We start from the raw sequence: 57,671 nt of genomic DNA, 5'->3' as shown, positions 1-57,671 counted from the left end.
GCAACTCCATCTGTAAACCCCAAAACACAGTCCGGTTCATAAGGTATGGAAGGTTTGTATACCAACCGATAGGTTTCATCCACACCGGCAGATTAGGAAGCATTAATAAAACCTTCTTTCTTTCTCCCATCCACAGTCTTGAAAAACCTTCCGGATGTCAATCGTCTTGAGGAAAATATTTTGCGCCCGTCTACATCAGCCAAAGCGACCGCTTTGCCATGCTTGCCGTCTGTCTGAAAAACCACCGCGACGGACATCGAATCCATCTGCGTACTGATTGACCCGTCACGCTGCAAATAATCTCCAACCTTTATCGAGTCTGCCTTATGGGACATAGGTTCCAGCAGAGGACGGTTTTCCTCCAGCCAGCTGCTGACAATCCTTAGCTTTTCATCTGCCAACTGTAAATTAAGCTGCGTCATGCTACCTCTCTTCAAATGAGGTAAAACGGTCCTTGTCATATAATCAGCTCCGTTAATCTTCAAGCTGACCGAAAGATCACTTGCCCCGTCAAAAGGCGGCAAATATACATTCACAAACTGATAGTTATTCATCAAACGGTCAAAGTCAAAACGGATAGGCTTATTATTCCCTGCGAGTGAGAACCATTCCCCCGTATAAGGCTGATACTTTCCCTGCGTAAATATACGGTCTCCCGAAACACTTAACAGTGATAACCGGTCAGTCATATCGGAACTTTCTATGCGGAACCTTAACAAAGAAGTGGCACTTATCATCTTCATCCGCACAAAAAAACTACTGGATAAACTTCTCGACAATTCAGTCCATACAGAAAATCGGTGAAAGGAGCCTTTTTAACAAGGGTGTCTTTCAATGTCAGCCCTGGAATAAAAGGATAACAGACATAAAATATAGCCGTCGTATCTCCTGTAATAACCGAACCCGACTCCGGTCGGAAAAGATGATCGGAGAAAAGGAAAGGCATCCCGTTTAACATCAATTTTTCATCCATAGTAGCATCACTCGACATCGAATAAACCCCCACCTTGTTTAAAAGCGGCGTATGCTCGTGGGGATAAACGTCTAATTGGAATTCCAAGGGTTTGCGCACCTTCAACCACTGGTTACGCACATGCTCAGCGGTACTAATCGCCTGTGTAGTCGTAACATTACTCTCCTTTGAACCACAAGAGACCAAAAAGAGATGTACAATCAAGAAGAGAAAAAGAAATCTCATGATAATGCTTTTAAAAAGATAGGCCCAAACCTACTACTCAGGAATGAGCCTATCGGCGTTCGAATACTAATACAAACCACATGTCTGATCCATGCAGGTTTCTCTTTAATTAAAGTTTTTTGGAAAGGGCATAGACAAAAATACCTTTATCAATCTTCTTGGTATGCAGACCTCGTTTCTGCTTGATGAAAATCATCGAAATTCCGGTACTTATCACCGCAACCAGTACGATCAGTCCGGCAACAATTCCCAAAAGGCAATAAGCGATGATGAAACCCATTATAGCTCCACCGGCTGTCATTGCAGCCCAATAAATGTAGCGCCCTCGAAGCCCCATAAATTCTAAAGGTCTTTGGAGTCCTTTAAATATGGGATACTCGGGCAACTCCATCTCTTGTCTTTGCTCTGCAGGCATTATCTTATGAGTTAGTTACACCAAAAAACAGAGGCAATGCTTGCGCGGCGGCCACCAAAAAAATACAGGCACCGACAATCATCATGATACTCTTCTTCACATCCTGTTCCTCGTTGTTCATCTTGATGTAGACTGAAATCGCCCCGACAAGAGCGACCACACCGGCTATAGCATAGCATAACTTGGTCACATAAGGTACATATTTGGCAATTTCCTCCGTCACAGTACCCAATGCTGTTGTTCCGGCAGAATAATCTCCTGCCGAATTCTGTGCAAAAGCTACTGCTGATCCACAAACTAACATCAACAAAAATGCTTTAAGTCTCGGAGAAGAGACTAACTGATTTACAAATCTTTCAACTCTACTTTTCATCATCACATTTATAAATTTAACTTCGTATTATTATACTCTTCTGCAGTTGAGTTTATTTTCACACATATCTACGCTCCATTTTCCAACTCTTACTTCAAGAAGACAATGAAACTTAGCCTATAGGCAAACATCACCTATACCTGATATCCAAAAAATGCCGGGAATACAATAGAAGCTCCTATTAAAAACAAACAAGCTCCTACAACAAGCATGACGGATTTTTTAACTCCATCCTCCCCCATCGCCATCTTATAATAAATCTGGAAAGCCGCTACAACAGCCACAATAGATGCCACCACATATATAAGATAAAGCAGATAGAGCATCATTGTCACTACAAAATCATGCATCATAGCCAACGCATCCGCCCCCCAACTGTAATCCACACCGCCACAACGGGCAAGTGCGGATACAGGTTGAGACAACAATACTAGGCAAATGAAAAAGTATTTAAGCAAATCCTTCCCGAAACTCGTCATGATACCTTGCGGATAAATAATGATCCCCTTTCATGGGCATTTAAAAGGAGGTCACGGAATAGCTCTTTACTCATTGTAGCACTACCAATAGGCTCAATCGCCTCCATATCATCTTCCACTTTGCCTATCTTTTGCTTAATAGCAGAAAGCTTTCCGTGACTTTGGGATGTCATGTCATCCTTCATATTCTCCTTATTATTTTGATAAATGTCTTCTTGTTTTTCTTCCCTTTTTTCTGTTGGTTTGTCCAAGGTAAATCCATCACCCGATTCCTGAACCCCGACGGCCTTCTCCTCCTCTCCCATAAAAGAAACATCAAATTCCTCCTCTTCCTTTCCGGAAGAAGCCCCCTTCTGCTTTCTTTTGTCATATGCAATCATTCCTGCAAGATATAAAAGCAGGAATATTGTTGTACCAATGGCGACATGAGTAAATGTAATCATATTAAATAGTAATATCAGTTTTTAAATATTTGATTAGTTATAAACTCGAAACAAGGTGAAACACATTTCTGCTCTTCCAAAGACATAAATAAGGTATTCCTGCGCTGCATACACACCTTTAAAGGAATGCGTGGAGAGCGAATAGCTACTGCATCTATGGATTTATCCCAATCATCCCACCTCTTGCGGTCTGAAACTCTTCCTATTCGCACATCCACCATGTTAGGTACAAAAATAGCCGTTCGTTTCAACGCCGGATTCATTTTTTCCAGCATTTGGAGGACGGTTGCAAATACCCCGGTAGAATCAATGGAAAATTCCTCATATTGGAAAGGTACAATGACATAATCGGAAAAAGTAACAATGCCCAGATTCTCAGCTCCGGATCCCCCGGGCAAATCAAACAGATAATGCCGCTGTTCTTCCTTTTTATAATTCTCCAAAAGTAATCCCAAACGGTCAAACTCCTCCTTTATAATAAAAGGCCGTATTTCAAATAAAGGCTGACATTCTGGAAAGGCTCTCATGTCCTCATTACGTGCACGCAAGAGGGTCGCCTGCTCATCCGCATCAAATATGCATACGGATCTCCCCTGATTAGCCCAGTAGTTTGCCAACGAAACACACAAACTGGATTTTCCTACGCCACCTTTCTTATTTGAAAAAGTAATTATCATCACTGTTTTTTTTGCAAAGTAAAAGCCTTTCATCGGATGGACGAAATTTACCAGTTCGAATGGTAAAGTATTTATATTTAATTGATTATATCTACAAAATCGGACATCCGAATCGGACTTAAATAGAATAAGCCATCCATTATTACCATTTCTCCCCTGCCTTATGGCAACTAAAAAAGCCCCTGTGAGCACAGCCAATGTACATAAATCAAGTGAATCCCCATCAACTCAAAGCTCTTCGCCTATCATCATATCAATATAGCCCTCACTAAATATTGTAATACACTACAACGAAGCCATAAATTAAAACGACTATTATGAATAGTATATCAGACAACATGCAATCACATTTCAACATAAATACATATTCATACTACTATATTTTTACATAATTATATGAACATATATTTTCATTATTCACCTTATCTATATGCATACCTTCCACAAATACATCCAGCATAACTATACTCAATCAATAAGACTGGCTTGGGAGATCAACATAATCGAGCTACATATATACGTTCATATATAAATATATTCATATTATCACATGATTGCATAAATACATTATCGAATAATTACATGATTATACATACATATAATAATACATTAATACAAACACCAAATAACATTATCATATGATTATATAACCGCACATCCCCTCTCCATAAGACTTAATCAAACCCACACACAGACAAGCACCCCACAAAACATACAATAATGCTATAGTATAATAATATTATAGCATTATTGTATGTTTATACTTTCATACGAAGATACAATAAAACATTCATGTAACATCAATCACTAATACAAAATACACAATAATACAATTACATATTTGCATTAAGACATTATCACACAAACATAGTTTTACATGAACATATATTCATATTTTCACATAAACGCATATTAACATATTTACATTACAACACGAGCATACATTCACATAACACAAGAGTAACGCAATATCATCATATTTTTATGCAATAATATTTTCACATTATCATATTACAGCATAATTACATGTTCACATAACCACTTATTAGCATCGTTACATTATTACATTTTTATGTTATCACATTAAAATACAAACATACTACCATACAACAATACGCCGATATTTTTTTCATGCCATCCATACTACAACACCGCAGCATACTAAGTTCTCCCAGAAAAAAAAATACACAACTACACCTTCATATTAAACTATGATAATACGGCCACATTTTCACACTATTATATTTATATACAAAAATATGATTATATAAAAGCGTAATAATATATCCATATCATCACATAGTAACATCATCATATAAACAGTACAAACAAAAATAATTAAAAAAAAACGCCAGTCCCTCAGAGCCAACAAGACATCCGAGAGGAGAGGAGGGAGAGGCAGAAGAAATCAACCAAAACCACATCCGCATTTCAGCATATTAATATGATGATATAATCATGTATTAATATAAGAATACACATATATAACAATACAACAACATGATAACATATTTACATTACCATATATTTATACTATCATATATTCATATTATCATGTAACAATACAAGAAACAGACAAAACCAATAATAATAAGACAACAACATATCACTAAATATAATCCTATAAATAAACATATTAAACAACACAAAGATTAACACATTTACATTTTCATATTTTCATACTATAATACAGGTATATAATTATATATACGTATAATTACATACTTATAACTTTGCATTTTAATACTATTATACTTTTACACGTTTATATTTTCATGTAAAAATTGGATTATTCAATAAAAAGAGGTACATTTGCAATATAATAGTAAAATCATAAATCATGGCTAAAGTTATTTCATTTCTAAATTTCAAGGGTGGAGTAGGTAAGAGTACATCAACCGTTAATGTAGCAAAAGCACTTTTTAATCTTGGATATAAGACTCTTGTAGTTGATGCTGATGCGCAAGGCAATGCATCAAAAATGATGGGGTACCGGCCTGCTAAAGCAGAAGAAGAACCCTTAAAGACCCTCTACGATGCTATGACAGGAAAAGTAGACCTAAAATATTGCATTTGTTTGGAGAAAGAAGATATAGAAGGATACGAATTTGTTCCTGCAAACTCCGAACTTTATTTCTGCGAGCAGGAACTCGTTAGTAAAACGGGACGCGAATATATTCTTAAAATGCTTTTAGAGCCACATTTGGTCGACTATGACTATATTCTTATCGATTGCCCGCCCAATAATGGATTGCTTGCAATTAATGCCATGTGTGCGTCCGATTACCTAATCATCCCAATAAACTGCGAAGTTTTTGCATTGGATGGAATGGGAATGATCTCCGCAAAATATGAGGAGGTTAAAAAAATAATCAACCCAAAGCTAGAAATTTTGGGATACCTGATGGCTCGATATGACAAACGTTTAACATTGCACCGCGATGCTGTAAAAGCAATGGAAACAACTTTCGGTGATAAAGTATTTAAAACTAAAATTCGTACGAACATACCATTAGCCCAGTCACCTGCTCAATTTACAAATGTTTTTGAAATTGCACCGGATTCTCCTGGCGCCAAGGACTACTCGCAACTAGCTAAAGAAATCCTAGCACGTATTACTAACCATTAAAAAAAGAACGATTATGCCACCAAAAGCAAAATACTCATTGAATGATACAATGGCTGATGCATTGCATCAAACAGAAAAGGCTAAGAACGCTCTAAATCCAGCACAGGGTTCTCTTGCTGAAAATCCTTCAGAAACTGAACAGTTGCAAGAATCTCCATTAACAGAACAAGGTAATCAGCCGCAAGAACAGGGTGGGGGAGAAGTCATAGAAGATAAAAATGCAACCAACCCCACTAATGATTCAAGAAATGAAATGCCAAAACAAAGCACACCCGCTGAAAAAAGTGAAGTTAAAAGAACCTGTATCCGCAATGTGACATTGGATGACGAAACTTTATTTCGTCTAGACACAGTCAAAAAGCGTTTGAATAATTCACGCAAAAAAGGTGAACCATTAATATCATTGGATCTCCTGCTTTATCAAAGCGCAGTAGAATGGCTAGATAAGAACTACCCAGATACAAGAGAGCTATACAAGCTTATTAATGGCTACAATATCTAAGAGTAGGAGAGGGGCATTTAAAGAGTCTGTGGCTATTCATATTTCACAGACTCTTTAGTGTACTTTCCAGTCAAATTTTTATTTCTTTCCAATTTAAGCAGAAATATTCCTTGTGGATTACTCATTTCTTTATACCGATTTGTCGAAAATGCCACTACAGCTATCTACAAAGCCACTATTGCCACCAATTTCGACAAAATTGGAACTGCACAGAAAAAGAATAAGGCCTATAATGAGTTCCAAATTTGTCGAAACCAATAAAAAATCATCCCAGTTACCTTAATTTCAATCTTTTGTGCCTATTTTCTTTTTCCCTTTAATCTGTTCCTCAAAAAATAATCGATCGATTATATTGAATAACAAAAGAATAAAAGAAATAGAGAATAAAAGGAACATATTATATTGATTTCCAGTATAATATAATCGTAATTTCGACAAATTAGGAACATTTTTCGGCATATATGGAAGTTTACTCAGCTTTTATGGAATAAAATTATGTATATATTCGACATTTATGGAATTCATATTCGACAAATTTGGAACTAAAATAGTACATTTCGACATTTTTGGAACTGTTTTTCGACTTTTTAGGAAGTACTCGTAGTATCTTCAGAGATTTAATCTAATAATATAGATAATTATTCCGCTTTGTCGAAAGTTTATTTTTTATTTGTAATTTATCCATTGCGGCATTTTCTTTTTTCCCTTTAGTCCTTCTCAAAAAACAATCGATCGATATATTTTGAATAAAATAAAGAATATATAGAATAAGAAATAAAAGGAGCTAAACAGTATTGATTATCAGTCTATTATACGCTAATTTTCGACAAATTAGGAACTTATTTCGGCTTTTATGGAGATTTACTCGGCCTTTATGGAGCTTTATTCTTTCTCTATTCGGCATTTATGGAAGGGATTTCGTCATATTAGGAATCGAAAAAAGCAAATTCGACAAATTTGGAATTAATATTCGGCAAATTTGGATGCTGGATAAGGTGAAGTGGGGGAGGGGAGTACTGCTTGACACGTATTTGCATAAGACTATATTGAACGATTTAAAATAATACCTCTTTGTCGAAAATATGTATGCTAATAAGCTATCATACAGCATATTAAAATATTATTTACGACAGAATATACTGCTTTTATAAATTGAGATGATATATCTTTGAAAAGGTATGTTTGGCTCTGATCATTTTATATATTGTTGAATATCAGAAGATTAATTTTTACTTTCGACAAAATTGGAATTTTTTAGTCTTTTGCTATTATTGTTGTTTTCGACAAAATTGGAACTATTATTTCTCGACATTTTTGGAACTTATTCGTCAGAAGTGGAAGTTTAGATATCATTTTCGACAAAATGGAATATAATTGAGGTGAATATTTCCTATTATATCCCATGATTTGGATGGCAGATACGGTTATAGAGAGTAATTGTTCCAGATTTGTCGAAAATTTGCCGGTTTTCATTCATTGTTAGCTATATATACAATTCTATCGATGGCGCTATGGTGAAATGAGGGGATAATATTGGGAATAATTGTTCCAATTTTGTCGAAAAGAGTAATAGTAAGGTTATTGTTTATAGTATAAAATAGCAGTCATGATTATATTTCTGGTCTGTATAGTAAATATAAAGCATTGGGATATAATGTGTTATAATTTATTTTCGACAAAAAAGGAAGTTTTTTGCTTCCCTTTCTCTCTGATTAATCGTAGAAAATAAGGTCTATTAGTTCCAATTTTGTCGAAAATATGCATTTCCTTTTTGGATCATTAGTTAGGGGAGGGGAGGTTGAGATATTTAAACTCTACTTGCTTTTAAACTAATTACTTAAAATGCAAGCCGATTCAGTCAACTTTGATTGTTTTTTCTTGGTGGAATGAGAAAGTAATTCTATTTTTGTGGCTATTATAAATCATTTATCCAATGAAACCAAAGAAGAAAGAAATTATTGTCCTGGATCGAAATAATCTATTGGCACAACCGGTTACACTTTCAATGCTTCCATTTACTGCATCATTAACACAGATAAAAGTAATTAATGCAGTAGTACGGAAGTTACAGGATATTTTCAAGAAAAAGCTTAATGAAAAGTTCTCTGCGCCACAAGTGCAAATGGGGTCTCTTTTTGATTCGGAGGAATTGCGTGAACATGTGTTGGATAAAGATGATATAATGTTCGATTTGCATCTAAGTGAGTTAGGTATTCAACCGAAACACTATCCGGTTGCCTTCAATACTATCTTTCAGATGGCGGGTATTCCTTGTCTGGTTCCTGTAAATAATGGAAAAGGGGATACCGGAGACATGATAGATACCTTGCTTAAGCCTATCTTATGGAATGAGAATGTTATAACTGAAACCGATAAGAAAACAGGAGATACTGTGTACAAGTACAAAAAACCTGTTATTTCTATTGTTATAAAGAAAAATGTCGCTAACCATATATTTGATTTCAATAAATGGATAGATCATTATTTGGATTATACGGTTACTAATTCGGAAAGTTCTTATTCCGCACGTATCTATATTTATATTTCTTCTAAATTTAGCCGGGATGGGAGTAAATTTAAGGAGGACTATATGAATTTCAGGAAGATAATGGGATTTATCGGTGAAAATGGAGAGAAATACCTTTATTTTAGTGATTTTAAGAGAAGAGTTCTCGAACCGGCCAAACAAGAACTGGAAAAAAAAGCCAAAACAAAGGAAACTGATTTTTATTTCGATTACAAACCTATTTATAAGAATAATAGGAAATCCAGATGTCCGGAAAGCATAGAATTTGAAGTTAAGTTATCTGAACTAGGTAACCAATTGCAGTCCGATAAAACTCGTAAGTCAGAAGAAATAGAATTAGAAAAAATACTCAAAGAGAAGTTACAGCAGACTCCTGCACAGATGAAGTCACTTCTTTTAAAAGTTTCTCCTGCGAATTTTAAAAAATTTGCGGCTAAAGTAAAGGCCTTGTCTGCAGATATTGAGAAAGGTAAAATAAAAGTAGATACGAGTGTACGTCGATATGTGAATAAATCTTTGGTCAATTTTATAACAAATGAATTGGTGGATGAGGTGGTCGTTGATCCTGCTCCGGCAAAAAAACAAGCAGTTCCAACTCCTAAACCTCAAATCACTGTTTATAAATCACAGTTGACCGAAGAACAAAAAAAAGATTGGGAAGGTTTCCTGAATTTGATAAAGGAGAAAATAGAGCCGGAACAATTCAAAATATGGTTTAAACCTTTAATTCCTTTTACTGTAAGTAAAAAAGATGATAGCACTCAAGTAATAGTGATAGTTCCCAGTCAATTTTTCTATGAGATAATTGAAGAGAAATTCGTTGATGTGATGAGAGCCTCTCTTACGACAATATATGGAGATAAAGTTCAATTATTCTATAATGTTGGGGAGGGTTCCTGGTAAAGATTTTATTCTATTTAAATAGAATCGGAGGTTGTGCTATCTTTTTAACACAACCTCCGATTTGTTTTTGTCCATTCTAAATAGGAACTGTAAAAATCAATTCCTTATGTTCATTGGAAAAACTAAACATCTGTATTTTGTTGGTAACCATTAGGTCTACAGGCGTTCGCAGAAGAAGAATTTTAAATTACATACCAAAGTAATGCAGCTATTGATTATCAATTATATACAATGCATATTAATAGATTAATTATAGGTATTTATGGTAAAAATCATCATGCGGCATCCCTGATGCATTTTGACAAGGATAATCATAAGAGTGAATATATTATTCTATAATAATTATCATATTAAGTATGTATATTCAAGTGGCATGATAGGCTTTTGGTGTGACTTTAATAAAGCTTACTTATGTAGAAGCCTGATAATATTTCACCTGTTTTGTTCACGATAGCGTCGGGGAGTCTGTCCGCAGATATTAAGAAAAATACTGTTGAAACGGCTGATTGAATTAAACCCGCATTCAAAGGCTATCTGTGTTATACTCATGTCTGCCAGAATAAGCTTGCGTTTGACTTGACTTATCCGTTCCTCCGCTACATAATGACTTAACGTGCAGCCAAAGGCCTTCTTGAAAATAGCATTAGCGTAATCGGGGTGAAGTTCCATAGTCCGGCCAATATCGGAAATTTTTATTGGGCGGTTATAGTTGTGGGCAATGTAGACCACAATCCTTTCCAAAATTGACGCGTCGGCAGGGTTCAGTATGGCAGTGGACCTGGCTCCGGCTACAGATATGTTTTTTGTTAACCGTAGTATTCGGGCTTGAATTTCAAGGCTTACCGCCTCCTGATTTTGCTTGCTGGCCATATCAGAAACCCACCTCTTAAACATTGAATTGTCGAGTCCGTACTCTGATTCAACGGTCTCAACCACAACTTCTCCTCCGAGAATTCTATCGACAATGGTTGAAGGCAACCTCCAGCTTAAAAAGAGGTTAAACGGTATGGTAACCACAAAATAGGGTGCGTCAGACTCACTTTTAATGATCTTGTGGGGCATAAGCCCCCAAAATAGCGTAATTTTGCGAGGTGGAACCGTCACTTTTCCTGTAGGGAAAAAATAGGTAATGCTCCCTTCGGGAATATAATTAAGCTCAATTTCGTTATGACGGTCGATTTTCGGCATAAGCTGCGGACGCCAGATCTCACACGTCAGGCCGTAGGGCTTAAACTCGCCACGCTTTTCATCGAAAGTCCTCAATTTCTCGGAATCTGACATGTTTTTACGAATTTGTGGGTGGTTTAAATTGAATTTCGAGCGTAAATTTGCAGAATAAATCTTAAATTAGCAAACTATCATAAAAGATTGGTATTACTTGCCATTTTTATCTTAGGCTCAATCGGGACGAAGATTCAGGCAATTGACATTATTAAACCGCGTGTGCTCATTAGTACTGACATCGGAGGAACGGACCCTGACGACAATCAGTCAATGGCTCATCTGCTGATGTATACTGACTGTTTTGACCTTGAAGGAATCGTTTCTTCTCCTTCTTACGGTTCGGGAAATCAGGAAGAAATTCTCCGTATGATTTACCTTTACGAAAAAGACTTTCCCAACTGTCCAAACATATTGAGGGACTGATGTCTCCTGTAGAACTTCGCGCCATAACCAAGCAGGGACGCAAGGGAGCAGCCCCTTATCGAGGTTTCCTTTCTCCCACCGAAGGCTCCCGATGGATAGTGCAATGTGCGCGTCGGCAGGACGAACGTCCGTTGTGGATATCTGTGTGGGGCGGACTTGACGACGTGGCACAAGCCCTCCACGACGCGCCTGACATTGCTGACAAAATCCGTGTCTACTGGATTGGAGGTCCTAACAAAAAATGGAGTACTAACAGCTACGCCTATATAGTAGAGAATTTCCCAAATCTGTGGATGATTGAAGATAACGCTTCTTATCGGGGATTTATCACCCAAAATAAAGTGAAAGATAAATACAATGCCGGATATTATGATGCTTATATCAAAGGTGCAGGGCATCTTGGTGCAGATTTTATCAACTATTACAAAGGCATCCCCAAGATGGGAGACACACCGGCACTTCTTTATCTGATGGATGGCAATCCCGATGATCCTGAAAGCGAGTCATGGGGAGGCAGCTTCGAACCAACTGCACGTAGCTCGCGACCGGTCTTCCACCAGCTCACCATGGCTGCGGACACCGTACCTATCTATTCGATTATCGAGTTTCATATTCAAGGTCCTGATCGTCCTGATATTCCCGCCGACTCTGCCTGCTTCACTCTTACCATAGGACGGCAGGAATGGGACGGATTCCACCTTGGAGGTGGTGATTATGCTGTGCGTCACTCTACATATTACACCGGTACACTTCCCTATACCATTACCTCTGACATATCAGGTTTTCCTGCATTGGAGGGCGCCATAACCGTTGAAAATCTGTGGCCGGGTCGCGAGTCTGCCACCGACTACGAGGTAGGTCCCAACTGGTACACTGACAAGAGCGATCCCGCACTGTTCTGGCGAGGCCTTCAGGGTGCCGAGACTGTCTATAAGTGGCGTCAGGCAGTTATGGAAGACTGGGGAAAGCGACTACAATATCTGAAAAATTAATTGATAAGAAAATTCAATAGAAAACAGGTGTTGAATTTATAAGTTTATAAGTTTGTATGTTTGTATGTTTGTATAGCTGTATAGGAGTGGTTGTTTTCCGGAATAAAATGTTATTTGCAAAGAACGTGTTTGTGGATGACGCCTTGAAGTGTGGTACTTAAATGAAAAGGAGGTTGTGTCTTTGTGAAGGGCACAACCTTTTTTATGGTTTACAGTCCTGCTATATTTTTCTTTTACCCTTCACTTTTTTCTGTATTGTTTATTGAATATACTCTTATTACCGCAAGTCTTGAAATAGCTTAATTAAAAGTTTTAGTAGGAGAGGGGAGGAGGGGACAGATAAATACTTTTTTAAGAAAGTGAATAAGAAAAGATTATAGAGTTTTTCGGCAATTATTGTTGAGAAGAAAATGATGAGTATTATGATTATCGGGTAGGGGAGTCTAGATGTATTTTATAAGGAAGGACTATATTAATGCACATTCTTTTAGGGCATAGAGGAAATTGTTATGCATCGAAATATCAGAATATAGTGGTGAAAAATGAAGCTCTGGGTTAATTGTAAAGTATGCTATAATTCTGTTTGTTAAATAATAATTCAGCTACTTCTTTTTGTCTTTTGTCTTTATTTGTATTTTTGTATATATTAAAATATAATATGTGATGAAACAGTTAGATACTATTTTAAATACGAAAGAGCAAGCTGTCTATAACGGATTAATGACCATCCGACCCGAAATAGCGGCTTTTTATAAAGATGGTGTTTGCTTTAAGCAAATGGATTTTTTATCTAAGTCAAATGTTTTGGGACATCTCCTGCGCGAGATCGACGGTGGTCTAAGAAGTATCTTTGAGAGCAAAAAGAAAAAAGAAGATATTAAAAAGACCATTGACGATGTTTATTATGAGAAGCTGTTCAATGAATTCAAAAATGAATATTCACACTATGAGTATCTGCGAGATGTAAATGAGAAAGATATCAAGCAGAGCGGACATATATCATCTATTGTTTCTTCTTTTGGTTACTCTCCTGATTCCAATATTGCCAAAAGATACATTAAACTGTCCATTTGGTTTAATAAATATGCGCACCGGGATGATAAGTCTATAGAGCGTCCAAGGAATCCTCAGGATATCATTCTGATATGGGATGAATTTGAAGATATACTCTATCAACTGGTGGGAACGTATATTGTAATCATAACGCGACTTGATACATTGACCCAGACTGATATTCCGAATGAAACCACTTTGGATCGGTTGAATATCATTTTATCAGATGAAAGCAAATCCATGTATTTCTATAGTCATTTAGATTCTGTGGGATGGTTACAGCCTCTTTATGAGAAAGGAATATTTGATGGGAAAAACAATCCTGATCCTGTTGAATCCAAGGAATATCCAGGTTGCTTTTCATATCCTTACTGGCATGAATTACAATATGTATGCCGTGTAGCACACAAAATTTCTCCGAAAGAAAAAGAAAAATGGAAAACAATCTGTAATATTATAGATTCAATATTAGGTTTCACGAATGAGGATGGTGGAAGAATAGTAAATTTAAGGACCAATGATATGCTGATTGAACTTATCAGTACATTGCCCGACGAATATATTTCCGAAAAACATCTTACATATATTGAAGAGATAATCAATGCTGGTACAGCTTTAATGTTTTCTTTTACAGAAAAACTGATTCCCAGATTTCTTGAAGTGGATAATAAAAATGCTGCATTGAAATGTATCGATTTGTTGTTTTCTAACAAGAAAAATGACGCAGGATACCCAGAATATCTCCCTGTATTTAGTTTATATTCGTATAGGTCCTTTATTAAGGATCAATTAAAAAAAATAGTGGATGTTTGCGGTATGGAAGGCTATTCTATTTTGTTGGATAAGCTCAAGTCTATACGGCATAGGTCATGTCTGCCTTCTATGAATATAGAAGATGAGCAGAACCGCTACAATGATGATTATGAAGATCTGTTGGTTTTTTACCTTATTGACTATGTATATAATCTGTCTGCAGAAGATCAAATGGTTGCTGTAAAAGAGCTTCTCAATGAGTCTGAGATAATTTACAAAAGAGTAGCTTATTATGTCATAGGAAAAAATTATGCAGTGTTAAAAGGGCTGTTGTGCAGTCAAGATAAGAATCCTTTGAATGACATACAGTGTTATCCTGAGCTATATTCTCTTATAGAACAAAATTGTGCTGAATTTTCACAAGATGAATTGCATTTGTGTAAAGAATGGATTGAAAATCTGACGCTTCCGGAGGGTGAAGGTCAAAAAGATGCAAAGGATGATATCCTATTTTGGAAGAAGATGTATGTACTGGCCCTTAAAAAGAATCAGGATTCTGAGATAGCTGCGTATGTAGAATCTGTTTGTCTGCAATATCCTCATGAAATAGATCATCCGGGATATTTATCATATGTGACAGAGGGTATTTCCGCTCCGGCTGCTTCTCCTGATTATAATTTGCAGAATATGTCCTTATCAGAAATCGTTGAATTATACAAAGAACATGAAAAAGAAGGAAGATCTTTACCAATTGATATAGCTAGGCAAGAGTTGTCCTCGGAATTTGTAGAAAGGATTAGTAAGGTCCCTGATAAATATGATTTGGAAATGGGTGAAATGCAAAATGCTCCTATGCCGATGATATATGATTGGTCATGTGGGTTGATGAAATATCTCAATGAACATAGAAGTTTCCGGAATGCGGAAGTGATATTTGTCACCTTCCAAAAATTGTTTAATGAGAGCTTTTGGATAAAATACAATGCTGCCCCATCGAATTTTGATATTCCTCATTGGTTGGTTAATAACTTTTTGATGCTTGCTGGTCGATACATGGAAAGGGGCTATGACAAGATAACTCCCACTGTGTTACAGATAATTAAGGACACTTTATTGCTTGTTAGGCAAGAAGCACAATCTATCTATGAAAAGCCATGGGATGGAAGTTGGAATTCAATATATAACCGGCATCATGAGAAATTATATGAGTGCTTAATTAGGGTAACATACCTTTCTGCCAAGAACGAACACAAAGAAGAGTCACATAGATGGCATGAAGATATCGAGGAAATTCTTGATACAGATATAAGACAGGAGGAAAATGTCGATTTATTTTACGCTATTGCCTCTTTCCATAATGAGATTACCTATATCGATCAATCTTGGTTCTACGATAAACTAAATATAATTTTTAATGTAAATTGTCCATCGAATTATAAAGCAGCATTGTATGGTTATCATTTACATCATCCATTAAGTAATCTGCCTGTTTTTAAATACTTATATGATTGTGGCATATATGCAGACATATTGGATAATATAGAAGAACAGGACTCTATAATAGCTGAAACCGTTATTGGTAATCTTTTGAAAGCTATTCGAATGAAACTTCTTGGTGATGAAGAACTGCCCACGATCTGCGGTAGGGGTTCAAAAACGATATGCGAATATTTGATGAATTATTTGTGGCGGTTACGGGATGATAAAAGTTGTGTGGAATTTGTGAATCGTATCTGGAGTTTTATGTACCAGAAATATAAAGATTCGAATGAGGAAGAAGAAACAAGCTCTCTTTTTATAAAAGAGAGCTATAGACTGATCGGGTTCTTTGAAACAATAGATAGTGATAGAGAAGAAAAGATGTTGGCTTCCGTAAACCTGAATTGTGAGTACGGTAATTCATGGCAGATTATTGAATGCCTGTATTCTTTTCTTCACAATTCATCGGCTGAAGTTGCGCATATCGTTAATTGTCTAATTCAAAGCTCGTCTGATAATTATCATAATCCGAAGCTCAAAGATATAGTTGAATATTTGTATACAAACGGATATAAATCCGAGGCAGATCTTATATGTAATGAATGTGTAAAGAAAGAGGATTATTCTTTGCGATCTGTTTATGAAAAGAATAATCCGATAAACTAATTCAAAGTAAGGTGTAAATGATAGAAATCTGTTGATATCACCATGTATCAAAAATTATAGTTTTTGAAAGGGTACTGAAATTTGAAAAGATCAGTACCCTGCTCACTTATTGAGGACAAATTATTATTAACCATCCCTTTCGGGGAACTACCTCGATAGAATCATTGGTTTCCCATTCGAAGGCAGGTTGGAATGTAGAAATCTCTGGTACCACGAACCTACAATTATTTTTATCCAGCCCTAGTTGTTTCCAGTCCACTTTCAGCCTTATAGTCTTTTTGATATCCGAATAATTGCCAATAGAAAGCAATACCCTTCTGGGCTTTTTGTATGTGGTTACCTTTACATCATTATCTGATGTTGATACAGGAGTATTTGCTATCCAAAAGCCAGACATTTCTGCATCAGAAATTCCGAAATCATCCCAAATTTTCCAGATAACACGTGGATCACAAACACCTTCTGTTTCCCATGGATGTCGGACCGTCATGCCATATTGCATTCCCAACCATCTGTTTCCACCACGGTACAACATATCTTCAGTCAATCCAAAAGGAATAGATTATGATTTCATTAATCTCAGCTGTTTTTTGATAAGTTCTCTATTAATACTTTCCTGTATCATAGTATAAAAGTTGTAATTATGGAATGAAGAATTCTTCAACCTTAAAAATAAGCACTTATTTTTTATCATTCGTAGCTGTTTCATCATTTATTCTAATTTGTAAGATATATTGCAAGTAAGTGCAAAGCTGACAATTACAAGAAAGTAGAAGTTATGCATTAAGGTAGAAATAGTATGGATTCTGGTAAAACAGTTTTTAATATCAAAAATGACATAAATACGCAACATAATGCACATTCCATTTGCTTTATTGATGTTTGGTTACTATATTTGCAGTAAATACGCATTATATTGCACTATGGATATTGGAAATACTATAAAGGAAAGGCGTAGCCTTTTAAATATTACACAGGAATACCTCTCAGATATGTCTGGGGTAGGACTGAGAACTATTGTACAGATAGAGAATGGCAAAGGAAATCCTTCATTAATGACCCTTTCTAGAATAGCAGATATTTTAGGAATGGAAGTTGCGTTACAAATTAAAAAGCCAGGTACTAAATGAGAAAAGCGGAAGTTTACGAAAACCATATTTTGGCAGGAATCTTGGAAGAATCCGATGACGGGGAATTCATTTTCCGTTATGACGATTATTATTTTGCTGATGCGAGTAAGCGGGCCATATCTTTAACCCTTCCTAAAGAGAAACAGGAATACCGGAGTTCAGTTCTATTCCCATTCTTTTTTAATATGCTTTCGGAAGGGGCGAATAAGCGCATTCAATGTTTGGAATATAAAATTGACGAGCGCGACCATTTTGGGTTATTACTAGCTACAGCCAATAGAGATACGATAGGAAGTGTTACAGTGAAAAAAATAGACTGATATGAAAGATATTATTTGTTGTCCTTCTACTTTAGCTGTTGGATTTACTACATATAGTCCCTTAGCATGTAAAAGACTCTTTTCTGGGAAGCGGGTTAATCACATGATGGATTTTAGTTATGATGATGATCAGTATGTAGCTATAACAGAAAATGCGGTGCGTATATCTGTTTCAGGAGTACAGGAAAAAATGTCCGCTGTCGAAGATAATGGCAGAATAAGATTGACGGCTGAAGGTGAACAGGGACGTTATATCATTAAACCTGCACCGGAGAATAAGGCATTACGGGATAGAAAGCAAATCCCTGCCAATGAGCACTTGACTATGCAAATAGCTCGTCAGGTTTATCAGATCTCGACGGCTGAAAATGGAATTATATTTTTTTCAGATGGTACACCCGCTTATTTAACCAAACGCTTTGATATCCTTGATGATGGTACAAAAGTGCCTCAGGAGGATTTTGCCTCTTTGATAGAGAAGACCTCAGAAACTCATGGACAGGATTTTAAATATACAGGAAGCTATGAGGACGTTGCTCTGAAAATTAAGGAATTGGTGCCGGCATGGCAAGTTGAAATGGGTAAATTCTTTGTGCTTGTTTTATTCAATTATGCTTTTGCTAACGGAGATGCACATTTAAAGAATTTCTCATTGCAATTATCTAAAGATGGAGATTACTTATTATCGCCAGCTTATGATTTGATGAATACTTCTTTACATACTAACGATGGTGATTTTGCTTTAGAAGATGGGCTCTCTGCTACTTTAGACAAAACGGATATATACGAGAGGAAAGGGCACCCATGCCAGGATGACTTTATTCATTTCGGCCAGAAAATAGGATTATCTGATAAACAGATAAAAAAACTGATGGCTCCTTTTTTGGTTGAACAGCCGAAAGTTGCTGAACTCATTAATAATAGTTTTCTTGAGGAAAAACAAAAACGGATGTATCTGAGTAGCTACAAAGAGCGGTTAAGCAGATTACTGAGAAAATCTTTAGATACAGAATAGGTTAATAAGAATAGGGTAGGGGACATTCCCTATTACAATGGAGAATACTTCACATATCATAAATAGAATGTCAATAGTAAGGATAGAATGTCAATGGTAAGGAACTAAAAATATCTTTCCCGAAAAAGAGAAGCTAACGATTCCCCAATGAAACTTATTCAAACGGAGGCTATATTTGCTTCTCATTTGGAAAAGCCAAGTAGTCCAAGATCTCAGGAATGATTGATACGTTCGCCCCAGTCAGTAGGAAAGTGGCTAGAAGCGAACGTTTTGATGGAAAGTTCAATGCACAAACTGCTGTTGCTGTATTTTAGATTTTAGCAAGAGCCTGTTCCAAGTCGGCAATTAAATCATCGATATGTTCCGTTCCTATGGACAACCGAACAGTACCTGGATAAATATCCTGTTCGACTAGTTCTTGAGCATTAAGTTGCGAGTGAGTAGTGCTTGCAGGATGAATCACGAGCGACTTCACATCAGCAACATTGGCAAGCAGTGAGAATATCTCCAGGCTGTCGATGAAACGGTGTGCCTCTTCCTGTCCACCCTTTACTTCGAAAGTGAAGATGGAACTTGCACCGTTCGGGAAGTAACGCTGATATAATGCATGATCGGGATGATTGGGCAATGACGGATGATTCACTTTCTTCACTTTCGGATGATTGTTTAAGAAATTTACGACTTTCAGCGCGTTTTCCACATGGCGTTCTACACGCAATGAAAGAGTTTCCAGTCCTTGTAGCAGGATGAAAGCGTTGAACGGGCTGATAGTTGCTCCCGTGTCACGCAGAAGAATAGCGCGGATACGGACAGCGTAAGCAGCCGGACCGGCAGCGTCTACAAAACGTACTCCGTGATAGCAAGGATCCGGTTCGGTAAGTTGCGGGAACTTGCCGGAGGCCACCCAGTCGAATTTGCCGGAATCAACGATCACTCCACCTAGTGACGAACCGTGTCCGCCTATAAATTTCGTAGCCGAATGTACTACGATATCTGCTCCATGTTCGATGGGTCGGATCAAGTAAGGAGTGCCGAATGTATTGTCGATAATTAAAGGAATCTTGTGGCGGTGGGCAATTTCGGCTACAGCTTCTATATCTATGATATAGGAATTCGGATTACCCAGTGTCTCAATAAATACAGCTTTTGTATTCTTTTGGATAGCTTTTTCAAAGTTGGATAAATCGCTCGGATCAACAAAAGTCGTTGTGATACCATAACTAGGTAGTGTATGTGCCAACAGATTATAACTTCCACCATAGATGGTCTTGGCTGCTATGATATGGTCGCCGGCACGGGTTATATTCTCGAACGCATAAGTGATGGCGGCAGTACCGGAAGCAACTGCCAGTCCGGCTACTCCTCCTTCAAGGGCAGCTACGCGTTGTTCAAAAACTCCTTGTGTAGAGTTAGTCAGACGCCCGTAGATATTTCCAGGGTCTTGCAGACCGAAACGTGCGGCTGCGTGAGCCGAGTTGTGGAATACATAAGAAGTAGTCTGATAGATAGGTACTGCACGGGCATCTGTTGCCGGGTCTGCCTGTTCTTGTCCTACATGTACCTGTAAAGTCTCGAAGTGTAATTTCTTTGTTGCCATAATCGTATATTTTTGAAGTTTAATAATCTTTTTTATTTTCTTGCAAAGTTATAGAACGTAGATTTATCGAACAATATCTGATATAAATATAGATAATAATACTATTTTTGTACGGTTATATAGAATGAATGATTCGCTTCATTCCTGAAATTTATCTTTTAGAAGAATATTATTCTATGAGTGCATTGGAGAAACTGGATAAAGTAGATTTGCAAATACTCCGTACTTTGCAAGAGAATGCCCGTCTGACTACCAAAGAGCTGGCTGCACGGGTGAGTTTGTCATCAACCCCGGTATTCGAACGTCTCAAACGTCTTGAGAGTGGCGGTTATATAAAGAAGTATATTGCCGTCCTCGATGCGGAAAAGCTGAATCAGGGATTTGTCGTATTTTGCAGTGTGAAGCTCAGACGGCTGAACAGGGATATTGCAGCAGAGTTTACACGAATTATACAAGACATTCCCGAAGTGACCGAATGTTATAATATATCGGGTAGTCAAAGACCTTGTTTTTGAGGTAGATGACTCCGGTGACAAGGACAAGATGGAGATGTTTACCGATGCATTGCCCAAACAGCAGAGGATGCTTATGGAGAGCGGACTGCTCATTCTACCGTTCTTCCGCCAGAAACAAAGCCCCCTGCTAAAACCCATGGAGCAAAGTTCGCTCAACTACTTTGCTTCGGCATGGTGTGCATTGGAAAATATGTTGCTTGCCGCCACCGCTGAGGGGCTGGGAACAGTGTTTCATATCCCCGTGAGCGACGAAGCTGACCAAATAAAGAAAATCGTAGGTGCTCCCGAAAGTTACGAGTTCACCTGTTTGCTGACTATGGGCTATCCCGCTGAAAACGCTTTCCTGCCCAAACAAAAAGAAATCAAAGCTGAAGATAGGATTCACAATATAAAATGGTAACATTAGAGCCAGGCAAAAATGGATAGCGAGAAATTAAAGGGTCATCTGCTGATTGGTACAGCCAACGTATTATTTGGTATCAGTATACCTATATTCAAGTATTTGCTTTCATCGGGTGTTCCTCCTGAAGCGATTGCAATCATGCGCTCCATTTTTGCCTGCCTCATGTTTTGGGGAGTTTCATTCTTCATTCCTAAAGAAAAGGTTTTAATAAAGGATTTGATAAAACTCATCGTCTGCGGACTATGCGGCGTAGGTATCAATCAGTATCTTTTTGTGATGGGACTGAAATGCACTTCTCCTGTGGATGCTTCCATCATATCTACTGCGGTTCCGTTGTTAGAGAATATTTACAATATCCGGCAGTTTAATCTATTCTTTGTTAGAATGATTTTTTGTGTATAATCTATCTTATGTTTAATAGAGAAAAGAAGAACTTGTTTCCTACTCCATATTGTTGGTTCTAAAAAGCTGGTTTTTTCTCCACTTCCCGACATTTGCTCCGTCTATTGGGTCCCTTTGTTTGCCTCCTTATTTTTCTTCCAATACATAGAAGTTAGTTTAATGTTTTACAGATACAGATACGTTGCTGGCGCGATCCCCTTTTTATTTTCACAAACAAATTGTTTGTAACGCATCATACACAAGTACATGACTTTTATGCTTTTCCTTCGAAATATCTATTTATATTTTTTTTCACAGTGCCCCATTCTATAAGTGTAAGAAACCTTCTCTTCTCTGGTTCGCATATCGCTTTCGGGCTATTTGATGTGAATTGTGTCGCGAAGGTACTTGTCATGTTTTTCTTGTATGCAAGGTCGAAGCCTGACGATTCACGACAAAATCTCCACCCTCCGCTTCATACAGGTAGTATTTAATCGTGAAACCTTGCATAAAGAGCCATAACACCTTTTGATGCGACATAATTAATCAAGCCCGAAAGTAGCTGATTGCTACAATAGGGAAAAAAGAAAACTCAAAATTTTAAGATTATGGCATGGTTAGCAGTAAACAAAGACAAGACAGAGTTAATAACGCCTGAAAAACCTGTTAGGGGTTGGGGTAATCAGTGGTATTACTCAGAGGAAGTATACGTCGAGTCCGAACAAGGGAGTGTATCAATTGAAATAGAACTCCCTAAAGGTTCTATTTACAAACTTATAGGCAAAGAACTGACATGGGATGACGAACCGATAGAATTAAAGATTGGAACGGAAAAGATGTAATAATAGAACGATGAAGTAAACGGAAAGGAAATAAAGAATAAAATAAAGAAGAATAAAATAAAGAAGAATAAAATGAATAAGAATAAAGCAGAAGATTACGAACCCTTTAATGTGGGTCTGACACAGGAAAAGACGCCTATCGCTTATCGGAACAAGGTAGAATGTTTGAAACTTTCCGGGATGTCGGATAAAGAAGCGTGCGAAATAGCTTTGGGTCCTATAGAGTTAGAGCTGTATTATGAAGTTGGTCATGGCTTGTTTGCCGTAGAAGCAGTTGAAAGTGGGGTGATTCACTCTCCCTATTCGGGCGAAGAACTGGAAGAGGATGAAAATGAAGAAGCTATCCAATATGCGAAAGAAGACATGAAAATAAATGCTTCACCAGGCATGTCTTCGATAGAATTAGCATATAGATTAAAAGCAAAGATAGATCAAATAGCCAGAGATGGTCTGATAGCCTGCTTTGAAGACAAATATGACACCATCAAAATCCACAAGAGAAGTGATAATGAATATTATTCTCTGGCCGTTTTGGATATGCCCTATGCTATTTTCTATTTCCAAAATATGCAGTTTGATGGTAACAGATTATCATTCTTAGGCGTGAATGAGTATGGCCTTGAGTCATTTATGGATGAATCAGAGTTGCCGGATAACGGCCTGCTATACTTGTATGACTTTATACAGACAGGTTGCTATTAAACGATAGAACTAAGGAGTAACGATTAGTAATGATAGTCCCACATATTCAGTGTTCCTATCATTTATTATCATTAATAATGAGTTTTATCAATTAGTTTAAGTCTTCTTTTTGATATTCTGATAAGCTTGCCGATTTTGGATGACCAAACTATAAATAAAAAATTTTACCCCTCTTTTATAGCATGTGTAGAATTGTAAATTATACCCACTTTACATTATCATAATATCATTTGCGAGCAACTGTCTTTCGGTCTGTTATAATTGCATCTATGTTTTCTAAAGCCCATCCTATCAGCGAATTTATGTGTGGCAATAGTGATTTCGCCCGTTTGGTGAGTGTATATTCCACCCGTGGTGGTACTTCGGGATATATAGTACGTGTCACATAGCCATCTTCTTCAAGAGTGCGGAGTGTTACTGTTAGCATCTTTTGTGAAATGTCAGGAATTTCACGCTGCAATTCCTTGAAGCGCACGGGACCTCCTCCATCTTTGTCGAGCGTGTAAATGGTCAGTAGCGACCATTTGTCGCTGATACGTGCCAGTACGTTTCGAATTGGGCAAGTGGGAAATAGGGCATTTTCTATTGTTGTTCTATCCATAATATGATGTGTTTCAAATTACTATACAAAGGTAAGTAAATATACTTTTATCTCCAAAAGAAAAAAATATAATAAAAAAATGCTTTTGTATTTGCCTGTATTTCAGCAATAGTTACTTCAAGGTAACTATCTGATAAACAAGTGCCTACTTGTATGAGCATAAAGTTTTCAATACCTTTGCGGCAGAAAAGTAACTAAGAAACATTATAATACTATTAATTTTAAAAGAAGGTAATTATGAAACAAATTGAGAAACTTGCGGAAGCAACGAATTTTAATGCCATCAACTTGGGTAAGTTAAGTGATTTAAATGAGTATGTATTGGAGCTCGGACCAGAAATTAAGATACCTGGTAAGGTGTTCGGTGGGGGCGTTCTCAATGTTACGGGCAGTGAATTCTCCATGCAGGTGTTTTCGCCTGGTGCTGAAACCGGATTTCTGCACACCCATAAGAACCATGAGGAACTTTACTTTTTCCTTAGTGGCAAAGGTGAATTTCAGGTGGATGGACAGGTATTTCCTGTGGAAGAGGGCAGTGTGGTGCGTGTATCTCCTGATGGAAAACGTAGTGTTCGAAATAATGGAACGAATCCGCTTGTGATGCTCTGTGTACAGTATCGTGGTAATACGTTCACGACAGAAGATGCAACTGACGGCGTGATACTGAATGCCCCAGTAAAGTGGTAAACAAAATAAAACAAAAAGAATCATGAAAAAGAAATTATTTGTTTTGGTATTGATACTTGTGGCTTTGGGTGCTTCGGCACAGGATAAAGGTCGTTTTGAAATGCACGATTTCGACAACTTCAAGTTGCACGTCTATTATACCAACGATGCGTTGGGGGATGCCAGTTATATCATAGAGGGTAATAACGCACTCATCACAATGGAGCAGCCACTTTTCAAGGATAATGTGGTGGAGTTCGACGCTTATCTCTCCAAACTGAACAAACCTGTGGAGCAGCGTATCACCGACTATCATGTAGGCGGTACGGCTAATCATGAAGTGATTATGCCTGAAGGTATGCCGGAGTTCACGCAAGGTACAGTGTATGGCGGCATGATGCAGAACTTCGCACAGGCTTTCGGTGATGCCCTTACTACAATGCCTACAGGCAAAATCTCGGAAGTGGCATTCGGCTCGATAAAGACATACGATGATATAACATTTGAGTTCCATCATGGAGCATCGAGCGACTTCCCCGGTGCAAGCATACTGATTGGCAAAAAAGTATACTATACACATTGGGCTCCATCCAGGTCACATGCTAGCCACTTACAGATATCTTCTCCGGCAGCGATAGATGCTGAAATAGCTGAAAGCAAGAATGCTTTGCGGTCAGGAGCTAAACTGTTCATTGGCGGTCATGGCGGTACGGCAAAGGCCGATGTCGTCGGGTTCAGAATCGATTATTTGAAGATCATGAAGAAACTGTTGGCTGAAAACAAAACGCAGGAAGCCTTCGTCGAAGCTATGAAGAAAGCCTATCCTGACCTTTCCGGTATAGGTGGATTGGGAGAATTGGCAAAGGTTTTATACAAATAAGATATATTATGGCTTGTATGTTCCGTTACCTGTAGGGCTACGGAACATACAGTTTAAATCAATGTAGAATATGGAAAAGGTATTTGACTTTTTAAGGAAGCATAAAGAAGTAGCATTCGCCACTGTGGAAGGCAATAAACCGAAAATTCGGGTATTCCAAATCATGAAACAGGAAATAGCCAGCCTTTATTTAGTCACAGCATCCAGAAAAGAAGTCTATCGGCAATTACAACTAAATCCCAGTGTAGAAGTACTTGCTATGGTGAACAACATCTCTGTTCGTGTTATGGGACAAGTTGTGTTTGATGTGGACGATAAAGTAGCGCAGGGGATATATACCGCCAATCCGGTACTACCACGGCTTTACAAATCATATACGGATTTAGTCTATTTTCGCCTGTCCATCGGTCAAGTAGACTATTATAACCTGTCACCAAATCCTCCCGTTTTTGAACATTACAGTTTATAAAAACAGATAATGTTACATAAAAAATATAGGAATGAACCGAAAGAGCATATACTGCTCAAGAATAAATAAGCTCTATTAAAGTATATTGAAATTTGTCATATCGAAAATAAAAAATAATTCTAAGTAGGTCATTTAACGACTACTTGAATTAAATCATTCATATTAGTTGTGTATTGTTTGGATATATACTCATTTTTTAATTTCCACTTTCTACCGGAGCCTTGGGATGCTATTTTTAGTAACTGGGGACCATATTTAAGGTTTATACGATCAAGGACATTGAGCACTTTTTGTTGTTTGTCCCGATCGCATTTATCAAATATATTTAATTGGATATTGTTTTCAGGAACGATATCGGTAACAATAACGCCAGCCTTTTTGTATAAATACCCTTCTCTATATATGTTTTGTAATATTTCCCGGGAATAATGAATTAGTTCCAATACGCTACTAGTTGCTACAGGTATTGAGATGGCCTGACTTTGGTAAAGTTGCGGCAAATCTTCCCGAAACCGGTTTGTTTGGATAAAGACTTGAAGTGCACTTGCACATGAATGCTGTCTCCTTAGTTTTCTGGCACATGAAGCCGCAAAATTAGCAATAGCCTCCATTAATGTTTCAAAATCACCAAGCATATCTCTAAAACTTCTGGATGTACAAATGGATTTTTTATTTGGAATATAATCTTCCAGACTGAATACTGGAATGCCGTTTAACTCTTTCCAGGTTCTGGCTCCAGTAACGGTCAGAATATTCTTTACCCATGACTCTTTTTTCTGTACAAAATCAAAGGCTGTTTTAATATTATAATATTCTAATTTTTTTTGTTGGCGATATCCGATGCCCCAGACATCTCCGATGCTAAGTTGCTGAAGAGCTTTTATTCTTTTTTCTTCAGTATCAATAATACATACACCCTCATACCTTTTGTGTTTTTTAGCATATTTTGAAGCAACTTTTGCTAAAGTCTTTGTTTCAGCTATCCCCATAGATACTGGGATTCCTGTACCCTTTGTGACTGAATTTATAATGTTTTTGCCATAATCGCGCAGATTATAGTTTTGAAAACCACGAAGTGATAAAAAGCATTCATCAATCGAGTATACTTCCATCTCTTGAATGAAATCGTGCAACATTGACATAACTCTGCGGCTCATATCTCCATAAAGTGCATAGTTGCTAGAAAAAATAGCAATATTGTATTTCTCTAGTAATGGTTTGAGTTTAAAAACAGGTTCTCCCATAGGAATACCTAAAGCCTTAGGGCCGGAATACCCAACTTCTGGGTGACACTCTCGATGGCAAAAATCATAAACTCCATGACTTTGCCATCAACGACGGGAGCTGATTGGCTTGAATGTAGCATAGCTATATCTCTATTATCTTGGTGTAAGATGTAAAAATATAGTGTTTATTCTTGCAACATTCATCGTTTGTTCGGCATATTTTATGATTATCAAGAGAGAGTATCGTGATATTGCTATGCAAAAGTTTTTGTTAACGATGAGCAGACATATTGAAAAGGTACGATTAGTGGTTAGCAAAGAAAACACAATAATCTTTAAGCAGCAATCAAATGAACGGGTAATTTGTTACTTTTGAAAATGATTGGGTATGAAAAAGTGGCTAAGCTTATATAAGGCAGATGTGTTGAGTAAACAACTTTTACCTTTTGCTGATGAGGGGATAAGAGCCGGTTTCCCGAGTCCTGCTCAGGACTATATGGAAATGGCACTGGATTTGAACAAGGAACTGATTAAAAATCCTGCTTCTACTTTTTTAGGACGTGTCAAAGGAACCTCCATGAAGGATGAAAACATTTCAGATGGAGACATATTAGTAATAGACAAATCACTCGACTTAGAGAATAATGATTTGGCAGTTTGCTATATTGACGGAGAGTTCACTCTGAAGCGGGTAGAGATAGATAAAAATGCAAAAATTGTATGGCTCGTGCCTTCTAATACCGAATTCCCTAGGATAAAAGTTACAGAAGATAATCAATTCTGGGTATGGGGTATTGTGGTATATACTATAAAAAAGAACAGAAAAAGAAGAGTATAAAATAAATGTATGGTATAGTGGATTGTAACAACTTCTATGCAAGTTGTGAAAGAGTGTTCCAACCTAATTTGAGAGGTGTTCCGATCGTTGTTTTATCAAATAATGACGGTTGTGTGGTAGCTAGAAGCAATGAAGCTAACCCTTTATAACCGTTTAGAAATCACCTTCTTTCTGCAAATCGTTTAATTATTCTGGCGGGGACACCACCAATCAGGCAGTCTCCGGGAAATGATTTTGTCACTACCGCTCCTGCGGCAACGGTAACATTGTCGCCGAGCGTCACACCACCGAGCAGGATTGCTCCGGCACCTATCCAGCAGCCGTTACCGATGGTCACGGGTTTTGCATAAGTCTTACAGAAGTAAGCTTGTGGATTATCCGGAAATTCGGGATTACGACGCTCTTCCCATTCGACTGGATGGGATGCCGTGTTGATTTGGACTCCGGGAGCGATCAGGACGTTGTCGCCAATCGTAATCTTATTGCAGTCAATCAATGTGCAGCGATAGTTAATCGATACATTATTACCAAGATAGATATTGCATCCGAATCCACAGATAAATTCATCCCTGACGGAACAATTCGTGCCAATGCCACCGAACAATTCCCTGAGCATTGCATAACGTTCCGGTCTCCGCTCATAAGGCAAAGCATTATAGCGTTGCATCCATCGTGTTGCAACAGACTTCATTTCAATGAATACTTTGTCGTGGCAATCGTAAAACTCGCCCGCCATGCACTTTTCAAGTTCTGTCATATACTTCCTTTCAGTTACCATGTTATTAGATTATTCCGCACAAATCCGTTCCACATCGGCAGCATAGTTTTCCGGAGAGATAAACAGCACAGCATTCATACCGACCGACTTCGCACTCTCTACATTTTCTATCCTGTCATCGGTGAACAGGCATTCAGCCGGTTCAAGACCATAACGTTCACATAAGCGCAGATAGATTTCCTTCTCCGGTTTAACCAGATGCTCTTCGCACGAAATGACCTGTCCGTCGAGCAAATTAAAAATCTCATATTTGTATATCACCTCATAGACATCACTGCACCAGTTACTCAGTCCGTAGAGCCTGAAACCTTTAGCTTTGAGTTTACTCAGCACTTCCCTCATCCCCTCTATTTCTGTTACCTCTGCCAGATAATTGTCACGAAAAAAACGGAGAGCGTCAGAGTAGAGAGGATTATTGCGTTGCGTCTCCCTTATCAGCTCATCTAATGGGATAATACCACGGTCACAAGCTTCGGTAAATTCCGGAGAGGCTAAAATAGCCATGCAACGCTCCATTGCCTCTTTCTCTTCCTTGAAATAGTGTTCAAGAACAGCGTGCAAATCGTGGTTCACGAGGACTTTCCCGAAGTCAAATATAAGATTCTTTATCATTGTTCCAGATCCGATTTAGTTAATGTTTTATTCATTATAGTCTGCGTATATACACCACTATCTCGTGCAAAAATACGGAATGGCCCCCATTCTAATTTTAACCTATGTGAAAAAAATCACTCAATATTTGGACCTGATTCTACTGAGGGAGGGTTGGGCTATTCCCAAAAAAGAGGCGATATGTCCTAAATTTACCCGGTTGAAGATATCGGGATATTCCTTTATCAATTTTTCGTAGCGTTCTCGGGCTGATAGATTCAGTTGGGAAATATGGGTATCTTGCAGTCGGAGGAAATTTTCCTGCTGCAACACCCGCATCCAGTTTGCGATATCTATCCGGTACTTATACAGGTCGTTTAGCTTTTCTATGGAAATGGAACAGGCCGTTGTCTCTTCCACCGTTTCCACGTATTCAAATCCTGCCTTGTTACGGTATAAATCCCAGGAGCCGCAAGTAACGTCCCCTTTTATCGAGAACCAGGTAGTTATTTCCTTGCCGTCATGCAGGATATAAGAGCGCGTCATGCCTTTCTCTATGAAATAGACCTGCCTGTCCAGACGTCCGGCTTGTATAATAACAGTGTTAGCTGGAAAGACATGCTGTTTGAAACAACTTCTTAACAGCTCCAACGACTCATCCGAAACCGGATAGTATTCTTTTATTCTTCTTATTATATTGTTCATAGCCATATACTTTCTTCCTCTACAAAGGTACGAAAACGTGCAGAACACATTCCGGTCATCTTAAAAAAGTTACATTCCGCATCAACTCTCAGGATTCGTCTATTTTATTCTGCAAAGTTAATTGCCTGCTTACATTTTAGTTTTGATAATCTAAATTTTCCTACAGCAACCACTTTTAATCTTGACTGGTGACTTATAATTGTCTTATTAGACTTTAGCTGGAGAAATCTCGTTTATTCTTTTCTGCAAAGTAAGTTACATTTATCATATTCTCTGCAAAATCTCCCGATGGACTTTAAAGATAAATCTTCCTTTTCGATAGCGAAAAGAGTATTTATCAAAAAGTTTAGCAGGAATATAACGTAACTCGTGAGCAGAAAAAATAAACGTTCTCTCCAATTTATTATTACAGGGAAACAATATTAATCATTTAAAAAGTAGCAATCATGAACATTCAACATTTGTGCCGTATACTTCGCAATAAAGTGACGGAGATTCAACAAGAGAAGCGTAGGCAACGGTTAGGTATTACACCTTATCTCCCGATTCACAAAAATATCTCAAGTTTAATACGTATGAATGTGATTGAGCCAATAGTACAAGATCTGTGTCAAGAGACGGGTGAGCATATCATTATCCAAGCTGGACTTTCAACGGGATTTTATAAACTGTTAGTGGATGGAAGGGCCTTTATTGTAATTTATGTCCCTAATCCGGCATCGGGATTAATTTATGTGAAATATTTAAATAATCAAGGATTACAGTGTGCACCTGCTAAACAGCTAAATGACACTTCTCAAATAATAAGTTATTTAAAAAAATTCAAGGATGTGTGAACTTTATGGGTGTTCTATGAATTTTCATAGAACACTCCATTAAATTATAATGGAGATTTCATAAAGCAGAAAGCTGTTTTATAGAAAGGCAATTTTTGTGCTTGTTTTATTCGTATTATATTGAGAAATACTATCTTTGCACAAAAGAAAGTTGTTTTACATTCTCAATTGAAAATTTTAGTTTAAGCGAACAAAATACCTGCCAAGCCTAAAGAAAATAATTACAATATTTAGAATAGAAGATGATATTAGAGAAAAAAGTAACCCCAAAGACTCAGATAAAAGATCTAATAAACGGGGATAAGGCAGTTTACCGAGATGAAAAACATCCAAAGTATATTGATGCCAAGTTGATTTCAATAAACGAATATGTTGGCTCCTCTCATAAAGAACGTGCAGAAGTGCGTTTAAAGGTGTTGGAGGAAAATCCTGGAACAATGCAGATCTCTCTCTTTGGTAAAGAATTGCTATTGGTGCGTTCGTCAGCAGTAGGGCAAGCCATAAATTTTGTAGGAGAAATAACAGAAGAAGATTTTCGATTGTTTACAGGAAATACTTATTCCCCTATTTTAGACCGAGAACGGAAATATATACTATCTGTTACGGACAACATGACGGTGCAGGCTGAAGTTTTTACCCGACGTTCAGAAAATTTTTCATGGCGTTCAAAAGGGTGGAAATATATTGATGAATGTTTTGTTTCTATAAAATAAAGAGATTCTCATAGAACATTTTAAGTTGAAATGGTTGTTACCGGATAAATGGTAACAACCTTCGTATAGTCATTATTAATATTAGTGATGTTAAGTACTCTTCTAATAACCTGATGGGTCTTCGCTTGTATTAACATGGGTGTCTTTCTTTTACTTATCAACAACGTTTTTCCTTTTATACTTATTTTTTCCCCTTTTTTATTTTCTAAGGCTACTACTCTTAGAACTTTATTTATCGGCAAATATAAATTGAGAGCTCGAAAGTGAGAAGTTGTTTGCTTCGCATTGTCTCGATAAAATATTAGCCGTTCCGTTTGATATTTTGTCGGTCAAAACTTCTCTTATTCTAGCTATCTCTTACTTCAAGCCGAAAATAAAGTCCTAAGAGCCAATGCTTAAAATAGGGCATTGAACGATTAAATTAAAAAACGAATGAAAAAAGAAACAATTTTTGAGTTAAACGAGAGTTATCGGTTGATGGAGGATCAGGAGCTGGCCTATATGTTAACCGAAAATATGGACTTCGTTCAGAAGCACGAAGAAATTACTTCTATGCGGCAAATATTGGAAGAGATGCCACCCTTAAAAAGGAAAATAGCACTTGCTGCTATTGAACTTTATAAGAGGAACTGTTCGGTTGCTGGTTTACATCCCATCATAAATTGCAGCCAGGATATTTATTATCTTATGCAACCGGTAATGGAAGATCTGGTGACTGAAGAATGCTGGATTATCTTATTGAACCATGCATCAGGGGTAATCCGAAAAATTAGGATCTCCTGCGGAGGATATACCTCAGTACCGATAGATGTTCGTGTGGTTCTTCGCGAAGCCTTATTATATAGGGCAACTCGTTTGGTTTTATGTCATAATCATCCTTCAGGTAATACCACTCCGAGTGTAGATGATGATCGGATTACTCAGACGCTTTGCCAGGCGGCGGCTCAGGTTGATATTTCTGTAACTGACCATATAATTGTGTCAAACGAAAGCTACTACAGTTATGCAGATCATGAAAGGATATAGACTGAGTTATAAATGATTTTTTGAAGAATTTCGAAGATGCTATATGGTATTATTCTATAATTTAATTTACCTTTGCTAATAAAAGACTGATGTATATAATTTATGGATGATAATGTTATACTTATTACGACAAAGCAGATTGAGACAATTGAGGATCGTCTGGCTATTGCCGAACATTCTACATTAATGAATATGGGAACAAAAGGTGTCGTATGCGTTGATAAAGACCATCCGGAGTATTCGAAGTTTCTTAAATTAGCTATAGACTATGCTATAGCTTTCGGAAATACGGAAGAAGCAGAAAGGCTTAAGAAGGAAAATCCCTCATGATGGAACTCTCGATCACAGAACATATACCTGCAATCCGTAATTTGAATAATATTTATGTTAATATTATTGCAGAAGGTGAAATCTCTTATCCACAGCAAGTCTTTATAACCGAGTACTATAACTCCTACAAAAATTTTGAAGCTGTAGAAAATATGATTCTTCGGCTATTTATGAATACGGATAAAGATAAATTTGAGCTTCTTCTTTCGATCTTGGAAGATGAAGTTCTAAGAAATCTTTATTTGTATCATATCATTCCGACTTTGTGGCAAAAACTCGATACTGACCAGATTTGTCGTCAGCAAGGAACATTTTATGAGAATGCCATTCAACTACAAACAAATATTGTGGGTGAGCTTGATAAGGAATGTATACTTATATCTGGACAGTTGGATTATTGTGGCTTTCAGGGGATTTCCGAGCAAGAACAAAGATTATTGGATGATAGAATCGGCGAGCTAAACCAAAGCTATCGATATGAGAAAGCCAAATTGTCTGAACTTTTTGATAATGCACATGAGTATATGCTTCAAGTCTCCCATTATTGCGAGAATCATTTTGAGGAAATACAGAAAATGCATACCTATTGGAATCTGATGTTTGGCGCTTATAGGAAGATAATGGTTGGAAATCCAGTAAAAGTAAAAGAGGATGTTGTGAAAGATCATCCTGGTATAATGCCGGATAATATTTTTCATAAAACAAAGTATGACAGATTCCTTCTTTTGGAAGAGCGTCTTCGCCAGGATGGTTATTTAAGTGAAACCCAACATTGGGTGATAAAGCACAAAAATGGACATCGGGATATCCGGTCACTTGTTATTTTCATTGTCGGTCTTTTGGATAATGGGTATTTCTTGCCTAATAAGGATTCTCTAATCAGATCATTTTTTGAGAGTCACTATCAGCTCTCTATCGGGCAGAATTTTGAACCAAGACGGCGACAATCTTTTCAGGATAAATACAGATTAGTTTATATTGATTATCCTTTCTAAATAGGTGGCGGAGCTTAATTTTATATTACGGCCGTAATACGATTCTGTTATATTGAATGATAATTTAACTTTCATCAAATCAGTCTTTTATCAAGGATTGATTACGATTCTTTTTTATTTTGTTTCCCCTACCCTATTTTTGTAGCCATACTATTAAAAATAACCGGATAGCTATTGGGTAAAAGGTAACATCAATATGATAAGCAGACTGTGTGTACTTAAAGAGTCAGTAATAAGATTCGTTTATATCGTTATTAAGGAATCTCTTCCAGAATTCCTTTGTCTTTTACTTTCTTTTTGTTTTTATTTGTTCTATGACTCTTTCCTGTACCTATATGCTGGTTTCCCTTTAATTCTCAGCTATAATGCCCTAAATATCGAATACTCTTCGGTCTCTTTGGGAGGTACGCGTGTATTAGTTATTTATACAATATTATTAGTACTCTTTTATCTTTTGGGCGCTCCAAAAGTCTTATGGGGTCTATGTTTATTTTTGGGGATAGCTATCTTAGTCTTCAGTAGCCGACAATCCTTTGCGAGTCGCATCTATTCTTTGGCCAAACATCTATTTTTGGGGTTCTATTATGCGGCTGGCTTCCTCCTTTTGGTAATTATTGCCTATGTGATTGCTTCCCTATTTGTCAGTAATCAGGAATCTTTGAAGCAGTTCTTCTTATATAGTTGCATGTTTGCTTTTGTTTTTATTTGGCCTTTAATGTTTTTCACGATAGATCGAAGAATGCGTGATAGAGAAGTGGAACCTCCGACATGGCTTAGGTGGTTGCACCTAATTTTTGCAGAAACATTTGTTATCATATTGGCAATATACTGGGAATATATGATTTTTCGAATGTTTATTACCTCGTTGTTTCCACGTCCGTATGTTGTGTACATGGTTATTGCTACCATCTTCTTTGTCGAGAGTGTAGCACAGTTACATAAATATTCACCGCGTAATTGGAATCATTATTTCTTCTCGTGCAGAGATCTTTTTTATATCTCCTTATTTCTTATTGGAATCTCTTCACTTTATATCGAATATCAGATAATAGGATTAGGCTTGCGTATTTACGCTGTATCAGGATTAATGCTATATTTGTCGGTTGTTGTTGTAGTGAGGACTTTCAACATAAATCGAATCCGGACAGTACTACGTAGACTAACCCTATATTATTTTTTGCTTTGGCTTTATTTGCTGTTGTAGCCAAGCTTTTTCTTTGAGTATTAATTCTTCTTTTGGTTGCGCCTGTTTGTTTCAACGCCCTTCTCTTTTAGAATGCGATAAAGAGAGCCTTTACTATGTATATTTGTTTCTTGGCGGATTTCGTCTATAGAGTAGCCACCTAAATAAAGTTCTACGATACGCTGATTTCTATTATTCCGTTCTTGAGACTCTTTAGCACTGAAACGCCTTCTTAAAGTTTGCAACCGGGAGCTCGCTTTCCTTAGTGAGAAAATATCTTGTGGAAGTCGTCCGATAACATTGAATATATTGGCGGTAGAAGCAGGAAACATCAAATCTTCCGAGTCAATTCGGTCTCTCAGGGAAATGATTCTTATATTGGCCTCCCGGCAAAAATCAAGTAGAGTGGCAAGTTCTCGGGTACCTCTTACTGCATTTCGGAATTGGATGATGACTAATGTGTCATTCCTATCCAAACTAATCATTAACTTCCGCCATTTGGGACGGCTAACTTCATCTTCTTCTCTTTCTTGGATAATGGTCTTACAACCTACGGTTTCAAGAGATTTTAAATCTTCTTCTTGACGGTCGTTCGTGCTACTAAGCATAATATAACCAACTTTTGACATAACTATTAATTTTCGAGGTTTGAGTTGCAAAGGTACGATTTAAAATGAAAATACAAATAATCGTACTATAAAATAGTACTTCATTAACTTTAATGTACAACTTGAATAAAATGGTACTAATTATGATACTATATATCTACTTTATACTATTTATTTCTTCTGGTTAGTACCAAGAAGCTGTTATAGCTATCGTTATTATTGAAGAATGGCCAATATCAGTATTATGTATTATAATATAAATAGTACTTAGATAAATATAATAATGCATTGATAACGAGAAAATAAACAAGTACGATAAATGAAGTACGATATGAAGTATAAAAACTAAAATTCATTAAAGAGTACGTAGAATTAATTACTTTTGTAATAATATCCCTACATTTGCCATCCAATTTAAAACGATGATGCAAAGTTATCTACATTTCACACATATAAACAGCAATATTGGATTCTATAAATCCATTGATATCTTGACTGATAGACCTTATATACGGATATATCGGGCCTCTCTACCCTCTCTATTCATAAGCCAATAGAAACAATAAATTATTAAATAAATAGTATGAAATCCTTTAGGTGCTTCATTGGCTTTTGGGGGGCTTTTTGCCCTTTTACAAGTAGTATATTTGATATAGTACAATATTAAGTACGATATATCACTCGATACAGAATCAATCTTCATTTAATCGGAATAGATAAGACTAATTATTCGTACTCTGGTTATTCTTCTATATTATCTATTTTAGTAATATTTCAGTTTGCTGTTTTGGTCTTTTCTTCTTGTTCTTTCAATGCAAAGCGAAGTCCGTTATCTGATAAAAACGACGCTTTTGCCAGATATGAAGGGTTTCTGGACTCTATTGAAGGTGATGAAAAATGTTCTTTTAAGAAATTACCGGAACTTTTAAACAGATGGAAATCCCTTGAAGACACAGTACTTTGGTTTATCTTCAGAGATACTTTAGAGGAGCACACGAATGATATAGTAAGATGTTCCCAGATAGGCAGCCGTGTCCACCGAACTGTTAATCATATTATAGATGGACAAGTCTGTGGCTTGGACGATCTGGTAAAAATCCAGTATGGTTTTCCATTATTGTGCTTGAATCAAAAACAACTGTATTTTCAGCATGAGGGTGAACTCTATTTTAATGGAATGGATTCGAATCCTGTTCAGCTTAAAAAGGCTAAACAGGTATTAAGCGGTTATAAAAATATGCTTGGAGGATGGTCGCAGAATGGGTTCAGGACGCGAGAAGATATTATGTCCTTTCTGAAGGAAGAAGATTACTACTATCGTCTGTTTTTGTGTAATCTTTATGAATACTCTTCGCATGATATGATGCCGATTATTCATTCAACGGAGAATTTACTTGCGCGAATGGCTGCCGATATACGTAAATATTCCCTTGATTGGAATGAGATTTCCATTTATATGGCTGTTCGAACGAACCGGAGGCTTATTCAGAATGCAACTGCCTGCCTGTTATCTCTTGATCAGGGAATTTTACAAACAAAGCGGTAAGCTATGCTGACGGTTTCCATGCTTCTTAATCCTTATGCAGATTTCAACTGGCTTGCGCTCGCTATGCGGACTTCCGGTCAGTATGGTCAACTTTTGGAAATGAGTGGAAAAATATCCAAAGCTATTCATACAATGGAATGTAAACAATTAGTTTCAGTCTCAAACATTGATAGCCTATCTAATAAACTTATTAAAGAGTATATAGCTTTTGTGATGAACCATTAAAAAGTAAGTAGCTGATGAAGAAAATTATAGGTATTGATTTAGGTACGACAAATTCGTGTGTTGCTCTGTACGAGGGAAACCAGGTTGTTGTTTTGCCAAACAACGAAGGCAAAAGGACAACTCCATCAGTTGTTGCTTTTACCTCTATGGGCATCAAGGTGGGAGATTCTGCCAGAAGACAAGCAATTGTTAATCCGAAGCAAACAGTCTTCTCTGTCAAGCGGTTTATGGGAGAATCTTATAAGGATATAAAAGCCATGGGGAACCAAATGCCATATCCTGTCAAGGTAACAGATAATGGTGGAGTCGCGTTCCCGATTGGAAATAAAGATTATACACCACAGGAAATATCGGCACATATCCTTTGTAATATTAAGAGGATTGCTGAAGAGCATCTGGGGCAGGAAGTGACGGATGCGGTTATAACAGTACCGGCTTATTTTACAGAGAAACAGCGATTGGCTACGAAAGAAGCGGGCCATATTGCCAATCTAAATGTAAGGCGTATCTTGAATGAACCGACAGCTGCAGCACTAGCTTATGGCATACAAGATGGTACGCCAGGTAAGATTGCTGTGTTTGACCTGGGGGGAGGTACTTTTGATATTTCTATTCTGGACTGTGATGCGGGGTTTTATGAGGTGATGGCTACCGGTGGTAACTCACATTTGGGTGGAGATGATTTTGACAAGGTGATTATGGATTGGCTGATGGGGGATTTCTATAAAAAGCATGGAGTAGAACTTTGGCTTTTTCCGGAAGCGTTGCAACGTGTAAGAGAGGCTGCTGAACAAGCAAAGATAGAACTCTCTTCAAGTGACTTTGTAGAAATTAAGATTCCGTATATAGTCGCATCTGGTAATGTCCCCCTCCACCTGCAACATACATTGACCCGAGAGAAATTCGAGCAACTTGTTGAGCCGCTTGTTGCCCAATGTTACCTGCCTTGTGAGAAAGCTGTTAGCGATGCTGGTATATCTTTATCTGAGATTGACCGGATCCTCTTGGTTGGTGGCTCAACTCGTATGCCGGTTATAAAAAGAATGGTCCGGCAGTATTTTGGACTGGAACCTTCGCATTGCGTCAATCCCGATGAAATTGTAGCTATGGGGGCCGCATGGGAGGGAGCATTGTTGAATAAGGAATTTGAGAGTGTAATATTGATGGATGTTACTCCTTTGACATTAGGTGTACAGACAGAAAACGGAGTAATGTCACCCATAATTCATGCAAATGAAACAATACCGATAAGCCGCCACGACTATTTTACTACAACTGAAGATTTTCAGGAAGTTGTAACGATACAAATTCTTCAAGGAGAAGGATATTTTGCGAAAACAAATAAACTGATTGGAACTTTCACTCTGAGTGGACTCTCTCCTGCCAAGGCCGGAGAACCGCGTATTAAGATTTTGTTTGATTTGGACAAGGACGGATTGCTGACTGTTAAAGCATTGGATGAAGGTTCTGGAAATTCCGGAGAAATCCGTATTGAACAATCTGGTAGTTTCATGCGGGAAGAAATTGACCGTATGCGTGCAGATGCCACGCAAAATGAGTGCCGGGAACGAAAGTAGAAAGAATGAGTTTGCAAATATCTCTAATCTAAGAACATAGTAGATCAGATTAAGGAATGGATGGAAAAATTGGATCGCCGGATATTCGATGATGATATAAGTATATCGTTATCGCCTATCAACCAATATTCAAGTAAAGTAATCGAAGAAGATTCCGAAGGACTCTCCTGCATCTTTGAGAAAATGAATGTTGCATGTGAGACACTCGAAAAAATCTCTTCAAAGTCGAATCCATAATAAAAAGAGATGAAGAAATTGATGAAAAGAATGGAGTTTGAAAACATAGCGAAACTAACAATGCCTGAACTGTTTGATAAATCTACTCCGTCAATAAGTGAGGTAAGTGGAGATGCGGTTATGTATGTATATACACTGGCGGAACCTCTTCCCTTGGAACACGTGATAGATATATTTGAGGAAGAAAGGAGTTTGATCCTTATATATCATTATATCCCTTCATATGCTGTTATAGGTGGACATTCATGTTGTGCCATGACCAATCCGACTTCCGAAATGATGATACGGGTTTATGCTTCTACCGATGTTCAGGGGGTGGTTGATAAGCTGTATGTCACTTATTATTACTCGCTGGAAATTATGCAGGGTGAATTGGTTGGCGAATTACAGATGATGGAAAAACTGGGTTCCTTTGAATATAAACTGCCACTAAAGGAATTAATATGGTATTTTCTTTAGGTAATTTCTCAGAGAGTTGTTCCGTCAAACTAACTACAAAAAACAAAACAATGAAAAAGAGAATACATTTATTTTGTATATCAGTAAAAGATGCTGGCAATACCTCCGGTATAGACGATGAGGACGACAAAGTGAAAGATAAGCTCTTGATGCTCATTAAGTCATGTTACAAGATGTTTTATAGGGGATGGTTTGTAATGAATTTAGAAAAACCTTATGAAATCCGGCAATCTGACGAATGTGGATATAAAATCTATGTTGAAGAGATGATTCCTATTTAAAGGCTTATAAGTCCGGGCTGGATGTGTTTTTTTACTTTCGCTTGAAGAGAAGTTAATTTAAAAGTCCGGGAAGAGATAGGAAAATCCTTTTCATCAATAAATTTCTTTTGTAAAATTATCTTATGGATATAACCATTTTGAAAGAACTGATAAGTCTGGTAAATCAAGGCTACCGCTGGGAGGTCTTGGATAAGGACAGCTATATGCATTTGTTGAAAAAACGGCATGAATTAATGTTGGGATATGACGCGGATACAATTTTTGTACGCTTCGTCAATGGTAACCATATCTTCCCGGAAAATACAATATTACCAATTCCTTCTGTTAATCAGGAAGAAGCAATAGAACGACTGGTTGAACTGACAGATGGTGAGTTTAGACAACGCATGAGAGCCCATACGATAACGGTGGAAGATGCTGATAAGTGGGTGCAATTGGGGCTGTTCCATGAAATATACTTTGAGTATAACCATCGGCCTTCCCTTTCTTCTCGCAAGTAAATAATGAAAATAAACATTTTAATGAAAAAAAGAACCATTCTAATTTTATTGATAATCGCTCTTCTTGCATGTTCGTATATTCTTGGATCATTCGGATTGAATCTTACGCTTCGAACTATCCTTGCTACAGTAATAGCAGCCTTGTTCTGTACTATTCGTGCCATTGTCGGTTATTCCGATGATAAAGTAGACGATGAATCTAATCCGGGTAAATCACCTTAAGTGGAGATGTAGAGAATGATGGTTGATATGTTCCAGAGTTTTTTTGTTTAGAGAAAAGAACACCGGTTTCCTGTTATTCTTTGCTTCCTTTTCCGTTAGCCCTTTCAACTCTTTCCCCTACTCCTGAATATTGGTCAATTTTACCTTTCGTTCTTTTGTATTTTGGGAACTGAAAACAACACTTGTGTGCTGAGTTTCATGGTTTTCTATACTTTTTCGACAAATCGGTATTTTTTTCTATATATATTGAGTGCGTAACTTGCTATTCGACAAATCGGTATGAAAGACAATTCAAGTATTGCCTTATCCAGAACTTGGCCTTTTGAAGGAGAATGTTCATTGGCTCTTACTTATTTGCAACAACTTCCATTTTTGTCGAATAGTGAATGAATACATCTAAACTAAAGAATTAATATTATATATTTAATTCTTTGTATATTAAGTATATATATAAAACATGAATTTGACTGTTTTCATTGCCATTTTTATATTCGATTTGGTTTCTGCCATTTATATATTTCTGTCTTCCTCTTTTAAAATCCTAAATATAACTTTTATAAAATCTTATAATGTTTTGTGAATCAATAATATATCTATAACAGAGAGTTCCTTTTTTGTCGAATTACTACTTCCATTTTTGCCAAAAGCCTTTGCCCTTCCTATATGCTTTTATATTTTTCGTTTATGTTATTCTATCCCAGAATTGAGGTGATGAACTTTTTATTTCTGCAAAGTAAATAACCCTCCTGTGTATTCTTCGGCAAAACAGGCATTGCTTTCATGAAGAAATCTTCCTCCGTCTATACCGGAGAGTATTTCTCCGAAAGTTTTGCCGGAATACGAGGTTTATCAGAGAAGCAGAAAATAAAAATTAATCTCCTGAAATCAGAGATGAAAGTAGGGAATAAAAATCTTATTCTTATGGATAAATTAGAAGTATTGGAGATCGTGAAAACGATAAGAGAACAATTATTTACAATGAATGATATGAATGTGCTCATGTCTTGGGGTATCGAAGGTTTTATTGCCACTCAGTACAAGGAAAAGCCAACACTTAAATTTAAGGTGAATGGTCGTCTATTCAAAGGATATGTGCTTATATCGTATACTTATGACTATTATGATATTTTTCTTGCTGATAGTGAGAAAACGGTATGTATCGCATCAGAAATAACCTTTGAAGAAATGGGTGATATCATTGATACAGCTATTGAAAAAGGTACGAATGAAGACGAGTATAATGCTTTCTGTATGGAGGAATATAAAAAACTCTATTTCGTTTGATAAAAAGTTATAATATGAATACTCTTACAAAATACAATGGTTATGTTAGTGTTTGCGATTGGGAACACAATGGTGATTATGATTATCCGGTGGCTCTTTTAGGAGCTATCGGAGGCGTAAATATCAGCTCATTTGAGAATCATGGAGATGTAAATACGGCTTATATCTATTTTGAATGTACAGAAGATTCCATTTTGCCTTTGTTACGTACGAAGGATTTTGATGATATAAAAATCAACTATCCTTATTCGCAACTGATGCCAAAAGAGGTGACTGCCGGATTAGTGGAATTGAGTTCAAAAGAACTTTTTGTCCCTGCTACTATGGAAGATAATTTGCATTCACCTCTTTCTTGGAGTTTTTTGTTGTCCTATGATACTTATCTGACTCTTTTCAAAACAGATCAAGCATTTTTCTCCTTTCTCTCAAGGCACAAACTTACACCTGTTTATTATTATAAAGACAAATATTACATCTATTTGTATGGTACAAGTACGTTGCTTGAGCAGTTTGAAGTGGAATTTGATGAAGCATTTGAAGATTTGAGGTACTATTTCCCCAATAAATCCTATACGCTCCATACTTTACATTATAGTAATCGTTGGTTAGAGGCCGTCGGCACTAACTTTTCAGAGGTTATTTATATGCCGGATGGTGGAACAAAAGGCCTATTGACAACTAAGACAGCGATAAATATCCATAAAATGCAAACGGAGCTTGAAGAGATACCAGGAATGTTTACATATTTTTACCAATATCGGAAGGTACTTACAACCTTTGGTTTAGACTATGGAGGAACGACCGGAGAACAGCTTGTCATAAATGCCACATCTCCGGAATCGGTGAAGTTTGGCATGTTCTCTTTTCCTCATGCTGTACAAAATCTTGTTTGTGATAGGCAATAGAGCTCATAACCGATGACGGTATAACTTATAGTTATCGTGCTGGCAATCTTTCAAAAGCCGAAGGTTTTTCCAATGCACAACCTTCCCTTTGTGAACATGAGGCTTATATGAGTATTTCTTCGATTGAGAAGAGTTCTTTCTCTTTTACTGATGAACAGGATCGTAAATCAGACTATATTGTCATATTACCTATAATTGTGAAATGAGGGATCAGGAAAAATAAGTCGAATAGATTTTTCCTTAATTTTCATTTTAGATGGCAATGTGACAACAGGTCTGATTTATGATGTATAGTTTTTGGGGCAAGAAATATCCTGTTTGGAGAAAACTCGCATTTGAAATCCATCTATAAATTTCTTGCTCGTGATAATGATTATCATTATCATTAGAACTTTATGAGGTTCTGGATAAGTCTTCCGTATGAAAGACTCGATCTCGCCTTCCTCATTATATTAGCGGTGCATAAACTTTCCCTATTCTATTTTTACTCCCCTATTCTACCCTTTTTACTATATCCTGTATTCTTTTCCTTATGTAAAGAGAGGTTAACTCTTTTGTAGTCTGCCTTCCGATTGCCGGCGTGAGATTTTTTTAAGTGCAAAGTTCAAACATATCATTATTTATTCCAAGACCACGTCTTATTCATTTGTGCACTCTATTTTATATCACGAATACATCGTACATATCTGGCTATTTGGGTAGTTGCTGACGTGGCTTTCAATTTCTCAGATGTATTTGTATTGCCATCGTTCATGTCTACATGCCATGCTTTATTTATGTCTTCACTGAATGTTGTGGAAGTCCAGTAAGTACAATAGGTATCGTAGAAGGTAAAGCCAATGCCACGAGTAGTTACTACTTCTTTTATCTTGGGAGTCAATACCCATATCAGTTCCAGTTCACGTTGTGTTGGAGGACGCCATGAACCTTCTTCGTCTGTGCCGGATATACCTCTATATCGTCTGCAGGAGGTTGCTGCTTCAGACCAATCCACATTGTTGTTGTTGCTGTGGACGCCGTTTATGTCGGTATCAGTAGGTGCGATGATGAAATACGGGGAAACCTTTGCATTAGTCGCTTCTGTATCATTATGCTGAACAGTTACTCCCGTGCTTGCATCTATGGTTGACGCTACTTCTGCGGATGTTTTTCTGGCTTTGGAGGGAATGCGGGCATTGTCTATAGCAATATAAGAGTCGGAATTCACCGTTTTTACAGTAACTTGCTGGGCGCGTGCACTGCCTGCTGCAAACAAAGCCATATAGAGTCCTAATAATATACTTGCTGTTTTTTGTTTCATACTATTCATCTTATTTTGAGTTATTCTATATCCCGTACGCAACGGACACGATACAGGGTGGACATCTGACCGTATGCAGCTGCCCCGTGAAAGAAAGAACTAAACCATCCGGTCCAATAGCCTTCCAAGGCGTTCCATGCTTTTTCCGACCCCCAATAATAACCTGAATTTAAGTCATCTTTCCGCTGAATGTTCTCTTTGCATATCCATATTCCCATCAATTGGTTATGGGCGGGCAGATACCATAAGACGGGTTCATCAGTGTCTACTGCTCCATTGCCGTTTCTGTCATTCTTTAAGTAGCAATAGTTGGCAGCTTGGAATTCAGTCAACATTCCTGTTGCCATGGTATTTGCCAAGCCGTTTTCTATATTGCCTGGTGCTTCGGAATAATTGTCTGTAGAATAAAATTGCTTGCCGGTTTCTTCTTCGATGCTCTCCATCAGCAACCGGCGGTCGTAGTACGTATAAGGTATGTCTCTGCTGAGATTGCCTTTTCCTCCGAACCAGCCGATGTATTCAGGAGCCGCCTGGTTTATCACAAGGCGGGTGACTTTGCCGCCGGATGTTCCGCTTTCCAGCGTAGAGGCATAGCATACGGCACCTTTCTCTTCAAACTCCGGTTCGACCTCCACTGCGAGGTCGTCATATACCTGAAGGGCATTGGTGGGATATACATTTTCGGGGATGCATAGGCGGTAGGTGCCATCACCGTTGTCGAAAGTCTTGATTTCACCTGTCAGATTGTTCTCGACTGTGTAGAAAGCGGACAGAGTACCCTTCAAGGTCTTCACCACCGGATGTGCATCCAATATGTTTTCTCTTTCAATGGTTATTGTTTTCTTCAGATTCCCTAGCCGAATAGCGATTGTCCCACCGGTAAAGTTCAAATCTGTTGCAATCTTTATCTCCGCATTGTCATTGGTGAGCTTATCGGGGCTGAGAAGAGTACACCCGTCTCCGTTGCATTCGATAGAATTGGTGGTAATGTTATTCAAGGTAGCATCCGTCCCCATGATAGCTTTTGCGCTGGCCACCACATAATCTTTGGTTTCATAATAGCCATTGTACCCTCCATAGATGATACAATGGTCGTTTGTGGCAGAGATTGCATACTGCCCGTTGGATGCACTTGTATTTCCGGCAGCATCTACCACTATTTCATATTCTATATTGCTGGGTGGATTGTTTAATGCTTCTTCATACGTATCATATCCGTTGCTCCTTACTTTAGTGATATGGAATATATAATGGTAATTGCGTTTAATATCCAGATACCGGGCATCCCGATGGAAATCCAACCGATAATAGCCATTATACTTTCCGGTGCTACCTTCCACTTGTAGCAGCACGCAGCAGCGGTTGGCATTGAACCGTCCTTCATCGGTCAGTTCCATTCCTTGGGCATAATTGTGATTCTGATACTCCGGTATATAGACGGACGTTGCCATATCCGCACTTACGAAGCGATTGGAGTAGCCTCCCGCGTAATCACCGGTCGTCATGGCCGCTTGTTCAGAAAGATATATTCTTTGATTATAGTTCAGTGGTTTCCACGTCACTGTCTGTCCTTCAAAAGCTTCGCCGCTCTGTGTTACTGCGGAAATCTCTACCTGCACTTTGGCTACAGCACGTTTCATTACGCAGACATTGGTCACTGCGTTATTCCAAGATGCCACCATTCCCGATATCGGCAATACATCTTCTGTGGTCGTTTCGCTCAGCGTTCCGTGCAGTTCTGTTGCTATTTTATCCTTCTCTTGGGTGATAGGAATGGCAACTGTAGGATTGGCAAATAAATAAAGGCAATCACCGTCCTGGGGGACATATTCGGTGGTGAATGATAGTTTGGGCGAATTCGTGCCGTTGCCCAAAAGCACGGCATTCAAACCGGCGCCGCTATATTGTTTGCCAAAAACCGGAGTGTTGGATGCTCCCCGGTAGGCCAGTACGACCAATTCGTCTATCCGGCATTCGGACTCTGTGGCGGTACTTCTCACTGCTATTGTTTCCGGATCCGGCATTAGCAATGCCAATGTAGAATCAGGCTGTTCCAGTATCAGAGGATCAGAGTTGCAGCCTGCCATCATATATAGCAGAGTGATGAGGTAGCTTAATTTTATCAACTGTTTCTGTTTCATGATTCTTTCTTTTTAGGGTTCTTCGCGTACACAACGGGCTGATCTGTAATACGTTTTGTTTGCTTGATTTGCATTGTGCATATAAAGGGGGATATTGTCGTTATATCTGATATATGTGCCATCATATCTATTGTAAGATGTCTGGTAAAACTCCGTTTGTGTCCAGTATTCTTCAGACCCTAGGTAAATATTTAAATGACCCTTTAATGTGGCGATGATGGCAGCTTCGCGGGCAGTAGGCAATCTCCAGGTCCCTTTTTCGCTGATGTCATCCTCCCAATAGGCGTTACATCCCGTTGCTACCATGTTCGCTGTTGTTGCTGTAGTTGCAGACGCGTTGTTGAAACTAGCTGGCAATCCTACTGCAGCCGCCCAAGTCATCCTTACGGAAGTCGTGGAATAGCCGATGTTGGGAGTCTCTGAACTGCGGGCATAATACCGTGCAATCCGCAACTTCTTGTAAGCTGTATTGGCAGCTGAATATGTATCTCCTAAGGTGGCTCCTTTTTGCAAGGATAATGTCGTACTGGAGTAATAGTTGCCGGGCAGATTCTGTAAATCAACAACTGGATAAGAAGGTATCTTTACCTCTATTTTCCCGCTTACGTTGCAAGTGCGTACGCATCGCACTGCATTATCATCCCATTGTCCATAATTAATAAGACCAATTCTATTACTTCCAAAGTGTACGCCTAATGCACCGCTACCAGAACCTCTGTTACAATCTGTTGAAGCATAATGCCAGACTGGCATTGCATTGATGGATTGTTGCAGTTTGCTGTCGTATCGGTCGGCCAAACCAATCATTCCCGCTAACTGGTATTCCGATGGGGCAAACCAGTTCCGGTCTGTCGTTGCGATGTTTCCGTTGGCATCTGCCCTGTTTTTTGAGGCGCAATAGTTTAGCACACAGTAATCTGCGTTCTTGTAATTGTCATAAGCCGCGGGTTGGTAGCCGGCAAAGGTCTGCCCGTATCCTTCCCAAGGATCCGTATAGCGTACCGGAGCGTTGGTTAGCGTATAAGGCACATATCCTTGTTCCAGTTCTTCTATCTGTTCCGTGTATAATGCCTCTGTATAGTAGCCTGACTGGGTATTATATTTACCCCAGTATCCTACAAACACGGGAATCACTTGCTTTATGCGCAATTCATATCGATGGGCTTCACCATTCACATCCAGGTCACCGGGCAGTGTATATTGTATCACGGCATAACGGTCGGTGGAGGTATATGAATTTTCATCGCAATGGATGTAGACCGCCGAGTTTGACAGGGATGTTGTCATCTCAGCCGCATTGTACCTTTTATGCGGAGACAGATGCAGCCAAGGGCATTGGTCGCTATCCGCTATAGTGGCGGTAGCGAGCACTGTATTGGCTTTTTCTACGCCATAATAGTTACGGTTATTTCCGCTGCTTCCACCTTCTACATAAGCATACATCGGCATGTCTATCACGTGGCAGTCCACTACCAAGGTGGGAATATAGCTTATCTCTACTTGGTGAGTGATATTTCCCACCCGTAATGTCAGGTTACGAATGAACCCCATATATGATTTGGCTACGTTGCCGTCTGTTGTATTCCATTGCAATGGGATGGAACCAGATTCCGCAACCAGTCCCGTGAAGTAAGTCACATTGGGAGTTGCGGTGGCAATGCCGCTTCGCTTTACCTCCGCGGGTATGTCGCTCCAGTCCACAAACAATGTGTCTCCGTCGGTCTTGAAGTTGCAGGGAATGCTTCCCGTCTGGTTCATTTCTACATTGGATGCTGTGAGGTAAGTCCCCAGAATATCATAGAAGTTCTCTTCTTCCCACTTCAGCATATCGGTGCATACTTCTACTGTTTCACCGCTTTTCACGATGAAATCTACCGGATAGATGTAATTCCGCAGCAAAGTGCTGTCATTGTCTCGCTTCAGGGAGACGGTTCTTTCCTGGGTTTTCAGATAGATTTTGGTGCCGTTCACCAGCCGATACAGAGGAATGCTTACTTTCAGTTTGACAGAGCCGGTATAGGTATCCGTCACAAAATTCTCGTAGGCATACATGGGATAGTAGTTCTTCCCGTTTTTGAAATCTATTTCTCCCGCAGTATACTCGTTCACTTGCCTTTGCGGTAAGTCATAACGGGGAGTTGCATCACTCCACCCGGCCTGCATCGTATTCACGTAGGAAGGATAGGCGGCGACCGGAGGATTCTTGTAACTGTCATAAGGAGCAAAGGGGCGTATCCGGGCAGGGACGTTCAGCAGTTGCATAGTCACGTTGGGTAGGTCGATAGTAGTTCCGGCTGGCACTACGTCATCGGATACGGAAAAAGAGGCACGCACTTTGGCCACTCCCCGTGAAAGCCACACATTGGCAGAATAGGTATAGTAGCTTGCATCATAATCAAAGGATGAACAAATGCCGGACATATAAAAAGGAGGTGCCGGATAAGCTGAACCATTCAGCTCCGGAACAAGATCGATATCATGATCTGCCGAAACCAGCACTGTATAATCTGTCGCCATGGTTCCATTGGGCAAATATAGTGAGACATATCCGCTTGCATCTTCTGCATCTCCTGTCAGCGTAGGGCCGTATGTATATCCTTGTACGGAATACGGATTGGCAAGGCCGGGAATTTCTGTTCCGTCAGGCTTATATATATGGATATATACATTACTAATAGTACTCTCTGTTCCTGTCCCGTTTTCCATTCCACGGGTTTGCACCGTCTGTTTCTCCAACCCAAGTCCCGAAAGGTCTATTCTGACTCTTTCCATGCCTTCGGGCACTTCTTCCCCTTTCTTCAGGAAGTGGTCGTCTGAACAGCCTGCCCATAGGCACAATAGCCATGTCAATAATAACAGTTTATGATAGAACTTGATTTTCATGTTTTTTCCCTCCTTTATTCATCTTTTACACAACGGAGTACTGTATAATTCATATCTGCATAACGTGTACTTACACGCGGAATCACACGCCAGCCATCCGGACAAGGATCAAAAATTCCTTTGCTATGATCTGCATTTTCCCAATAATTCTGTCCTGGTACGGCACTCCAGAAATTGTACCAGTTTATATAATAAGTGGTCGGATTCCTCACAGACAATATTGCATTTTTCCAGTAAGTTGCCGTAGCGGGTATCATTTCACCGATAGAATTATTGATAAAGGGATCTTTTCTTCCATACTGATAGTTTAAACAGAAGTTTTGAGTTCTGCCCAAATCACACGTCATCCATACACGGCCATTTACATTTGTTTGTCCTTCCGCCACATTGGGTTCATAGGTTGTATTCCAGATGTGCCAACTCCATTTCACTTCACCGTTCACCTTCATGGCCACTACCGCGTTTCCCTCTGTAGTTCCGGTAACCACCTTTATATAATCGGTACTGTGGGTAGCACCGCTTCCCCTCACCACAGTTACGTTTGAGGCTGGCAAAATGTCATTGGTAGTCCCGTTCTGCCACAGCACCTCTGCGGTGACCGTTGCTGTCTGATCTATCTCTTCTCCAAAGACATCGCGCCATATTTTATACACTTCTGACAGTGGAATGTGTACCCGTCCGCCGGGAGCCACGATGTGGCAGTTGGTCATCCTTACATCGGCTGTTTCCTCAACGGTTTGAGTACCGGCCAATTCCCAAGGAGTGACATGTACCTCTATATCTATATAGTCTGTTTCCCTCAATGTCAAGTAGAGCTGATATACTTTGTTCCGTTCCATCATGTCTTTTCCTGCATTTTGCGGGTTTACTTTTACTGTATAGTCCTTTGTGGTTCCCAAATCATCTATACTGATGCCTTTGATGTGCAGCGTCAATTCGTTTCCGACAGTTACCTTCTTTTCCGGTAAATAGAAGGAGAAGTATTTGTCTGTGTCCTTAAAATCACGTCCCGGGTCGTCACTACTTGCCGGGTAGACGTAATCCAACGATGTATCTGTTCCGACAATCTGCATTTCTCCCGTTGTTTCGTTGATGGCAAACTGGTTTCTTGTTGTGAGATATCCATGCTTGCCCGTATTGCTTGCCTGCAAAGTTGCTGTACTTGGAATGGAAATGTTGCTGTTGTCCTTTGTCGCCATGTACACATCCACTCTTGCCACGCAGCGGTTCACTTCCAGATTGTTTACGTCATTGTATTGGGCGGGTACGTTCACTCCGCCGAGTTCACCGTACATAGGCAGACAGTATGTGTCTGCATGAGAGCGTAACAATAAGTTTTCTTCGTTGATGTAGTCGGCCATCTTGTATGTCACGGCTTCCAGTTCGGCATGAGAGCGCACGGCATCCAGTGCTGCTGCGGCAGCGTCCGGTTCATTCAGCACGGCACATACTGTTTTGTTGTCGCTCTTCGATACCCGGAAATAAGGTGATTTATAACTTTCCGAATCAGTAGGGACATTACCGTCGAAGAAGGTGGCATCCCATGAGCCGTCACTGTTGAATACGAAAATCCTTATCTTACGGATACGGTATTCGTTCAGGTTCTTGGACAAAACGTCTGTATCCGAAGTGGCGCCACGCGTCGTAATGCCTACCTCCATGTTTACCAGGTTGCAAGACAGGAGGTCATCCTCCCGGATATTGCATCCGGCTACCCATAGCAGCAAGAATATCATTAGGCCGATATGTATTGCTTCCTTGTGTTTCATCAATTTCATTATCAAGTGGTTGAATTATACATTGTCATTCATTCTGGATATACCATGTCCAGCCGTTAATGTTGATTTGTGTCGCTATCCATGATTCCGACATGAAGAAAACAATGGCATATTCGTCCTGGCGGTCCAGATATTCCTGGGCGCTCCAATTATGATTTTCCATGTTTGTCATCAGCAGATAGTCTTTCAGGTTGATGTCGAAGACTTTCCGTCCGCTTGCCTTTTCGGTTACTACAAAGCGGGTGTCCCTTTCAGGAGTCAGGCGCATGGTGTTTATCTCCACACATATGGCGGAGCGGCTTACTTGCTCTTTATAGTAGGGGCGAAAGCTCAACACGTCGTCCTCGTGCAAGGTGTTGTCGTGGTTCAGCCATCCGTTGGACTCTATGATTTCGTACGTGTAGTCGTCTACGTTCAGAGAGAAATTGTCGTCGGAGGTGGCGCATTGGAATATGAAACGCAGCTTGTTGGTATCTTTAATCAGATTGACAACTTCCGTCACATGGGCATCGCCTCTGAACTCTACGTCTTTCAGTTCGCCATACCATAGCGGTTCAAGTTCTTTGTCGAGTATGAGTGAAGATTCACGTTTCAGTTTCAGCTCAAGGTCGGACAGGGTGGAGACACCCGGAACGAGTTGCGATAGTTCATACGAATCATGCGCTCCGGCCCATGCCATGATTTGATATTTGCCTATGGGAAGATCAATCTCCATGCGATAGTGACCCGTGGATAGCGTTGCCCCTTCTTCCGACTGTTTTTTCAGGAATTTGCCTGAGTGGTCGAATATGTATAGCTCCACTTTGTCCACTTGCGTGGCAAAAGCGTCGGCAGAGTTCATGTTGTAGTCGTATTTGAACTGAATCAGGAAACGACATTCGGGCAAGTGTTCGTCGAAACAATTGCACGAGGCCAATATGCAAGAAATAAAGGTTGCAATGGGTAATGCTATCCGGTATAATCTTTTCTTTTTAGTTTCATTTCTTAGTGATTTTCTTTCATTTCTTTATTATGGTGTGGAGAAAGGTTTGGTTGCCGTTTCTCTCGTCATTATCTTGTTTGGGTACAACTGGATATCTCGGGGAAAAGAGATAAGTGCAATGTGGGGCAAACGCCCTCCCGAAGTTTTTTTTAAGATCTCCGGTAACTTTGTTGTTTTTGGAAATATAAGTTGTAGGGGATAGAACCCCTACAACTTATAGAAAATAGAATGAAATTTATAGAGAGAAAATTATAACTCTTCGCTTTGAGTATACCAAGTCCATGGGTTTACATTGATCTGAACAGACAACCAAGCTTCTTCATCTTCATCCGGAATGGTGGGATCCGGTGCAGGAATCGTAGGATAACCGGGGTTATTGATGGCTGTGATGTTTATGTCATAAACAGAGTTGCGAACTACACCGAACTCACCTAATTCATTCAGTGCTGTAGGGGTATCATCATGTTTAATCATGATTCTGTAGTAACTGACACCACCCTTGTAATAGTTGAATGAGCCTACCGAACCGGCACCGGCAGTTTTGATAGCGGTGGATAATCCATCCAAAGTAGTTACATAACCATCTGCTTTTGTAGCAGGAGCAGCATCAGGAGTAGCAGGTTGGTCCAGAGTAGGGGCACCTGTAATGCTACGACCGTTTAGGTAAGCTATCAAAGCGTCTGTCAATGGAGTAGAATAAAGGGACGGATTAGCAGATGTATACTTATTAGTCAGTTCTTGCTTAATGTAAGTCAGCAATGATGCATAAGTAAATTGGCTGCTGCCGATTGTAATCCAGTCATCACCGGTGGAGATAGTAGCGGGACTTCCATCATAATTTTTCAGTCCATTAGGTGTTATGACAGCCTTGAAGAGTACTTGTGTGGTATAAGCGACCATATTATAGGCGGCAGTTTGAGTGTTCTCCAAGCAATATTCCACTTCCGGATTTGTTTGGGCATCAGTCGGATTATTCCATACTGCAGGAACAGTAGTACCGGCATAGTAATTGTAATCTGACGCATAGTTTGTTACATCAGTACCCGGATCATGTTGAGTATCATAGTTCGGGTCTCTCCGGTAGGAACCAATCCTATAGATATCAAACGGTGAACGAAATCCTGCAGCAGTCCCTTCAAAATAAGTTGCTAATCTTTCAGAACATGGATAATATTTTTTGTTGGTTACATTGAGTACCCATCCCGCATCTGAAATAGTAGCAGGATAAGCACCAGTAGCACTGGGGGTACCCATACCCTTAATCTTATCGGCATATACACGAACTTTGGCCGCTACACGGTCAATATTGATAGAGCACGGGTTGGCTTCTGCAAGAGCTTGGGTAGTGTAGAGTGTCAGAGTTACATCTGCTCCAGCAGCATCAGACGGCTCCAAACCTCCCTTGGCATTACTCATCATGAAGTCGTTGTAGTTGGCACCTATAACATCACTGACGGTACCGGTCAATACTGCGTTGACTGCGTCATAACTCTGTCCTACAGCAGGAGCGAATGCAGCTACAGGATTGGCAACCACAAGCACATGCTTGGAACCGGCGGCTACTTTAAATGCCTTGCCCGCAGTTCCGGTAGGCTGGTTTGGGTTACCGGCTTCCGCATCTGTCCCTACTGTAAAGTCCTTTACATCAGTAACAACTCTGGGGTTTGCATCACTAAAGAATACGAGTTTCAGATCGGTTACTTTGGATTCATCGGCAGTACCAATCTCTTGATTGGGGTCATGCAGTGCACGGGTTGTTGCCGGTGTCTTGATGGACAATGCCACATACGCTTCTCCATTCGGATCGGTCACTATTCCGCTCTCATTTGTAATGGCATCGTCATTGTTGCAGGCCGCAAACAATACAGATGCAAATGCATACATAAAAAATAATTTTGTTTTCATACTTTTTTTAATTAATAATTGCTTCAATATACTTACTTGGCCAAAAATATATTTCATTGTTCTTTTTCTTCCAATTCCTCCAGGTTCTCTTCCGCTACCTTCAATCCGGCATTGGCAGCTGCTTTCAGATAATCTCTGGCTGCCTCATAATCACCTTTTAGCATAGCCAATATTCCACGAGCGTTGTCAAGCTCCGGTATACGTACTCTGGTTTTTACTTTGCCCAGATAGCGTTCTCCTGCCACTGTGTCGCCACGCGAAAGGGCTGCCAAAGCTGCATTCAGGTTGGCTGTACTGCTTTCCGGGAATAAGCGTGCAGCAGTCTCAAATACATCTACAAACTCTGTGGAACCTACCGGGTAACTGTTGGCGACAATGAACATCTCGTTCAAACTAAGATTTTGCGGATGGGTTGTCATCTCTTCCCGGGCTTCCTCCAATTCGAAATTCTTCACGCTATAGCTTGCCTTGCACACGGCAACTCGCAGTCCGGGATATACATTTTTCAGCAGATAGCGGTAAGGATCTCCTCCCCGCAAGTTCATCAGCAGCTTTTTCCGCTCTTTCTCCGCAGAGGTGGTTTGAATGATGTTCAGCATTTCGTCTTTGAAATCAAGCATAGCCTGTTCTTCAAGCTTCTTTTGCAGGCCATCCCAGTTTTCGCCTCCAAACTCTACGTGATAAATGTCGAGCGGGAAGCTGTATAGCAAAGCCAGATAGTTGCGCAATGCCTCTGCACGCCCTTCAGACAATCGCTTGTTGCCTGCCAATGCGCCTTCAGGGGATGCATAGCCTATGATGTCTATCCGCTTCAGGGTGATGGTTTTGTTGTCCGTCAGTTCGTTTATCATGTTGCGTATCTTAGTCAGCTCGCGCGGGTTGTTCATGTAGTCGGGACGTATGTCTGTCTTGTTCACAACAAAGTCCAGAAAAGCTTCGGCCTGCACTTCGCGGTTTTTTATCTCTTCGACTTGCGGTTTCAAATATGCCATGTGTGGCACTAATGCCCGCTTCTTCTTTTCCGCCTGTTTCACTTTGGCTATCTGCTCTGCATATAATTCCGCATTCTTCCCGCAACCGCAGTCATCGTATCGTACTTCGAGAGTGGCATCTGCCATCCATGCCTCATAGGGTATGGAGTGGCGGTAACTGATGTTTGTCGTGCGGTTATGGTATCCTTCTACTACTTGATATGGTTGCTGATATTTCTTTTTCTGCGTGTTGCTCATCAATGACAGCATGCGGTGGTAGATTTTCAGGTTATTTCTCCCTTTTATGGAAACTTCGGGCAGGGAACATTCCCCCGAAGATGAGACGAGGCGGGGAAGCAGCTCTATGCTATTGGTAGAAACTACCTGAATGTCTTTCAGCTGTATGTCCAGTTCGATGAACAACAGGTTCCCTATTCGTTCCAAGTGCAGGGGATTGATCATAATCTTTCCGGTATATGCCATTTCCTTGTTTTGGGCAATGGCAGTTGCCGGCAGGATTCCTGTTGCGGCAACTATCCAAAGTAAGAGTACGGTTATTGGGCGTTTGAACTTTTTCATGGCTCTTTTATTTAATCATGTATATTAGTGAAATAGAGGCTTTGGTGGGACCCACATAGTTCTTATGGGAATGTCCTTTCGGGGTTCCGCATGTGCGGCAGGGATATTTGTCTGTTACGATATGTGCGTATCCTATTCCGATTTCCATTTCCAGTGACCAGCGGTTGCTTAATATCCATGAGTATCCGCCTGATACACCTGCGCCATACAACTGTCCTTCGTAACGGTTCTGCTTCATATTCTTGCTTACTGGCATCCAGTTGCGCAAGCCACCTATATTGAAGTCAGCATAGTGGGCGTGCAGTCCTACGAAAGTGCGGTTGAATTTCTCGCAAAACCAGTAACGTATCGCGGGTTGTACGCCCCAATGCTGCCCCCTCATGCCATCGTCCCACTTCCATGGATTGTAATTGAAGGGTATATCCAAAGTCCAGTGCCGTCCCATCCCCAATTCAATGCCAAGATTGAGGGTCGTGGTAGCATCATACAGGAGGTTCGTTTTGATTGCTACTTGCTGCGCATGCATATTTATGGTTGCCGCGCTGTACAGAAGTATAATAAAAATCAATACTCTTTTCATTTGTTTTTTTTATATATTTAGTATAGAAAGGTCCAGTATACACTTGTATACCACTTCTCCATGTCTATTATTATGGGATGCCTGGATCTATATAGTACTAGTAATTTCTAGCAAAAAAATATTAAATTATGTAATGCGAGGGCAGGTACAGACTATTTAATGGCTTGTTAAAGTGTTATGATTCAAATCATTAATCTTATTAATTGCTTCTGATTTGAGTCGGTTTCCATTTAATGGTGAGAAGGTGATCTGAATTATAAGGAAAGTGTATAAAATAACTGTCGGACAGTGATTGATTTTTAGGTTAGTATTATTTCTATGATTCGTTTTGTCTGTTCGATTATTCTAAAGCGGTTGTCCGTATGTTCTCCCACCAGACAGATGATCTGTCTCCGCAGTAAAGTAAGCTTGCTGTTAGGGAAAATGAACCGGATATATCCGAATTTCTTATTTCCGTTTGAGATGACAAGGCGGCAGCCGGTCAGAGGTTTTGATACAAGGCTCTTTTTGTAGGAGATATTCTTACTCAAAGGAAGTTGCATTTGAATTCAATATTCTAAGTCTTTAATTTAGGGTAATTCGTTTCACTGCAAACCACTATTGAACCTTTATGGGACCTCTGACAGATTTTTCTCTTCCTTTCCTACGAAATCTCAATCACATTTTCCTTTTGTACTATCAATGTGCAGAATTTTCCCTGTTCTATTTTTATTCCCCTACTCTTTTACTAATTATGTGAATCAGGAGTTGAATTATGTTCATTATTTTCCGGTTATGAACAAAGTGTGATAAGGTGGTAGGGTGATAAAGTGATAGCGGGATAACGCTCCGCTTGTTTTTTTATTCGGGATGACGTTTAAGGAAAGGATATAAGCATAAAGAAAAGTCTTTTCTGCATTGTTACGACTTTTCTCTGTATCACTTCGTATCCGGCAGTTATTCCTCCCCTCCGTCAATTCTCTACTTTGCCATGCATTTTCGTATTATTCTTAGTGCCTCCTGAAAGCATCTTCAATATCCTTAGAACTAATTAATTAGAGTTTCCCTCCTGCAGGGAACTTCCGTTCCCACTAAGAGAAACTGCTGTTCCCACTAATAGAAACTGCTGTTCCCATTAAGGGAAACTATCGTTCCTATTAAGGGAAACGTGAGTTCCCATGAGGGGAAACTGGCGTTCCCCACAGCGGAAACGGATCTAAATATAGGAAGGTTGCAGCTAAAAGGGCTACA

General features: G+C 39.0%; 50 protein-coding genes and 6 pseudogenes (1 of these 56 running past the window's edge). 31 read left to right on the top strand and 25 right to left on the bottom strand.

Annotated features, from left to right (window positions below; translation table 11 throughout):
- The 8 genes from BN161_RS20915 to BN161_RS20880 form a co-directional block, all read right to left on the bottom strand.
- On the bottom strand, positions 1–83 hold the start of the coding sequence (locus tag BN161_RS20915) for a hypothetical protein (protein ID WP_044269920.1). 313 nt of this gene lie to the left of the window's left edge; only the first 83 of its 396 coding nucleotides appear in the window; it begins with the start codon at positions 81–83; its stop codon lies beyond the left edge, outside the window.
- A gap of 9 nt (positions 84–92) precedes the next feature.
- Complete coding sequence (locus BN161_RS20910) at positions 93–689, bottom strand: hypothetical protein (protein ID WP_125910898.1); 597 nt, start codon at positions 687–689, stop codon at positions 93–95.
- A gap of 50 nt (positions 690–739) precedes the next feature.
- Entirely contained in the window at positions 740–1,198 is a 459-nt protein-coding gene (locus BN161_RS20905; RefSeq protein ID WP_044269916.1) for a hypothetical protein, read from the bottom strand.
- Between the two features lie 109 nt (positions 1,199–1,307).
- Positions 1,308–1,613 (bottom strand): DUF4133 domain-containing protein, encoded by a 306-nt coding sequence (locus tag BN161_RS20900; protein ID WP_044269914.1) that lies wholly within the window; start codon positions 1,611–1,613, stop codon positions 1,308–1,310.
- Between the two features lie 4 nt (positions 1,614–1,617).
- Entirely contained in the window at positions 1,618–1,917 is a 300-nt protein-coding gene (locus BN161_RS20895) for a DUF4134 domain-containing protein (protein ID WP_394332307.1), read from the bottom strand.
- A gap of 203 nt (positions 1,918–2,120) precedes the next feature.
- On the bottom strand, positions 2,121–2,465 hold the full coding sequence (locus BN161_RS20890; protein WP_081743765.1) for a DUF4134 family protein: 345 nt from the start codon (positions 2,463–2,465) through the stop codon (positions 2,121–2,123).
- Positions 2,462–2,908, bottom strand: coding sequence for a hypothetical protein (locus BN161_RS20885; RefSeq protein ID WP_044269912.1), 447 nt, complete (start codon positions 2,906–2,908; stop codon positions 2,462–2,464). The genes BN161_RS20890 and BN161_RS20885 overlap by 4 nt, the downstream gene beginning before the upstream one ends.
- Positions 2,909–2,922: 14 nt before the next feature.
- Positions 2,923–3,777, bottom strand: coding sequence for a ParA family protein (locus BN161_RS20880; protein ID WP_244436584.1), 855 nt, complete (start codon positions 3,775–3,777; stop codon positions 2,923–2,925).
- A gap of 1,648 nt (positions 3,778–5,425) precedes the next feature.
- On the opposite strand from BN161_RS20880, the gene BN161_RS20875 reads away from it, so the two are divergent.
- From BN161_RS20875 to BN161_RS20860, 3 genes are all read left to right on the top strand, one after another.
- A complete protein-coding gene (locus tag BN161_RS20875; RefSeq protein ID WP_044269908.1) occupies positions 5,426–6,214 on the top strand; it encodes a ParA family protein in 789 nt (262 codons plus the stop codon).
- A 13-nt stretch (positions 6,215–6,227) separates the two neighbouring features.
- Positions 6,228–6,716: a hypothetical protein gene (locus BN161_RS20870; protein ID WP_044269906.1), complete on the top strand. Its 489-nt coding sequence runs from the start codon at positions 6,228–6,230 to the stop codon at positions 6,714–6,716.
- A gap of 1,933 nt (positions 6,717–8,649) precedes the next feature.
- Positions 8,650–10,146: a DnaA N-terminal domain-containing protein gene (locus tag BN161_RS20860; protein WP_044269902.1), complete on the top strand. Its 1,497-nt coding sequence runs from the start codon at positions 8,650–8,652 to the stop codon at positions 10,144–10,146.
- A 432-nt stretch (positions 10,147–10,578) separates the two neighbouring features.
- Here BN161_RS20860 and BN161_RS20855 read toward each other — a convergent pair whose 3' ends face one another.
- Positions 10,579–11,427: a helix-turn-helix domain-containing protein gene (locus BN161_RS20855; protein WP_044269900.1), complete on the bottom strand. Its 849-nt coding sequence runs from the start codon at positions 11,425–11,427 to the stop codon at positions 10,579–10,581.
- Positions 11,428–11,640: 213 nt separating this feature from the next.
- Between BN161_RS20855 and BN161_RS20850 the strand changes: the two are divergent.
- Both BN161_RS20850 and BN161_RS20845 read left to right on the top strand, forming a co-directional pair.
- Positions 11,641–12,785 (top strand): annotated as a pseudogene (locus BN161_RS20850) (nucleoside hydrolase-like domain-containing protein).
- Positions 12,786–13,448: 663 nt separating this feature from the next.
- Positions 13,449–16,736, top strand: coding sequence for a hypothetical protein (locus tag BN161_RS20845; RefSeq protein WP_044269898.1), 3,288 nt, complete (start codon positions 13,449–13,451; stop codon positions 16,734–16,736).
- Positions 16,737–16,842: 106 nt separating this feature from the next.
- Here BN161_RS20845 and BN161_RS20840 read toward each other — a convergent pair.
- A pseudogene (locus BN161_RS20840) lies at positions 16,843–17,295 on the bottom strand (glycoside hydrolase domain-containing protein); the annotation flags it as partial.
- A gap of 295 nt (positions 17,296–17,590) precedes the next feature.
- Here BN161_RS20840 and BN161_RS20835 point away from each other — a divergent pair.
- From BN161_RS20835 to BN161_RS20825, 3 genes are read left to right on the top strand one after another with little or no spacing between them, the layout of a single operon-like run.
- A complete protein-coding gene (locus tag BN161_RS20835) occupies positions 17,591–17,866 on the top strand; it encodes a helix-turn-helix transcriptional regulator (protein ID WP_244436581.1) in 276 nt (91 codons plus the stop codon).
- Positions 17,863–18,186: a HipA N-terminal domain-containing protein gene (locus tag BN161_RS20830; protein WP_044269894.1), complete on the top strand. Its 324-nt coding sequence runs from the start codon at positions 17,863–17,865 to the stop codon at positions 18,184–18,186. Before BN161_RS20835 ends, BN161_RS20830 begins: the two co-directional genes overlap by 4 nt.
- Position 18,187: 1 nt before the next feature.
- Entirely contained in the window at positions 18,188–19,201 is a 1,014-nt protein-coding gene (locus BN161_RS20825; RefSeq protein ID WP_044269892.1) for a type II toxin-antitoxin system HipA family toxin, read from the top strand.
- A 310-nt stretch (positions 19,202–19,511) separates the two neighbouring features.
- Here BN161_RS20825 and BN161_RS20820 read toward each other — a convergent pair whose 3' ends face one another.
- Positions 19,512–20,798 carry an O-acetylhomoserine aminocarboxypropyltransferase/cysteine synthase family protein gene (locus BN161_RS20820; protein ID WP_044269890.1) on the bottom strand — a complete coding sequence of 429 codons (1,287 nt, stop codon included), beginning with the start codon at positions 20,796–20,798 and terminating at the stop codon, positions 19,512–19,514.
- A gap of 176 nt (positions 20,799–20,974) precedes the next feature.
- On the opposite strand from BN161_RS20820, the pseudogene BN161_RS20815 reads away from it, so the two are divergent.
- The 5 genes and pseudogenes from BN161_RS20815 to BN161_RS28260 all read left to right on the top strand — a co-directional run.
- Positions 20,975–21,295: pseudogene (locus BN161_RS20815) on the top strand (Lrp/AsnC family transcriptional regulator); the annotation flags it as partial.
- Between the two features lie 7 nt (positions 21,296–21,302).
- Positions 21,303–21,713 (top strand): annotated as a pseudogene (locus tag BN161_RS20810) (nitroreductase family protein); the annotation flags it as partial.
- A gap of 18 nt (positions 21,714–21,731) precedes the next feature.
- Positions 21,732–22,052, top strand: a pseudogene (locus BN161_RS20805) (EamA family transporter); the annotation flags it as partial.
- Positions 22,053–22,705: 653 nt separating this feature from the next.
- Positions 22,706–22,939: a hypothetical protein gene (locus tag BN161_RS20800; protein WP_044269889.1), complete on the top strand. Its 234-nt coding sequence runs from the start codon at positions 22,706–22,708 to the stop codon at positions 22,937–22,939.
- A gap of 72 nt (positions 22,940–23,011) precedes the next feature.
- On the top strand, positions 23,012–23,641 hold the full coding sequence (locus BN161_RS28260; RefSeq protein WP_052356378.1) for a hypothetical protein: 630 nt from the start codon (positions 23,012–23,014) through the stop codon (positions 23,639–23,641).
- A gap of 226 nt (positions 23,642–23,867) precedes the next feature.
- Here the strand turns inward: BN161_RS28260 and BN161_RS20790 are convergent, their stop codons facing one another.
- Positions 23,868–24,242: a winged helix-turn-helix transcriptional regulator gene (locus BN161_RS20790; RefSeq protein WP_044269888.1), complete on the bottom strand. Its 375-nt coding sequence runs from the start codon at positions 24,240–24,242 to the stop codon at positions 23,868–23,870.
- Positions 24,243–24,479: 237 nt separating this feature from the next.
- On the opposite strand from BN161_RS20790, the gene BN161_RS20785 reads away from it, so the two are divergent.
- From BN161_RS20785 to BN161_RS20775, 3 genes are all read left to right on the top strand, one after another.
- On the top strand, positions 24,480–24,929 hold the full coding sequence (locus tag BN161_RS20785) for a cupin domain-containing protein (protein WP_044269887.1): 450 nt from the start codon (positions 24,480–24,482) through the stop codon (positions 24,927–24,929).
- Between the two features lie 22 nt (positions 24,930–24,951).
- On the top strand, positions 24,952–25,788 hold the full coding sequence (locus tag BN161_RS20780) for a hypothetical protein (protein ID WP_044269886.1): 837 nt from the start codon (positions 24,952–24,954) through the stop codon (positions 25,786–25,788).
- Between the two features lie 70 nt (positions 25,789–25,858).
- On the top strand, positions 25,859–26,257 hold the full coding sequence (locus BN161_RS20775) for a pyridoxamine 5'-phosphate oxidase family protein (protein ID WP_044269885.1): 399 nt from the start codon (positions 25,859–25,861) through the stop codon (positions 26,255–26,257).
- Between the two features lie 128 nt (positions 26,258–26,385).
- Here the strand turns inward: BN161_RS20775 and BN161_RS20770 are convergent, their stop codons facing one another.
- Positions 26,386–27,507 (bottom strand): Y-family DNA polymerase, encoded by a 1,122-nt coding sequence (locus BN161_RS20770; RefSeq protein WP_262483930.1) that lies wholly within the window; start codon positions 27,505–27,507, stop codon positions 26,386–26,388.
- Between the two features lie 364 nt (positions 27,508–27,871).
- On the opposite strand from BN161_RS20770, the gene BN161_RS20765 reads away from it, so the two are divergent.
- Together BN161_RS20765 and BN161_RS28865 are read left to right on the top strand one after the other, a co-directional pair.
- Entirely contained in the window at positions 27,872–28,321 is a 450-nt protein-coding gene (locus tag BN161_RS20765) for a LexA family protein (RefSeq protein ID WP_044269883.1), read from the top strand.
- Positions 28,322–28,326: 5 nt separating this feature from the next.
- Positions 28,327–28,467 (top strand): annotated as a pseudogene (locus BN161_RS28865) (Y-family DNA polymerase); the annotation flags it as partial.
- Between the two features lie 14 nt (positions 28,468–28,481).
- On the opposite strand, the gene BN161_RS20760 reads toward BN161_RS28865, so the two are convergent.
- The 3 genes from BN161_RS20760 to BN161_RS20750 all read right to left on the bottom strand — a co-directional run bounded on the left by BN161_RS20760 (position 28,482) and on the right by BN161_RS20750 (position 30,395).
- The gene (locus tag BN161_RS20760; protein ID WP_044269933.1) at positions 28,482–29,078 is read right to left on the bottom strand and encodes a sugar O-acetyltransferase; all 597 of its coding nucleotides are present in this window, start codon (positions 29,076–29,078) and stop codon (positions 28,482–28,484) included.
- Positions 29,079–29,108: 30 nt separating this feature from the next.
- Positions 29,109–29,711: an HAD family hydrolase gene (locus tag BN161_RS20755; RefSeq protein WP_044269882.1), complete on the bottom strand. Its 603-nt coding sequence runs from the start codon at positions 29,709–29,711 to the stop codon at positions 29,109–29,111.
- 120 nt (positions 29,712–29,831) lie between these two features.
- Positions 29,832–30,395: a Crp/Fnr family transcriptional regulator gene (locus BN161_RS20750; RefSeq protein ID WP_044269932.1), complete on the bottom strand. Its 564-nt coding sequence runs from the start codon at positions 30,393–30,395 to the stop codon at positions 29,832–29,834.
- 446 nt (positions 30,396–30,841) lie between these two features.
- Between BN161_RS20750 and BN161_RS20745 the strand changes: the two genes are divergently transcribed.
- The 5 genes from BN161_RS20745 (at position 30,842) to BN161_RS20720 (ending at position 34,295) form a co-directional block, all read left to right on the top strand.
- Positions 30,842–31,231 carry a hypothetical protein gene (locus tag BN161_RS20745; protein ID WP_044269881.1) on the top strand — a complete coding sequence of 130 codons (390 nt, stop codon included), beginning with the start codon at positions 30,842–30,844 and terminating at the stop codon, positions 31,229–31,231.
- A 242-nt stretch (positions 31,232–31,473) separates the two neighbouring features.
- On the top strand, positions 31,474–31,944 hold the full coding sequence (locus tag BN161_RS20740; RefSeq protein ID WP_044269879.1) for a hypothetical protein: 471 nt from the start codon (positions 31,474–31,476) through the stop codon (positions 31,942–31,944).
- Between the two features lie 432 nt (positions 31,945–32,376).
- On the top strand, positions 32,377–32,970 hold the full coding sequence (locus tag BN161_RS20730) for a JAB domain-containing protein (protein ID WP_044269876.1): 594 nt from the start codon (positions 32,377–32,379) through the stop codon (positions 32,968–32,970).
- Positions 32,971–33,072: 102 nt separating this feature from the next.
- Positions 33,073–33,300 carry a hypothetical protein gene (locus BN161_RS20725; RefSeq protein ID WP_044269874.1) on the top strand — a complete coding sequence of 76 codons (228 nt, stop codon included), beginning with the start codon at positions 33,073–33,075 and terminating at the stop codon, positions 33,298–33,300.
- A complete protein-coding gene (locus BN161_RS20720; protein WP_044269872.1) occupies positions 33,297–34,295 on the top strand; it encodes a hypothetical protein in 999 nt (332 codons plus the stop codon). The genes BN161_RS20725 and BN161_RS20720 overlap by 4 nt, the downstream gene beginning before the upstream one ends.
- 1,224 nt (positions 34,296–35,519) lie before the next feature.
- Here BN161_RS20720 and BN161_RS20710 read toward each other — a convergent pair.
- Positions 35,520–36,107: a recombinase family protein gene (locus BN161_RS20710; RefSeq protein WP_044269868.1), complete on the bottom strand. Its 588-nt coding sequence runs from the start codon at positions 36,105–36,107 to the stop codon at positions 35,520–35,522.
- A 766-nt stretch (positions 36,108–36,873) separates the two neighbouring features.
- On the opposite strand from BN161_RS20710, the gene BN161_RS30175 reads away from it, so the two are divergent.
- From BN161_RS30175 to BN161_RS20665, 8 genes are all read left to right on the top strand, one after another.
- Entirely contained in the window at positions 36,874–37,632 is a 759-nt protein-coding gene (locus BN161_RS30175) for a hypothetical protein (protein ID WP_044269866.1), read from the top strand.
- Positions 37,633–37,871: 239 nt separating this feature from the next.
- Complete coding sequence (gene dnaK / locus BN161_RS20695; protein ID WP_074435177.1) at positions 37,872–39,434, top strand: molecular chaperone DnaK; 1,563 nt, start codon at positions 37,872–37,874, stop codon at positions 39,432–39,434.
- Positions 39,435–39,680: 246 nt separating this feature from the next.
- Positions 39,681–40,130, top strand: coding sequence for a hypothetical protein (locus tag BN161_RS20690; RefSeq protein WP_044269862.1), 450 nt, complete (start codon positions 39,681–39,683; stop codon positions 40,128–40,130).
- Positions 40,131–40,180: 50 nt separating this feature from the next.
- Positions 40,181–40,411 carry a hypothetical protein gene (locus tag BN161_RS20685; protein WP_044269861.1) on the top strand — a complete coding sequence of 77 codons (231 nt, stop codon included), beginning with the start codon at positions 40,181–40,183 and terminating at the stop codon, positions 40,409–40,411.
- A 122-nt stretch (positions 40,412–40,533) separates the two neighbouring features.
- Complete coding sequence (locus tag BN161_RS20675) at positions 40,534–40,911, top strand: hypothetical protein (protein ID WP_125910895.1); 378 nt, start codon at positions 40,534–40,536, stop codon at positions 40,909–40,911.
- A gap of 21 nt (positions 40,912–40,932) precedes the next feature.
- Positions 40,933–41,133: a hypothetical protein gene (locus BN161_RS29555; protein ID WP_125910894.1), complete on the top strand. Its 201-nt coding sequence runs from the start codon at positions 40,933–40,935 to the stop codon at positions 41,131–41,133.
- 780 nt (positions 41,134–41,913) lie between these two features.
- Positions 41,914–42,417, top strand: coding sequence for a hypothetical protein (locus tag BN161_RS20670; protein ID WP_244436579.1), 504 nt, complete (start codon positions 41,914–41,916; stop codon positions 42,415–42,417).
- Positions 42,414–43,322 (top strand): hypothetical protein, encoded by a 909-nt coding sequence (locus BN161_RS20665; protein WP_044269856.1) that lies wholly within the window; start codon positions 42,414–42,416, stop codon positions 43,320–43,322. Before BN161_RS20670 ends, BN161_RS20665 begins: the two co-directional genes overlap by 4 nt.
- Positions 43,323–43,977: 655 nt before the next feature.
- Here BN161_RS20665 and BN161_RS20660 read toward each other — a convergent pair.
- The 8 genes from BN161_RS20660 to BN161_RS20620 form a co-directional block, all read right to left on the bottom strand.
- Complete coding sequence (locus BN161_RS20660; RefSeq protein WP_167332561.1) at positions 43,978–44,622, bottom strand: Lcl domain-containing protein; 645 nt, start codon at positions 44,620–44,622, stop codon at positions 43,978–43,980.
- 20 nt (positions 44,623–44,642) lie between these two features.
- Positions 44,643–46,763: a hypothetical protein gene (locus BN161_RS20655; RefSeq protein WP_044269852.1), complete on the bottom strand. Its 2,121-nt coding sequence runs from the start codon at positions 46,761–46,763 to the stop codon at positions 44,643–44,645.
- A gap of 12 nt (positions 46,764–46,775) precedes the next feature.
- Positions 46,776–49,646 (bottom strand): hypothetical protein, encoded by a 2,871-nt coding sequence (locus BN161_RS20650; protein ID WP_044269850.1) that lies wholly within the window; start codon positions 49,644–49,646, stop codon positions 46,776–46,778.
- Between the two features lie 14 nt (positions 49,647–49,660).
- Positions 49,661–51,424 (bottom strand): fimbrial protein, encoded by a 1,764-nt coding sequence (locus BN161_RS20645; protein WP_125910893.1) that lies wholly within the window; start codon positions 51,422–51,424, stop codon positions 49,661–49,663.
- A 25-nt stretch (positions 51,425–51,449) separates the two neighbouring features.
- Complete coding sequence (locus tag BN161_RS20640; RefSeq protein WP_044269846.1) at positions 51,450–52,376, bottom strand: FimB/Mfa2 family fimbrial subunit; 927 nt, start codon at positions 52,374–52,376, stop codon at positions 51,450–51,452.
- Between the two features lie 279 nt (positions 52,377–52,655).
- Positions 52,656–54,311: an Mfa1 family fimbria major subunit gene (locus BN161_RS20630; RefSeq protein WP_044269930.1), complete on the bottom strand. Its 1,656-nt coding sequence runs from the start codon at positions 54,309–54,311 to the stop codon at positions 52,656–52,658.
- Positions 54,312–54,364: 53 nt separating this feature from the next.
- A complete protein-coding gene (locus tag BN161_RS20625; RefSeq protein WP_044269843.1) occupies positions 54,365–55,861 on the bottom strand; it encodes a DUF3868 domain-containing protein in 1,497 nt (498 codons plus the stop codon).
- Between the two features lie 7 nt (positions 55,862–55,868).
- Entirely contained in the window at positions 55,869–56,441 is a 573-nt protein-coding gene (locus tag BN161_RS20620) for a DUF3575 domain-containing protein (RefSeq protein WP_044269841.1), read from the bottom strand.
- Positions 56,442–57,671: the final 1,230 nt, after the last annotated feature.

The sequence above is a fragment of the Bacteroides timonensis genome (genome assembly GCF_000513195.1).
Lineage (GTDB): Bacteria > Bacteroidota > Bacteroidia > Bacteroidales > Bacteroidaceae > Bacteroides > Bacteroides timonensis.
The sequence above is the reverse complement of the archived record's forward strand: the minus strand, read 5'-3'. Positions and strand labels throughout refer to the sequence as shown.

What these genes read in the sequence shown, in the direction of transcription:
- BN161_RS20780 (WP_044269886.1), top strand. Translation starts at nt 24,952, where the DNA reads ATGAAAAAGAAATTATTTGTTTTGGTATTGATACTTGTGGCTTTGGGT.
- BN161_RS20800 (WP_044269889.1), top strand. Translation starts at nt 22,706, where the DNA reads ATGGCATGGTTAGCAGTAAACAAAGACAAGACAGAGTTAATAACGCCT.
- BN161_RS20910 (WP_125910898.1), bottom strand. Translation starts at nt 689, where the DNA reads ATGACTGACCGGTTATCACTGTTAAGTGTTTCGGGAGACCGTATATTT.
- BN161_RS20710 (WP_044269868.1), bottom strand. Translation starts at nt 36,107, where the DNA reads ATGTCAAAAGTTGGTTATATTATGCTTAGTAGCACGAACGACCGTCAA.
- BN161_RS20895 (WP_394332307.1), bottom strand. Translation starts at nt 1,917, where the DNA reads ATGTTAGTTTGTGGATCAGCAGTAGCTTTTGCACAGAATTCGGCAGGA.
- BN161_RS20855 (WP_044269900.1), bottom strand. Translation starts at nt 11,427, where the DNA reads ATGTCAGATTCCGAGAAATTGAGGACTTTCGATGAAAAGCGTGGCGAG.
- BN161_RS20660 (WP_167332561.1), bottom strand. Translation starts at nt 44,622, where the DNA reads ATGAAACAAAAAACAGCAAGTATATTATTAGGACTCTATATGGCTTTG.
- BN161_RS20820 (WP_044269890.1), bottom strand. Translation starts at nt 20,798, where the DNA reads ATGGCAACAAAGAAATTACACTTCGAGACTTTACAGGTACATGTAGGA.
- BN161_RS20765 (WP_044269883.1), top strand. Translation starts at nt 27,872, where the DNA reads ATGAAAAAGTGGCTAAGCTTATATAAGGCAGATGTGTTGAGTAAACAA.
- BN161_RS20885 (WP_044269912.1), bottom strand. Translation starts at nt 2,908, where the DNA reads ATGATTACATTTACTCATGTCGCCATTGGTACAACAATATTCCTGCTT.
- BN161_RS20785 (WP_044269887.1), top strand. Translation starts at nt 24,480, where the DNA reads ATGAAACAAATTGAGAAACTTGCGGAAGCAACGAATTTTAATGCCATC.
- BN161_RS20750 (WP_044269932.1), bottom strand. Translation starts at nt 30,395, where the DNA reads ATGAACAATATAATAAGAAGAATAAAAGAATACTATCCGGTTTCGGAT.
- BN161_RS20760 (WP_044269933.1), bottom strand. Translation starts at nt 29,078, where the DNA reads ATGACAGAACTTGAAAAGTGCATGGCGGGCGAGTTTTACGATTGCCAC.
- BN161_RS20630 (WP_044269930.1), bottom strand. Translation starts at nt 54,311, where the DNA reads ATGAAAACAAAATTATTTTTTATGTATGCATTTGCATCTGTATTGTTT.
- BN161_RS20860 (WP_044269902.1), top strand. Translation starts at nt 8,650, where the DNA reads ATGAAACCAAAGAAGAAAGAAATTATTGTCCTGGATCGAAATAATCTA.
- BN161_RS28260 (WP_052356378.1), top strand. Translation starts at nt 23,012, where the DNA reads ATGAATAAGAATAAAGCAGAAGATTACGAACCCTTTAATGTGGGTCTG.
- BN161_RS20875 (WP_044269908.1), top strand. Translation starts at nt 5,426, where the DNA reads ATGGCTAAAGTTATTTCATTTCTAAATTTCAAGGGTGGAGTAGGTAAG.
- dnaK (WP_074435177.1), top strand. Translation starts at nt 37,872, where the DNA reads ATGAAGAAAATTATAGGTATTGATTTAGGTACGACAAATTCGTGTGTT.
- BN161_RS20675 (WP_125910895.1), top strand. Translation starts at nt 40,534, where the DNA reads ATGGATATAACCATTTTGAAAGAACTGATAAGTCTGGTAAATCAAGGC.
- BN161_RS20745 (WP_044269881.1), top strand. Translation starts at nt 30,842, where the DNA reads ATGAACATTCAACATTTGTGCCGTATACTTCGCAATAAAGTGACGGAG.
- BN161_RS20900 (WP_044269914.1), bottom strand. Translation starts at nt 1,613, where the DNA reads ATGCCTGCAGAGCAAAGACAAGAGATGGAGTTGCCCGAGTATCCCATA.
- BN161_RS20905 (WP_044269916.1), bottom strand. Translation starts at nt 1,198, where the DNA reads ATGAGATTTCTTTTTCTCTTCTTGATTGTACATCTCTTTTTGGTCTCT.
- BN161_RS20890 (WP_081743765.1), bottom strand. Translation starts at nt 2,465, where the DNA reads ATGACGAGTTTCGGGAAGGATTTGCTTAAATACTTTTTCATTTGCCTA.
- BN161_RS20685 (WP_044269861.1), top strand. Translation starts at nt 40,181, where the DNA reads ATGAAAAAGAGAATACATTTATTTTGTATATCAGTAAAAGATGCTGGC.
- BN161_RS20830 (WP_044269894.1), top strand. Translation starts at nt 17,863, where the DNA reads ATGAGAAAAGCGGAAGTTTACGAAAACCATATTTTGGCAGGAATCTTG.
- BN161_RS20730 (WP_044269876.1), top strand. Translation starts at nt 32,377, where the DNA reads ATGAAAAAAGAAACAATTTTTGAGTTAAACGAGAGTTATCGGTTGATG.
- BN161_RS20775 (WP_044269885.1), top strand. Translation starts at nt 25,859, where the DNA reads ATGGAAAAGGTATTTGACTTTTTAAGGAAGCATAAAGAAGTAGCATTC.
- BN161_RS20720 (WP_044269872.1), top strand. Translation starts at nt 33,297, where the DNA reads ATGATGGAACTCTCGATCACAGAACATATACCTGCAATCCGTAATTTG.
- BN161_RS20620 (WP_044269841.1), bottom strand. Translation starts at nt 56,441, where the DNA reads ATGAAAAGAGTATTGATTTTTATTATACTTCTGTACAGCGCGGCAACC.
- BN161_RS20835 (WP_244436581.1), top strand. Translation starts at nt 17,591, where the DNA reads ATGCACATTCCATTTGCTTTATTGATGTTTGGTTACTATATTTGCAGT.
- BN161_RS20825 (WP_044269892.1), top strand. Translation starts at nt 18,188, where the DNA reads ATGAAAGATATTATTTGTTGTCCTTCTACTTTAGCTGTTGGATTTACT.
- BN161_RS20755 (WP_044269882.1), bottom strand. Translation starts at nt 29,711, where the DNA reads ATGATAAAGAATCTTATATTTGACTTCGGGAAAGTCCTCGTGAACCAC.
- BN161_RS20625 (WP_044269843.1), bottom strand. Translation starts at nt 55,861, where the DNA reads ATGAAAAAGTTCAAACGCCCAATAACCGTACTCTTACTTTGGATAGTT.
- BN161_RS20650 (WP_044269850.1), bottom strand. Translation starts at nt 49,646, where the DNA reads ATGAAAATCAAGTTCTATCATAAACTGTTATTATTGACATGGCTATTG.
- BN161_RS20690 (WP_044269862.1), top strand. Translation starts at nt 39,681, where the DNA reads ATGAAGAAATTGATGAAAAGAATGGAGTTTGAAAACATAGCGAAACTA.
- BN161_RS29555 (WP_125910894.1), top strand. Translation starts at nt 40,933, where the DNA reads ATGAAAAAAAGAACCATTCTAATTTTATTGATAATCGCTCTTCTTGCA.
- BN161_RS20870 (WP_044269906.1), top strand. Translation starts at nt 6,228, where the DNA reads ATGCCACCAAAAGCAAAATACTCATTGAATGATACAATGGCTGATGCA.
- BN161_RS20725 (WP_044269874.1), top strand. Translation starts at nt 33,073, where the DNA reads ATGGATGATAATGTTATACTTATTACGACAAAGCAGATTGAGACAATT.
- BN161_RS20845 (WP_044269898.1), top strand. Translation starts at nt 13,449, where the DNA reads ATGAAACAGTTAGATACTATTTTAAATACGAAAGAGCAAGCTGTCTAT.
- BN161_RS20645 (WP_125910893.1), bottom strand. Translation starts at nt 51,424, where the DNA reads ATGAAATTGATGAAACACAAGGAAGCAATACATATCGGCCTAATGATA.
- BN161_RS20670 (WP_244436579.1), top strand. Translation starts at nt 41,914, where the DNA reads ATGAAGAAATCTTCCTCCGTCTATACCGGAGAGTATTTCTCCGAAAGT.
- BN161_RS20655 (WP_044269852.1), bottom strand. Translation starts at nt 46,763, where the DNA reads ATGAAACAGAAACAGTTGATAAAATTAAGCTACCTCATCACTCTGCTA.
- BN161_RS20740 (WP_044269879.1), top strand. Translation starts at nt 31,474, where the DNA reads ATGATATTAGAGAAAAAAGTAACCCCAAAGACTCAGATAAAAGATCTA.
- BN161_RS20790 (WP_044269888.1), bottom strand. Translation starts at nt 24,242, where the DNA reads ATGGATAGAACAACAATAGAAAATGCCCTATTTCCCACTTGCCCAATT.